Origin of the sequence: Alcaligenes sp. SMD-FA (assembly GCF_025960365.1) — a bacterium.
Classification (GTDB): domain Bacteria; phylum Pseudomonadota; class Gammaproteobacteria; order Burkholderiales; family Burkholderiaceae_B; genus Alcaligenes; species Alcaligenes aquatilis.
The window spans coordinates 2,109,618-2,167,288 of the sequence record NZ_CP110108.1; the positions used below are offsets into that span (position 1 = coordinate 2,109,618).

General features: G+C 56.8%; 48 protein-coding genes and 1 other annotated feature (2 of these 49 cut by a window edge). Of the genes, 13 read left to right on the top strand and 35 right to left on the bottom strand.

The features are described from left to right. A protein-coding gene (locus OKX01_RS09765) for an AAA family ATPase (RefSeq protein ID WP_264671698.1) crosses the window boundary here: on the top strand, positions 1-3,538 show its 3' portion. 29 nt of this gene lie to the left of the window's left edge; only the last 3,538 of its 3,567 coding nucleotides appear in the window; the start codon falls outside the window, past its left edge; it ends in the stop codon at positions 3,536-3,538. On the opposite strand, the gene OKX01_RS09770 is transcribed toward OKX01_RS09765, so the two are convergent. From OKX01_RS09770 to OKX01_RS09855, 18 genes are all read right to left on the bottom strand, one after another. Beyond that, positions 3,507-7,499, bottom strand: a complete 3,993-nt coding sequence (locus OKX01_RS09770; protein ID WP_264671699.1) for a type VI secretion protein IcmF/TssM N-terminal domain-containing protein — start codon at positions 7,497-7,499, stop codon at positions 3,507-3,509. The two genes, OKX01_RS09765 and OKX01_RS09770, sit on opposite strands and share 32 nt — an antisense overlap. A gap of 1 nt (position 7,500) precedes the next feature. Further along, a complete protein-coding gene (locus OKX01_RS09775; protein ID WP_230018060.1) occupies positions 7,501-8,181 on the bottom strand; it encodes a DotU family type IV/VI secretion system protein in 681 nt (226 codons plus the stop codon). A gap of 5 nt (positions 8,182-8,186) precedes the next feature. After that, a complete protein-coding gene (gene tssK / locus OKX01_RS09780; protein WP_230018058.1) occupies positions 8,187-9,584 on the bottom strand; it encodes a type VI secretion system baseplate subunit TssK in 1,398 nt (465 codons plus the stop codon). Between the two features lie 7 nt (positions 9,585-9,591). Beyond that, positions 9,592-10,233 carry a type VI secretion system lipoprotein TssJ gene (gene tssJ, locus OKX01_RS09785; RefSeq protein ID WP_230018055.1) on the bottom strand — a complete coding sequence of 214 codons (642 nt, stop codon included), beginning with the start codon at positions 10,231-10,233 and terminating at the stop codon, positions 9,592-9,594. 2 nt (positions 10,234-10,235) lie between these two features. Further along, on the bottom strand, positions 10,236-10,640 hold the full coding sequence (locus OKX01_RS09790; RefSeq protein WP_094196774.1) for a DUF4150 domain-containing protein: 405 nt from the start codon (positions 10,638-10,640) through the stop codon (positions 10,236-10,238). A 29-nt stretch (positions 10,641-10,669) separates the two neighbouring features. Beyond that, a complete protein-coding gene (locus tag OKX01_RS09795) occupies positions 10,670-11,341 on the bottom strand; it encodes a DUF3540 domain-containing protein (protein WP_264671700.1) in 672 nt (223 codons plus the stop codon). A 13-nt stretch (positions 11,342-11,354) separates the two neighbouring features. Further along, positions 11,355-12,311: a pentapeptide repeat-containing protein gene (locus OKX01_RS09800; protein WP_230018050.1), complete on the bottom strand. Its 957-nt coding sequence runs from the start codon at positions 12,309-12,311 to the stop codon at positions 11,355-11,357. Continuing rightward, the gene (locus OKX01_RS09805) at positions 12,308-14,809 is read right to left on the bottom strand and encodes a pentapeptide repeat-containing protein (RefSeq protein WP_108727508.1); all 2,502 of its coding nucleotides are present in this window, start codon (positions 14,807-14,809) and stop codon (positions 12,308-12,310) included. The genes OKX01_RS09800 and OKX01_RS09805 overlap by 4 nt, the downstream gene beginning before the upstream one ends. Before the next feature lie 13 nt (positions 14,810-14,822). Further along, positions 14,823-17,708: a type VI secretion system tip protein TssI/VgrG gene (tssI, locus tag OKX01_RS09810; protein ID WP_059317612.1), complete on the bottom strand. Its 2,886-nt coding sequence runs from the start codon at positions 17,706-17,708 to the stop codon at positions 14,823-14,825. A gap of 3 nt (positions 17,709-17,711) precedes the next feature. Continuing rightward, a complete protein-coding gene (tssH, locus tag OKX01_RS09815) occupies positions 17,712-20,393 on the bottom strand; it encodes a type VI secretion system ATPase TssH (RefSeq protein WP_094198354.1) in 2,682 nt (893 codons plus the stop codon). Beyond that, the gene (gene tssG, locus OKX01_RS09820) at positions 20,380-21,408 is read right to left on the bottom strand and encodes a type VI secretion system baseplate subunit TssG (protein WP_249494403.1); all 1,029 of its coding nucleotides are present in this window, start codon (positions 21,406-21,408) and stop codon (positions 20,380-20,382) included. Before tssG ends, tssH begins: the two co-directional genes overlap by 14 nt. After that, positions 21,372-23,090: a type VI secretion system baseplate subunit TssF gene (tssF, locus tag OKX01_RS09825; protein ID WP_094196780.1), complete on the bottom strand. Its 1,719-nt coding sequence runs from the start codon at positions 23,088-23,090 to the stop codon at positions 21,372-21,374. The genes tssG and tssF overlap by 37 nt, the downstream gene beginning before the upstream one ends. Positions 23,091-23,130: 40 nt before the next feature. Then, entirely contained in the window at positions 23,131-23,550 is a 420-nt protein-coding gene (tssE, locus tag OKX01_RS09830) for a type VI secretion system baseplate subunit TssE (protein ID WP_003799822.1), read from the bottom strand. A 12-nt stretch (positions 23,551-23,562) separates the two neighbouring features. Beyond that, positions 23,563-24,048 carry an Hcp family type VI secretion system effector gene (locus tag OKX01_RS09835; protein ID WP_003799821.1) on the bottom strand — a complete coding sequence of 162 codons (486 nt, stop codon included), beginning with the start codon at positions 24,046-24,048 and terminating at the stop codon, positions 23,563-23,565. Positions 24,049-24,191: 143 nt separating this feature from the next. Beyond that, a complete protein-coding gene (gene tssC, locus OKX01_RS09840; protein ID WP_094196781.1) occupies positions 24,192-25,679 on the bottom strand; it encodes a type VI secretion system contractile sheath large subunit in 1,488 nt (495 codons plus the stop codon). 2 nt (positions 25,680-25,681) lie between these two features. Further along, positions 25,682-26,185 carry a type VI secretion system contractile sheath small subunit gene (gene tssB / locus OKX01_RS09845; RefSeq protein ID WP_003799817.1) on the bottom strand — a complete coding sequence of 168 codons (504 nt, stop codon included), beginning with the start codon at positions 26,183-26,185 and terminating at the stop codon, positions 25,682-25,684. 38 nt (positions 26,186-26,223) lie between these two features. Next, positions 26,224-27,651: a TssA family type VI secretion system protein gene (locus OKX01_RS09850; protein WP_094196782.1), complete on the bottom strand. Its 1,428-nt coding sequence runs from the start codon at positions 27,649-27,651 to the stop codon at positions 26,224-26,226. A 198-nt stretch (positions 27,652-27,849) separates the two neighbouring features. Next, positions 27,850-27,966: a sequence feature (AL1L pseudoknot), on the bottom strand. A 389-nt stretch (positions 27,967-28,355) separates the two neighbouring features. Next, positions 28,356-29,117 (bottom strand): glucose 1-dehydrogenase, encoded by a 762-nt coding sequence (locus OKX01_RS09855; protein ID WP_094196783.1) that lies wholly within the window; start codon positions 29,115-29,117, stop codon positions 28,356-28,358. 223 nt (positions 29,118-29,340) lie between these two features. Here OKX01_RS09855 and OKX01_RS09860 point away from each other — a divergent pair, with 223 nt between their 5' ends. Next, positions 29,341-29,844, top strand: coding sequence for a DUF523 domain-containing protein (locus OKX01_RS09860; protein WP_094198355.1), 504 nt, complete (start codon positions 29,341-29,343; stop codon positions 29,842-29,844). Positions 29,845-30,652: 808 nt separating this feature from the next. Here the strand turns inward: OKX01_RS09860 and OKX01_RS09865 are convergent. The 4 genes from OKX01_RS09865 to xerC all read right to left on the bottom strand — a co-directional run bounded on the left by OKX01_RS09865 (position 30,653) and on the right by xerC (position 35,220). Then, entirely contained in the window at positions 30,653-32,764 is a 2,112-nt protein-coding gene (locus OKX01_RS09865; protein ID WP_264671701.1) for a hypothetical protein, read from the bottom strand. 11 nt (positions 32,765-32,775) lie between these two features. After that, positions 32,776-33,225, bottom strand: a complete 450-nt coding sequence (locus OKX01_RS09870) for an aegerolysin family protein (RefSeq protein WP_230018030.1) — start codon at positions 33,223-33,225, stop codon at positions 32,776-32,778. 329 nt (positions 33,226-33,554) lie between these two features. Continuing rightward, positions 33,555-34,016, bottom strand: coding sequence for a GNAT family N-acetyltransferase (locus OKX01_RS09875; protein WP_162496891.1), 462 nt, complete (start codon positions 34,014-34,016; stop codon positions 33,555-33,557). Positions 34,017-34,095: 79 nt separating this feature from the next. Continuing rightward, positions 34,096-35,220 (bottom strand): tyrosine recombinase XerC, encoded by a 1,125-nt coding sequence (xerC, locus tag OKX01_RS09880; RefSeq protein WP_264671702.1) that lies wholly within the window; start codon positions 35,218-35,220, stop codon positions 34,096-34,098. Between the two features lie 190 nt (positions 35,221-35,410). Between xerC and OKX01_RS09885 the strand changes: the two genes are divergently transcribed. Beyond that, a complete protein-coding gene (locus OKX01_RS09885; protein WP_230018024.1) occupies positions 35,411-35,776 on the top strand; it encodes an SH3 domain-containing protein in 366 nt (121 codons plus the stop codon). Between the two features lie 157 nt (positions 35,777-35,933). Here OKX01_RS09885 and OKX01_RS09890 read toward each other — a convergent pair whose 3' ends face one another. Continuing rightward, positions 35,934-36,431, bottom strand: a complete 498-nt coding sequence (locus OKX01_RS09890; protein WP_230018022.1) for a hypothetical protein — start codon at positions 36,429-36,431, stop codon at positions 35,934-35,936. A 303-nt stretch (positions 36,432-36,734) separates the two neighbouring features. On the opposite strand from OKX01_RS09890, the gene OKX01_RS09895 reads away from it, so the two are divergent. From OKX01_RS09895 to OKX01_RS09905, 3 genes are read left to right on the top strand one after another with little or no spacing between them, the layout of a single operon-like run. Further along, a complete protein-coding gene (locus OKX01_RS09895) occupies positions 36,735-37,304 on the top strand; it encodes a cytochrome b (protein WP_094196789.1) in 570 nt (189 codons plus the stop codon). Beyond that, positions 37,301-37,864 (top strand): YceI family protein, encoded by a 564-nt coding sequence (locus OKX01_RS09900; protein WP_094196790.1) that lies wholly within the window; start codon positions 37,301-37,303, stop codon positions 37,862-37,864. Before OKX01_RS09895 ends, OKX01_RS09900 begins: the two co-directional genes overlap by 4 nt. 48 nt (positions 37,865-37,912) lie before the next feature. After that, complete coding sequence (locus OKX01_RS09905; RefSeq protein WP_094196791.1) at positions 37,913-38,485, top strand: YceI family protein; 573 nt, start codon at positions 37,913-37,915, stop codon at positions 38,483-38,485. A 31-nt stretch (positions 38,486-38,516) separates the two neighbouring features. Here the strand turns inward: OKX01_RS09905 and arsC are convergent, their stop codons facing one another. After that, positions 38,517-38,861 carry an arsenate reductase (glutaredoxin) gene (arsC, locus tag OKX01_RS09910; RefSeq protein ID WP_094196792.1) on the bottom strand — a complete coding sequence of 115 codons (345 nt, stop codon included), beginning with the start codon at positions 38,859-38,861 and terminating at the stop codon, positions 38,517-38,519. Positions 38,862-38,983: 122 nt separating this feature from the next. On the opposite strand from arsC, the gene OKX01_RS09915 reads away from it, so the two are divergent. The 3 genes from OKX01_RS09915 to OKX01_RS09930 all read left to right on the top strand — a co-directional run bounded on the left by OKX01_RS09915 (position 38,984) and on the right by OKX01_RS09930 (position 41,487). Further along, on the top strand, positions 38,984-39,682 hold the full coding sequence (locus OKX01_RS09915) for a glutathione binding-like protein (protein WP_264671703.1): 699 nt from the start codon (positions 38,984-38,986) through the stop codon (positions 39,680-39,682). A 10-nt stretch (positions 39,683-39,692) separates the two neighbouring features. Beyond that, the gene (locus OKX01_RS09920; protein ID WP_094196794.1) at positions 39,693-40,484 is read left to right on the top strand and encodes an RsiV family protein; all 792 of its coding nucleotides are present in this window, start codon (positions 39,693-39,695) and stop codon (positions 40,482-40,484) included. A 163-nt stretch (positions 40,485-40,647) separates the two neighbouring features. Then, positions 40,648-41,487: a DUF2789 family protein gene (locus tag OKX01_RS09930; protein ID WP_319802187.1), complete on the top strand. Its 840-nt coding sequence runs from the start codon at positions 40,648-40,650 to the stop codon at positions 41,485-41,487. A 168-nt stretch (positions 41,488-41,655) separates the two neighbouring features. On the opposite strand, the gene OKX01_RS09935 is transcribed toward OKX01_RS09930, so the two are convergent. From OKX01_RS09935 to holB, 3 genes are all read right to left on the bottom strand, one after another. Next, positions 41,656-42,552 (bottom strand): ankyrin repeat domain-containing protein, encoded by an 897-nt coding sequence (locus OKX01_RS09935; RefSeq protein ID WP_264671704.1) that lies wholly within the window; start codon positions 42,550-42,552, stop codon positions 41,656-41,658. A gap of 348 nt (positions 42,553-42,900) precedes the next feature. Continuing rightward, positions 42,901-43,671 (bottom strand): TatD family hydrolase, encoded by a 771-nt coding sequence (locus OKX01_RS09940; protein ID WP_108727520.1) that lies wholly within the window; start codon positions 43,669-43,671, stop codon positions 42,901-42,903. A 17-nt stretch (positions 43,672-43,688) separates the two neighbouring features. Then, positions 43,689-44,738: a DNA polymerase III subunit delta' gene (gene holB, locus OKX01_RS09945; RefSeq protein WP_162988151.1), complete on the bottom strand. Its 1,050-nt coding sequence runs from the start codon at positions 44,736-44,738 to the stop codon at positions 43,689-43,691. A 136-nt stretch (positions 44,739-44,874) separates the two neighbouring features. Between holB and OKX01_RS09950 the strand changes: the two genes are divergently transcribed. After that, complete coding sequence (locus tag OKX01_RS09950) at positions 44,875-45,684, top strand: deoxynucleotide monophosphate kinase (protein WP_264671705.1); 810 nt, start codon at positions 44,875-44,877, stop codon at positions 45,682-45,684. A gap of 88 nt (positions 45,685-45,772) precedes the next feature. On the opposite strand, the gene mltG is transcribed toward OKX01_RS09950, so the two are convergent. Then, on the bottom strand, positions 45,773-46,780 hold the full coding sequence (mltG, locus tag OKX01_RS09955; protein WP_094196799.1) for an endolytic transglycosylase MltG: 1,008 nt from the start codon (positions 46,778-46,780) through the stop codon (positions 45,773-45,775). A gap of 268 nt (positions 46,781-47,048) precedes the next feature. On the opposite strand from mltG, the gene OKX01_RS09960 reads away from it, so the two are divergent. Beyond that, positions 47,049-47,900, top strand: coding sequence for a YgfZ/GcvT domain-containing protein (locus OKX01_RS09960; RefSeq protein ID WP_230018012.1), 852 nt, complete (start codon positions 47,049-47,051; stop codon positions 47,898-47,900). Here OKX01_RS09960 and mmsB read toward each other — a convergent pair. The 5 genes from mmsB to OKX01_RS09985 form a co-directional block, all read right to left on the bottom strand. Then, positions 47,875-48,771: a 3-hydroxyisobutyrate dehydrogenase gene (gene mmsB / locus OKX01_RS09965; RefSeq protein WP_264671706.1), complete on the bottom strand. Its 897-nt coding sequence runs from the start codon at positions 48,769-48,771 to the stop codon at positions 47,875-47,877. The two genes, OKX01_RS09960 and mmsB, sit on opposite strands and share 26 nt — an antisense overlap. A 58-nt stretch (positions 48,772-48,829) precedes the next feature. Beyond that, a complete protein-coding gene (locus OKX01_RS09970; protein WP_123049450.1) occupies positions 48,830-49,957 on the bottom strand; it encodes an enoyl-CoA hydratase/isomerase family protein in 1,128 nt (375 codons plus the stop codon). Further along, positions 49,954-51,102: an acyl-CoA dehydrogenase family protein gene (locus OKX01_RS09975; protein WP_108727523.1), complete on the bottom strand. Its 1,149-nt coding sequence runs from the start codon at positions 51,100-51,102 to the stop codon at positions 49,954-49,956. The genes OKX01_RS09970 and OKX01_RS09975 overlap by 4 nt, the downstream gene beginning before the upstream one ends. Before the next feature lie 149 nt (positions 51,103-51,251). Then, positions 51,252-51,605, bottom strand: a complete 354-nt coding sequence (locus tag OKX01_RS09980; protein ID WP_264671707.1) for an RnfH family protein — start codon at positions 51,603-51,605, stop codon at positions 51,252-51,254. Next, positions 51,598-52,032 (bottom strand): type II toxin-antitoxin system RatA family toxin, encoded by a 435-nt coding sequence (locus tag OKX01_RS09985; RefSeq protein WP_042480744.1) that lies wholly within the window; start codon positions 52,030-52,032, stop codon positions 51,598-51,600. The genes OKX01_RS09980 and OKX01_RS09985 overlap by 8 nt, the downstream gene beginning before the upstream one ends. A gap of 59 nt (positions 52,033-52,091) precedes the next feature. Here OKX01_RS09985 and smpB point away from each other — a divergent pair, with 59 nt between their 5' ends. Then, a complete protein-coding gene (gene smpB, locus OKX01_RS09990; RefSeq protein ID WP_042480746.1) occupies positions 52,092-52,556 on the top strand; it encodes an SsrA-binding protein SmpB in 465 nt (154 codons plus the stop codon). A gap of 33 nt (positions 52,557-52,589) precedes the next feature. Here the strand turns inward: smpB and OKX01_RS09995 are convergent, their stop codons facing one another. Further along, positions 52,590-53,900: an NAD(P)/FAD-dependent oxidoreductase gene (locus OKX01_RS09995; RefSeq protein WP_264671708.1), complete on the bottom strand. Its 1,311-nt coding sequence runs from the start codon at positions 53,898-53,900 to the stop codon at positions 52,590-52,592. 341 nt (positions 53,901-54,241) lie between these two features. Between OKX01_RS09995 and OKX01_RS10000 the strand changes: the two genes are divergently transcribed. Then, on the top strand, positions 54,242-54,883 hold the full coding sequence (locus OKX01_RS10000; protein WP_234354308.1) for a TetR/AcrR family transcriptional regulator: 642 nt from the start codon (positions 54,242-54,244) through the stop codon (positions 54,881-54,883). Between the two features lie 468 nt (positions 54,884-55,351). Here the strand turns inward: OKX01_RS10000 and ppsA are convergent, their stop codons facing one another. Continuing rightward, a protein-coding gene (ppsA, locus tag OKX01_RS10005; RefSeq protein ID WP_094196806.1) for a phosphoenolpyruvate synthase crosses the window boundary here: on the bottom strand, positions 55,352-57,671 show its 3' portion. 47 nt of this gene lie beyond the right edge of the window; the window shows 2,320 of its 2,367 coding nt (coding positions 48-2,367); the start codon falls outside the window, past its right edge; its stop codon occupies positions 55,352-55,354.

The window sequence follows — 57,671 nt, forward strand, 5'->3', positions numbered from 1 at the left end:
GCAGGACCGCAGTCACCTGTTAAGTTATGACAAGGTCAAACTGCTGCTCGCTCTTCTGGTGCTGGCGCAGGGTCAGGCGATAGCACGAGTCAGGCTGGCCGATATGCTCTGGCCCGAGAGCGACCCCGAGCAGGGGCGCGCCCGGGTGCGCCATGCATTGTATGTGTTACGTCAGGCATTGGCCCCCTTGTCCAAGGTGCTGCGTAGCTCCACGGCAAGCCTAACACTGGAGTCCGACACGGTCTGGAGTGACGTTCTGTACATAGGCAGCTCCACGGCGACCGAGCTGGACGAGGCGCGCAACAAACTAAGCCTGTATCAAGGCCATTTCCTGGACGGCCTTAAACTGCCCAGTAGTGACAGTTTGTTGAACTGGCACAACAACTGGAATGCACGCCTAGACATCGAGCTGGCGCAATGCCGACACCATCTGATCAAGGCCTTGATGGCCAGCGAACAGCAGCAAGCAGCCTTGGCTTATGCCAAGACCTGGGTCAATCTTTGGCCCGAGGATGAATCCTGCCATCGCTTACTAATCCGACTTCTGGTGCAGGACAATGATCATGACGCGGCCATGCTGGCCTATCAACAATGCTGCGATGTGCTGCAACAGCGTCTGGGTGTACTACCTGATGCACAGACGCGCGCCTTGTTGTGCACCGGCGCAAACGCGGCACCCGCCTTACACGGACCGTCCGATCCCGACGGCTACCACTTTCGGGCCATGGCCACGGTGGCCATTGCCATAGGCTGGCGCCCCAACCCGGACAGCAGCGACGATCCCATGGAGACAGATTACGAAACCAGGACCTTTCTCCTGCGCGAAACGCATGAGCGTGTGGTGCGCCATGCTCGCGAACACGGGGCTTGGATAGAGCAGGAGCATAACGCCACCTTGCTGGCACATTTCGGCTACCCTGCCATCAATGAGCGTCCTGTGGCCCCTGCTTTGACGCTGGCGCGCACGCTAACCGGTCTCAACCGGCCAGCCCAAGTCAGTCTCGGCCTGGCCGTTCATGCCGATGTACTGCCCATTGATCCGACCACGCCCATCAATGCACACCATTTGCTCTGCCCATCAGTCATTTCCCTGGCCTGGCAAGCGGACAACGGTGCTGTCTTGCTCAGCAGTCAGGCGGCTGCACGCCTGTCGTCCTGGTCTCTGGAGTCCTTGCCATCGGGCAAAGAAGCGTCCTCATACCAGCTACGTCTGAGCGAAACCGCTACCGATACCGGCCGCATTCACGGCCGGCTGCGCGAATTCGACATTCTGCTTCAATATTGGAGCGGTCGTCTTAGCGCGGCGCCACGCATGCTGTTGCTGCATGGCCATACAGGAATGGGCAAAACCAAGCTACTGCGTTCGCTGCAGGACTATGTGCGCAATGTGGAAGGTGCCGTCGTGGCGCTGCAGACCCAGGAAAACGACGTACGCAGCCCTTACGCGCCGGTACTGCGCTGGCTGCAAAAAGAGCTGCGATATGTCACACCGGATACGCCCAACACCCGTAGCAGCGAACAGGAGGCGCAGCTACATCAACGATTAATGGCCCAGTACGACCTGAGCCTTGCGCAGGCCGATACTCTGCATCAGACCCTGATTGAACCGTCAACACTTAGCCAGAGCGCGGTGCGCGAACAAACACAACACGCCTTGCTTGCCCTGCTGCACGCACTTTGTCGGAACCAGACCTTGTTGCTGACCTGGGAGGACCTGCATTGGTGCGATGCCGCCAGCCTACAATTGTTGCAGCGTCTGCTGGCAGGCGAGGAGCGGCTGCGCATTGTGGCTACCTCACGCCAGACCTTGCCTGAGTCCTGGCCTGTCCTGCCCTTGCGTATTGGCGCACTCGCTCACCAGGACTTGAATGAACTGATCAGTCAGCGCAGCCGCTCCATCAAGCTGCCCCGCGACATTCGCACGCACGTCATCGAGCGCAGTGAAGGCAGCCCCATGCTGGCACGCGAACTGCTGCACTTATATCAGCTCGGTCAGGATCTGACCCTGGTGCCACGCTTGCTAGATCAGTGCGCCGCGCATTTGCGCCGCCTGACCCCACTACAACGCGAACTGGCCTACCTGGCTGCCCTGCTGCCCGATATTGACGAGTGCGTCGCCAGCCGCTTGCTGGAGCAACCCCAATCGACCATCCGCGCCACCTTACAGATACTGGAGCAGCATGAATGGTTGATACCCACCAAGCAATCCCACTGGCGCTGCCCCGATATACTGGGCAACTGTCTGCGCCACCTCATTATCCGTCCCGAGCGCGAACGGCTCGGACGACGGCTGGCCGAACATATGGTCGAGCATAATCACGCGCCATCGGCTATTGCCACCCTGCTGGGACAGGTTCGCTACCAAGACACGGTCCAGTGGTGGCAACGCGCCATTGAGCACGCACTCGAACACGGTCAGTTACAGGAAGCCGAGCGCTGCCTGTCGCAGGCCCTACGCAGTCGGCGCTTTATCGCCGATCCCACTGTACATTCACAAACCAGTTTTGCACTGCACCTGACCAAGGCCTCCTTGAGCACCGCCGCCACCGGCCCGGCCTCTCCCCGTTCGGTAGAAGCCTTCGAGCAGGTCAACGAGCTGCGGGACCCCGAACAGCCCCTGACCTTGCTGGCCAGCCTATGGGGCGAATGGTTGACCCGCCACAATCGGGGGCAACTGGACGCCTCCTTGCCGATTGCCGAAAAAGTACTGCGCCTGTCCCAGGATCAACTCAACGAGGCCTGGCAAGGCTGGGCCTGGTACGCATTGGCCCAGCATCGCCTGTGGCGTGGCGATCCGGCACAGGCAGAAGCGTTGCTGGTGCGGGCCCTGCCGTTGATCGGCATGTCGGCCGAACCCCAGGATGCCCAGGCCCTGCCATCCCAGAAGCCCTCGCAGGCGCTGGCCTATACCTCGCTGGGATTGTGTCAGGCCTTGCAAGGCCATTTTTCCACTGGTTTGCAAAATGCCCGCCACGCCATCACCCTGGCCAGCTACCACCACCATCCTTTGGCGGGCGCCATTGCCTCCCGGTTACATCTGATGCGTATTTACTATCTGGCAGGAAATCTGCAGGAAATGGCTCAGGAGAGTTTGGCATTGACTGGAACGCAGTCACCGGCCAAGCCCGATACGGTATGGATTGCACTGGCCCAGATGCACCAATTACTACCCGCTGTGCTACAGACCCGCAACGCGAACCTGATTGAGCCCATGCAGGCCGCGGTCGAACGCATACGCATAGATATGCCTGTTGCTGTGGAAGGACAACTGTGCATGCTGGCTCGCGCCCTGCTCAGCCTGGAGCGTGACGACGCAGCGTTTGCCGTATTGGCCGAAGCCGAGCAGATCAGCGAACAACACGGTTCCGTGCTGATGCTTCCCGAAATACAGTGTCTGCGCGGCGATATCTGGCTACAGCGCCAATGCCCGGACCTGGCCAGCCAACACTGGCAGCAGGCCCGGGAAAGCATGGACCAGCATGGGCTGCTAGCCTACCAGCACTGGCTTAACGATCGCCAGGCACTAATTCCGGGTTGACCCGCAAGGCCTGGGCAATCTGCCCGGCCACGATGCGGGCTTGTTCGCGGCTGTCATAAACCGGGCTTTGCACCCGGTACAAATCTTTGCGTCCCGGACGAGGCAAGAGAATCTGCACAGCTTCAATCCCCAGCACGCCCAATTGCTCCACGGCAGCGCGGGGATCGGCAAACACTCCCACCTGAACACGCCAACCCTGCTGTGCCCGTTCCTGAGCTGGCGTCGCTAATGAGGCAACCACTTGCTTGGGCGCAGGTTTGGCGGCCCGTTTTGAAGCGGGCTGAACAGCATGTTTTTGCGATGTCGGTGCAGACGGGGCCGAATCGGGCGGCAATAGTCCCTCCTCCTGAAACACCGTTGTTGGCGAACGCCAGCACTGGGTCACAATGTGCTCGGGCACCAAATCCTGCGTCCAGCTCGGTTGCGCCATCGGGCTGCCCACACCGGACTGCGCCTCGCGCAGTGTCAGCAATTGCTCGTTGATCTGAGCCTGTCGGGCCTGTATGCGATGCAACTGGTTCACGTTATCCACCAAATTACGTTGCCCCTGCAAACGCCAGTTCAAGACCAGCCACTGCACGCCGGCATCGATCAGACGCTCTTCTTGCTGCGGGAAGTCGCTGGCCTGGAAACGGTGCTCGCCACTGCTGAACTCGTGCAAAAAGTCGATAAAGCCTTCTGCGCCCGGATAGACCCGCTCCAGCACAAAGCCTGGAAACTGAATCTGCAGCACTGCATCACCACACTGCCCTTGTGCCCATGCAAAGGTAGCCCTGGAGGGGAAGTTGAAGTTATCCAGCCGTGTCACACCGCTGGCACATTGCAAACTCAGGCGGGTGCGTTGAGGCAATTGACGCGCCCCGGTGTTGAGCAGCGGCGGCTCGGCATCGATCACAACGGCCGCGGCTAATGACTGGACCGCTTTGGCCTGTTTATCAAGCTCAGCCAGCTCCTGCTGCAAGGTTTCGATCTGGCTACCGCGCACACGCGCCGCCTGTTCATCGTGCAGGCGCGTTTCGGCATGAGCCACCTGCCGCGCCTGAACGGCGTTCGCGTAGGCATAGAACTGCCCACTAAGCGGCATACTCTGCCCCAGCGCGCTGCGCGGTCCGTAGCTTTGCGCATCACGGCTCACAAAGTAGCGCAAATCACCCTGCATGAACTGAGGCACGGTGCCACGATCACCGTACAACAGTTCATAGGCCAGGACGGGACTGCGCACATCCTGTACCACACTCAAGACCGAAGCGGCCCATTGATCCTGCAAACCGCAGGCGGTGCGCCGGGCGGTGTAATCCAGCACCAAGGCCAGCGGACCACGCATCAGAGTCCACACGGCATCCTCACGGGCAGTATCGCGCTGCAATTGGATGCGCAAGGCATCCAGACTGTGTTGGGCATCGTGCAGCAAGGACTCTTGCACTTGCGGGTCCTGTCCAAACCCCCAGGTCTGGCGTGCCAGTTCCTGCGCGCTGCCCGGCCCCTGCAACAAACGCTTGATCGCATCGGCAAGTTGAGTCTGATAGGCACGCAACGGCGCAATGCCCGCCAGACTGGCACTGACGCCCTGCACGCTTTGTGTCAACGACTCTCCTTGCTGCACCGAGCGCAGCCCCACATGCCCCAGTGCATTGACGCGTTGAGCCTGATCCAGCCAGCCTGCCAGGCCCTCCTGGGCGGGGGCCTGACGGGCGGCCAGACGCAGTTGCTGCAACGTCAGCATGCTAGCCACCCAAGCCGGGCGTTCTCCGGCAGGCACCTGCTGAAACAGCCCATCGACCGCTTCAAAAAGACGAGCATAGGGATCAGCCACTGAAAACAGACTGCTGATGGCGCCATCCCAATCCGATTCGGTCTGCAAATAAAAACGGGCATCGTTAAAGCGCACAATGAAGCGATACCAGGCGTCGTAGGACAGTTGCCGGAAGCCCTGTTCCAGTACATCACTTTGCCCCATCCAGAAACTGCGCTCACCTGAGGCTTCGGCCAGCTCCTGGACGAAACCCGAGATCGCTGCCGTACCGGTCTGCGTCAAACCGGCAGCGATCACAGGCGCCCTTGCATCGGGCCGGACACTCCAGAAGTCAGCCAGCGTAATCGGACGAATACTGTTTTGAAAATCTGCCCAGGCCAGCAGCCAGGAGGGTGAGCGAGAACGTAAGCCCAGCTGACGCAGCGCAGCCTGCAACGCATCCAGCTCCCCTTGCAGTTGAACCCGCTCAGGCGACCAGTGCAGATAATCCACATACTGTTGACCAAGCAGCACGCCAGTCTGCAGACCGACTTGCCGGGATGCCGAGTCGCCATACAAGGTCGCCAGCTCCATGCCCGGCAATGGCCGGCCCTGGAGTGGGCCGCCGCGTAACTGGCCGGCCACCAGATTGATGCGACGCACCAAATATTGACTCCAGGCAGCCACCTCTGTCTCACTGCCGCTACGACTGACGCGTGGCAGATCCTGCACAATCAATGGGTCCAGAAACGCCTGCAGGATTTCGCGCCGGAACGCATCCACAAAACGTTGCTGGTAAAACTGCTGTACCTGACGCACATGGCCCTGAAACGGCAACAAGGCCTGGACGCCGTGATTGGCACTGTCCAGCCTGCCAATGGCACTGCGCCAGATATTGAGTGACTGCACATCTTCGTCCAGCGCACCCTTTTGCATGCGTGTTTCGAGCTGCTGCAACGGTTGGGCCGCAAAGGCTTGCAAACTCGAGCGGGCGCGTTCACTGGAATAAAACAAACCGCCTGCCAGCGCACCACACAAGAGCAGCCAGACCAGAACCAGAGAATGACGCAAGACACGGCGCCAGGGCGACCAGCGGTCGAAGACTTGCCAGCCATACCGGCAAGACGGCAGGATGCGATCGAGCACGTCGCGGGCAAAGGCAATGCCTTCACGAGTTTGATGTGGAGTGCGCACCTGCCAGTACAGGCCGCGCAATAAAGGGGTAGCCGAATACGGCGTGGCCTCGAAGGCCGGGGCCAGCAAGTCTTGCAAGACGGCTTGCTGTGCCGCGATACGCTCGGGCAATTCAAACACCGGCGCAGGCTGCACTCCATGCTGACCCAGCACAATCCGCAATTGCGCCATTCGTCGTCCCATGGACTCGAACGCCTGCGCCAGAAACTGCAACGAGCCCTGCTCGGCACCTTGTCCGCCCACCCTATAGCCCAGCGCCTGATCGTAGACCTCGGGCGGCAATTGCTGCAGCCAGGCAGACAGACCGGGGACATTCTCACCACCTTGCAACATCAGCCAGACAGGAATGCGCGCCTGAAAAACACGCGCCAAGGCATCATGGCGAGCTCGCATCTGTTTGCCAGCCGCCTGCAACTGTTCCTGATTGGCCTGTAATAGCCAGGACAAGTCGATATTGAAAACCAAACCGTTAAGCGGCTCGCGTCGGCGTGTCCGCATCAACTGGTGCAACAGACGCGACCATGCCGCTTCTTGGGCCGTCTGCTCATCAGCACCGAGCACCGGCCCGGCCCACACCATGACACTGGCTTTCATGAAGAACCAGCCTACCCCCTGATCCAGTCCTGGCCCGGCCGCTGGCAGCGATTGCACAGCAAGACGGGCATAATCATCCTGCGTCTGGCAAGGACCGACATCCAGGCTCAGCATCCAGGGCAAGGCATACAAGGACGAACGCCGTCCCCCCAGCCGTGCCTGACGCAACACCTGCAGCCCTGCCCCCCACTGGGCATCAAACGCGGCATGCTGGCTGCCCAGCGCACGCGGCATGTCCCGCGCCAGACGCCGGCGCAAACGCCACGCCAGCCAGCGCCGACGCAGCCCTGCAGCCAGCCAGATCAGCAACAGCGCGACCAACACCAGCGTTGGCAAGGCCCACAGCGGCCAGCCCTTGTGCATCACATACAACCAGGCCAGCCCCGTCAGCACGAGCAGCAGCGCCAAGAAGCCCAGCACACGCAAACTTCGTTTCAACATATCAATGGTCCATCAACAAAGCGTTGACCAGCTTGGCCAGTGAATGATCCAGATACAGATACAGCACCAGCACCAGCAGCAAGGGTGCCAGCAGCAGCGTCACCGTGTATCCACTGGGCCGCCCCGTCAATCGCCCGGCTGGCCGCGGCGGCGTGGCCTGTCCGGTACCCGACTGCGGAAACAGCGCCTGTCCCGCCGCAAAACCCGGCATGCCCTGCTCCTGACGTATCTGCTCGAGCAACTGCACTCGCCAGGACTCAAACTCACCGGGCGCGCGCGCCGCATATTCACCCTGGAATCCGGCAACCAGCACCAGGCCGTAAACCTCTCGCACCTGCGTGGCGGTCTCGGGCAGGGCCTGCAGGCGTTGATAAAACTCGCTGCCAGCGCGCGTGGTGGCAAAGTAATGACGCTGCAACGGCGTCAAACGCCAGTGTCCAGCCCCGGGCCAGGGACTGGTCATGGCCGTCTCGTCAATCCAGGCCACAATGGCAAACAGGGCGGCGCCAACCTCGACCTGTTCATAGCCGCGGTCACGGGCGCGTGCGCAGGCCTGATCCAGCGCCTCGATCAACGCCGAACCGCTTTGAGCTGCATCGGCTTCCTGGGAGAAGTGAGTACGCGCCTGACGCATGGCCGTCAAAAAGAAAGAAGCCAGGCTACTGTCCTGTATCACGGGCATTGCGCTCACCATTTGCTGACAATCAGTTCAATCTGCAGATTCTCGGGTGCGCCCAGCGCAACCAAGGACACTGCGCGTGTCTGCTCCAATGCCGCCCAGCCCGGCGACATGGGATCGATGTAGCAGTACAAGGCTCCCGGACGACGAGGAATGCCGCGTGGCGGTTCGGCCAGTTTGAGCAGCTCGACCCCTCCCAACGAATGGGTCACCAGCAGCTCGACCTGGTCGGGGGCACACAGTTTGAAGTCGCCCGCCAGCGCCTGCAAACGCTCTTGCTGCTCGACTCCGGCATAGGCCACCAGGTGGTAGCGTTGGCGGGCGGCAAAAAACGCGTCCGGCAACTCAGCCTCGTACAAGCCCGCACTGGCGCCAGCAGGCTGTAAGCGGATCAACAGCTCGGGAGCGGCGACAATTTCATTGAGCAAGGCACTGATCAGGGTGCTCATGGCGTGAAACCCCGCTGCCAAATCTTCGTGCTGATACGGCGGGGCCAGCACCTTTCCGTCCCGGGTCTCGCCCATCATGTCGTAGCGTTCCGAGAAGGTGGACAACTCGCCGACCAACTGCCGCAACAGGCCATAGACCTGCCAGGGATGCGTCTGCGGAGCCTCCAGCACATGATTGAGCATGGGGCCATAACGATTGAGCACCTGCAAAGCCACCAGCAAACTCAAGTGGTTACCGTCCAGATCCTCCGTCCTGCCCAAGCCGCCAGGTTTAAAGACTTCCAGCTGCCGTGCGCGTCCGGTCAGCTCGTCGCGGATGCGGCGTATCGCCTCGATCAGCCAGGGACTGGCCGACAAATTCAGGCTGGGGGGGATGTACTGGCGCTGCAAGCGCGCCTGATCGCCGTCCTGCTCCAGCCGCGCCACAGCCAGCAGTTCATAGTGACCCAGCTGAGGCAACTCCTCGTCCCAGAACACACGCAAGACGTAATTCATCAAGTCAAGCTGACCCTCAGGGCCCTGCGCGTAATCGTCCGCCACCGTGACCGGATCGGCAGCCGCCACCATGCGCGTACTCACCGTCTGAGCCTGGCCAGAATCGTCAACCACACTCACATTGGCCTGGCCGGGCATCATGCGCCGCAGTCCAAGGTACACCGTACGGCCAGTGGCCAGATCCGCCAGTTCAAAACCGCGCGACTCAATCACGGCATTACCGGGATACTGGATAAAACTGCCGTCGCGCAGCCGTGCCGTCAAGGCCAGCACTCTGAAATCCAGCGTCTGCAATGCCGCCTCGTCCAACTCCAGTTGCAGCACACCCCATGGGTACGGCTGAGTCTGGGCCATGAATAAAGCCAGACGCTGGTAGAACAGATTGTCGTTATGCTGGAAATGCTGGGGCTGCAAAAACAGACCCTGGTGCCAGAAGATCGGTTGCAAAGGATGAACGCTCATGAAATCTCTATGGGTGTTGATGACCGACGGGCCAGGGGCCCGCTGCCGGCAAAGTGGCCGGGGGCGGAATGACAGTATCAGTCTGACTCTCGATGATGGCTTGCGGGCCCAGCCGCAGACGAATACGCAGCGGCTCGGGCCGGGCCTCGTACTCACGGAACATCAGGCCATGACTGTCAAGCTTGGCGCCAAACTGATAAAGACGGGTGCCGCGGGCTGGATCCAGGTGCTGATAGCCCAGCGCGACGGCTACGTAACGGGCCTTGTCCATGCGTGCCAGCCGAATGCGCCGCTTGACGCCCGGTTCGATAAAAATACGATCCAAGCTTAGTAAACCCGTCGGCGCACTATCGGCCATCAACAGACTGGAAAGCTGATCCGGCCTGCTTGAGTACGGTTCGAACACCGAGGGCTCGACCATCTGCGTCACCACCATCAGCACCGTATGCGCCTGCCCTCCCCAGGTGTTCAACTGTGGATCGGCATTAACCTCCAGCACCAGCGCATCACGCTCGTACTCCCACTGCAGATCCTTCAAGGCCTCGTCCTTGGACTTGGTCTTGAACATGCCGCAGCCGGTCAACACCAGTGCGGCCAGCAAGACCAGCGCGGCGCGGCGACCCGTACGGACAACATGACTGCGCCTCATCCTCAGCTCCCCACCATCACTGTGCTTTGACTAGGGCTGATCACCGTCCCGACCGAGTTGACCGGCATGCCGTTATGGCCCGTCATGCAGCCCATGCGCACAGCCGGTTTGCCACCCACCATAACCGTCATGCTGCCGTTCATGAACTGCACTTCGCCTTTGATTCGATTGCTGGCTACGCCGCCGACGGTGCCGACCTCATCACCGCTGCTCATCATGATTTTGCTGGCCTGATTCAAAGCAGGCATATTGACCACCAGCACATTACGCACCAAACCCGAAGGCTGGGCCATCTGCGTCGTCGCCAGATTGGGAAAAGGCGTAGGCACGGGACCGGCCGGGGTCGGCACTTTGCACACATCGGGAATCGCATTGGCCTGCGCCCCGCCATTGTTGAGCATGAACATAAATCAAAATCTCCTTGGTAATACCGGGCCTAGCCCAGATGCACTTGCTGGCCGTCCACGACCACACGTTGAGCACCCCGCAGCTCAGCGCTGCGGGCCCGCACACGCCAATCCCGCTCGATGACCAGCCGCTGCGAGGCAGCCGCATAGTCATCGTGTCCAGCCACACGCGTGACACGCTGGCCGGCATGTATCTGGCTCTGCCCATCGTGCTGCTGACGCTGGCCGCTATACTCCTGCCGCTGTGCAAAATAGCTGTGCAGGGACTGCCCTGCCAGATGCACTTGCCGGGCCTGTAACAGGTACTGCTCAGCCTGTAGCGCCAGATCCGCCCCTTGCAGCACCACGGCCTGCGCCGCTTGCAGATGCAAACCGCCGCCAGCCTGAACACGGACGTTGCCGGCACTGCGCACCACGGTGTCGGCAGGCAGACGCAGTTGCGCCGTCTGACCGGAACGTTCCAGCACCGCCAGGATGTAGGCCTGCCGCCCATTGAGCGTCAGCAATACCAGATCACCCACTTGCGGCTGCAACAGGCAGGAGGCTGCCAGCGGTGCAAAGCAACTGCCCATGGGGCCAAGCACGCCCCAGCGCTGCCCAGCCTGGACATAGACTTTGGCCTGCACGGTGTGCCACTGAGCGACCTGTGAGGGGTCCTCCGCTATAGACAGCGGCTCAGAACCCGGACTAAGACAAGACATCTGCATCTCCTTTTTATAGCGCCGACAAAGTCCAGCGCGCATCAGCACGCCAGCGCTCGGCCTGCAGGCGGGGGGTATCGTCGCCCTGCAGGCCCTGCTTGTCACAGCCATCCCAGCACACCTGATGCAAATCGGCTCCATGTACGCGCATGCCTTTGACCTGCGTGCTACTCAGATCAGCCCCTTGCAAACGCGCATAGCTGACATCGGCATATTCCAGACAGGCACCCGACAGGCAAAGCCCCTGCGCATGCGTATGCCCCAGCCTGGCCTGTGCCAGATGGGCACCGCGCGCACTGGCCTGCGGCAAGCGCGCATAATTGAATATGGCCCCCTCCAGACGGGCCCCGTCCAGGCAGGCTCCATCCAGCGTGCTGCAAGCCAACGACAGAAACGGAGCCACAATCTGCGACAGGTCGGTTCGCTCCAGATCACAATGCTCAAACGCACATTGTTCGAAACGGCCTTGTGCCAGATGCGCGTGCGCCAGATTGGTGCGACGCACCTGAACCTGAAACCACTGCGCAGCCACGGCCTGCAAGCCGGCCGCCTCACAATCCATCCATAAGGCCGGCCCGATTTGCTCGGGCAGGCGCAACCCCCTCAGATCGCAGTGTTGCCAGGTCACGCCGTGCATGAGTGCCTGACTAGCCTGCACCTGGCTCAAATTGCACTGCAGCCACCAGCCATCGTCCAGAGAGGCCGCACTCAGATCCGCGCCGCTGAAATCGCAGCGCTCAAAGTGCGCCCGGCTCAGTGCTGCTCCACTCAAGCGTGCCCCCTGGAACTGGCAGTCGACCAACACCGCATCCGATAAATCACAGGCGCTCAGATCGGCACCGCGCAGGTTCAATCCGTCCGCCCGCAAACCGTCGAATTTCAAACCACTATATTGACCGCCGGACAAATCCAGATCTCGAATTGGGCCCTGTTCGATCAGGGCCAACAACTGCTCTGCACTCAAACTCATCGTGATTTACCTCCTTGTGTGTGTCGGGCCCAGTCAGGCAAATGGCCTAGCAGCGCCCCTTCCAAGTCCACGCTACGCACCGTGGCACTGCCCAGTTGCGCTCCGTACAGATTGGCTCCACGCCAATCGGTTTGGTCAATCAAGGCGTAATCAAACGCCGCATCCAGAAAATTGGCGCCAGGCCAGCGCGCTCCTGTCCAATTCACTTCTTTGAAAATGCTTCGTGCAGCTTGCACCTGCCAGCCTGTCGCAGCGCGTAAATCGCAGATCTGTAAAAAAGCATCGCTGAGATCGGCCTGATCGAAACGGCTGCCGCGCAAGTCACTGTCCTGCAAACTGGCCCCCCGCATATCGGCAGACCGCATATCGGCCTCACGCAAGATGCAGCCACTGTCCAAGCGCACATCGGCCATCTGCGCGCCCACCCAGTCCACATCGTGGCCCTGCGCGCCGGAAAAAGTGGCGCCCCGTAATACCGCTTGCGAGAAACACGCCCGATCCAGCGTGCATTGCGACAGATCAGCGCCATCCAACTGTGCGGCATGCCAATTACTGCCTGCCAGACGGCAACTCGTCATTCCCAGGCGCTCGGCCTGTGCCTGGGCAAAGCCGCCACCTTCCAGCGAACAGTTTTCCCATTGCCCAGCAGCCAGTCGGGCCGCGCTCAGAACAACGCCCTGCAAATCACAGTTCTGTAAACGAGCACCGGTCAGATTCAATGCATCGATCCTTTTGCCCGCCAGAATGCATGCTTCCAACACGGCGCCGCTCAGATCGGCCCCGTCGAGCTCCACACCCCGCAGATCCAGCCCCATCAGATGACACCCGCGCAGGCTATGGCCCGCCTGTCGGTGGGCATGAAATTGCTCCAGCGTGTCGATAAACTGCTGCGGTGCTCCTTGAGCAGCCAACCCAGCCTGCAACACGGCCAGCTCGGCAGCCAGACTGTCCAGACGCTGATCCATTTCGGCCAACTCAGCGTGCAGGCTGGTCCCTTGCTCCTCCAAGGCATCAAAGGCGGAAGGCGGCACATCGGCCCAACCGGCCTTGGCAGCCTGTATCTCGGCCAGCATGTCCACCGGTCCGGAGGTCGAGGGGGCGCGAGGTAATTGCGCCAGCGCCAGCAAGGGCTTTTCATCCAGCTCCAGACGCGTGGCCACGTCCTTGACCTGCGCCAGCAACTGGTCCTGTCCCTGTTGCAAGGCATGTTCGATGCTTTGCAGCGGATCGCTATCCTCGGCCTTTTCGCTCAGAACCAGAGCGGCCAAAGGCGCAATGCGCGGCAAGGAAACCGGGCTATACGGAGCCAGACGTTCTTCCATATCCGCAATCCAGGCATTGCCCTGCGCTCGACCTTGCTCCAGGCTGTCCTGCAACTGGGCCAGGATCTGCGGGTCCGCCTGCGACGCGTCGGCCATCTGCGGCAGGTCGCTCAACGGCTCCATCTCTTTGTCCTGCGGTGTTTCGTGCGCCATACCCTGCGCACCAGCGGCTGCATGCAGCGCTGTCCAACGTGCCTGCAGATCAGGCAGGCTGCCAGCCGGCTCGTGCGCGTACTCGGTAAAGACTGCCGCAGCGGCAACATCGGCCGCATCGGCACGCTGGACCGGGATGCTGGCCCGATACAGCATCAGGACACGTTCATCTTGAGGAAACAGCCACACCGTATCCAGATCAAGGACCGCCTCCTCAATCCGTTCACTCCCTTTTCTGCGCAGCAGCAAACGGGGGCGCAGGCCTGGCAGGCGGCCCGACACTTCCGGTCGTTGCGGATGCATCCCCTGCACACGCCAGGACTCCGTGCCTTGCCAGTAACCATCCCGTACCTGATCCTGAGGAAAAGCATCGAACAATCGCGGATCAGTATCATCAGGCAGCCAGGGAAAGCGCTCTTTCTCCCAGCGTTCATCCACCGTCCCCACCCAACGCATGCGTGAGCCAGCGCCAGCGGGCAGACGCGTCAATATCGCCGGCCCCCATCGGTCAGCCGGCGAAAGCACCGGCGTATCCGGATGTTCGGTATGAGGCAGCAAGACACCCTGCGCCTGCTCCGGGTCTTTCAACCACCCGCAACCGTATGGGTTTTCGTTGTAGCCTGCGCCACCATACGCCTGGCGCAAGGTCAAGGGCAGCGACTGAAACGGCTCGGCAGCACTGGCACGCCAACCTGCCAGCGTGTGTTGCCAGCGACGCGTGCCATGCACATGGAGGGTTTTTTGCAAGTGGCCCAATTGGACCTGGACCGCCATGGCCGTCGTGTGCTGCCCAGGGGGCGCCCAGGCCTGTCCCGCTACGCCATAACTGCCCCGTGTCTTTTTCAAACCCGCATCAAAGGCCTCATCCGGAAAATGCGCCAGCAACCACGGCCAGGCCTGGGCTTCGGGCAGGCATCCGCCCGCTTGCCAGACATAGCCCAAGGTCACCACCCAGCGCGCTTGCCCTGCCTGGGCATGGTAGGCCTGCATCAGCAGCACATCATCGGGTTTGTCGATATCCATAGGGGCAATGTTCCTAATTGAGCTTCACAATGCCGTTGGCCTTGATATTGACCGAGGCCGTGCCATTGATGCGTACGTTCTGGCCGGCCACATCAATCATGGGAGCCTTCATGTAAACCACCGTGTCTTTCACCTTGAGCTGCCCCGTCATGGACATGGATTCCAGAATCACACCGGCATTACCCGCTTTAATCACGACCTGAGCCTTGCTGATCTTGATCTTGGAGATCAGGACTTCCCAGGACAGCAAAGACGTGGGCGCTCCAGTTACGGTGGCATTGCCAGCGACCAGCGTATCGATTCCTCCGGTTCCCACGACATACTTGATTGTGCGGCTGGTCAGCGAGTAGGCATTGGCCACCGTAATGGACTGCTTGCCATAGGTGCCCTCCATATCCACCACCTTGGTGCTTTGACTGCGCACCACCCGTTTCTCGGCCCCCAGGATGATCTTCTTCTCATCGCCTTTGGTAATGCGGCTCTGATCGCTCAACTCGACTTTGGTGTAGTCGCGCAGATCCAGCTCCTTGGAGCCGCTATACTTGATCCCCACGCTATAGCCCACGGTAATGCTGCTTTTGAGCGAGGCTGAGGCACTGACTTCCGCGCCCAGCGACGTGGATATCTTGATGGGATTGACATTCAGCAGCGAAATATCCAGCACCTTTTCCGGTGCCTTGAGGTAGGACAGATCAACCCAGCCATCGGTCCCTTCCTTGACCTTCTTGGCCGATTGATTGATCTCATCCATCAGTTCTTTGAACTTTTCGCTGGACGTTTTTTCCTTCTTTGCCTCCGTCGTATCCTTCTTGTCTCCGGTATCCTCGCCCGCTGCCTCCCCTTCTTTTTTGGGTTCCTCAGATACGGACTTGCCTTGCTCGAGCCTGTCCAAAGCGCTATCTAGTTTGGCCAGCAGGGCTTGCAACTGCTTTAAGGCCCCATCCAGATCAGGCTGCCCGCCTGCCGTGGCCTGCGCATTCTTTTGCAGTTGGGCCAACATCTGCGCCAACAGCGCCCGTTTGGCCTCCAGGGCTTTCATCTGCACGGGCGCGGTGGCCGTCGGCAAGCTGGCCTCCTCTTCCAGAAAGTCGGCCATGGCCTGATTCTGTGCCTGCTTCAGGCGTTCGCGCGGTTCGGGATCGGTATCAACATTGCCCTTGTTGCCCACTTCCAGGTGGTAAACACCAGGCACTTGTTGAATGAACGAGCGTCCCAGCAGGCCCATATGCCCCTGTGTACTCAGACGCACGCCCGAGCGATGGGGGCTGGCCGGGTCCGCGCCCAGATGGAAAGTGCTCCCCAGCGTAGGCGAGGACAAACGCGTATGCTGGGCGCCCAGTCTGTCCTCGAACTCCAGAGCATTCTGACCGGCCGTGCGCAAGCCCGGCTGAGTCGCCGTATCCTGATTGCGAATGCTAGGATTTTCTTCGTTTGGAATGGCCGAAACAATCACCGGCCGGTCCGGGTCGCCGCCCAGAAACGACACCAGCACCTCCGTTCCCTTGAGCAAAGGAAAATTCATGCCATGCTGGCTGCCCGCATACGGCGTGGCCATGCGCACCCAGGCGGAGTTGCCACCATCGGGGCGATTCGCATCGACAGGGGCAAACAAAAAGCGTATGCGGTAACAACCGTGCTCGTTGATCTGGGCATATTCGCCCTGGCCTTCGGCCACGACTATCGCGCTCAAGAAGCCAACCACACGGGGCTTGGGAGTGACGCGCGCCGGGCGAAATTGACGCACCTCGGGCAGCACCGTCAAGGAAGCCTGATAAAAAACCTGCTCATGCCCCGCCGCACCACTTTGGCGCGGCAAGGGCTGGCGCCCCTCGTGGCGCAGCGCAATCACAAAGTAGCGCTGGTTGAAATCGTGGCGGAAATGCTCATGCAACTGCACGGGATAACCGGCCCGTACTCCCGGCGCCAAAGCCACACCCTGAAAACGACTACGCTGGCAGGCAATTTCTTCGGCACGCAAGCTCGCCATGCGCTCGCCATCGTCCTGCTTGCTGAAGTGGGCCCCATAGATCTCCACACTTCCCACGCCATCGAACCTGTCTTGTGGCGGCTGCCCCTGCGGGTCGATAGCCGCTTTCATGGTCAGATTCAATGAAGGCTGGCTAACCGAGAAATCCCGCAGCACCACCGAGCGCGGCGACACACTCAGCGCATGATCGAAACGCGAAACCCCAATCCGATTCTGTTCACCGCTCAAGGCACCGGCCGGTCGCCAATACAGGGGGACAGCCTGCCGAGGCTGGTCCGTGCGCTCATGACCAAACACCAGAATTTCATGGTCTGCGCCCTGTTCGAACCAGTAGTAGACGCCCTCGTGCTCCAGTCGCCGCGAGAGAAAGTCCAGGCTGCTCTCCTCGAACTGACAAATAAACGCAGTGCGCGTCGCCATCAACAGGTCGGAGGACAAACGCAGGCAATACTGCGCGCCGGCATCCTGGGCTGGCTCGCCTTGCCGGCTCAGGCCGCACTGCGCCAGTACCATGCGAATGATGGTGCCCAGATCAGGTTTACCGCCTGCCTGTGCATCGGCTTCCATATAGACCCGCGACAGGCGAAACATGCGCAGCAGCGCCATTTGCGGCTCAAGCACGGCTCGATAATGGGCAAAGCCATCATCACGATGCGTCTGCCGCAATTCGGTAATAATGCCGTGCCAGGGCAGCCAACGCTCCTGCGCATCAAGCACGCTCAAGGTAGCACGCGCTCCCAGCAGTTCTTCCAGATCGATATCGTCGCGTGCGGAGGCCAGCTCGATCTCGAAACGATAAGGCCGCGACACGGCCTCCTCGCCGGACCAGCGCGTCACCAGAAAAAGGTCAGGATCGGCCAGGCCACAACGGAAGCTGGCCAAGGCCTGTTCGGTATCGTAGTCATTGAGCATGCCTTAGCTCCCCATCCGTATCACCCAGGGCTGCGATGCCTGCGGGCCCACATCTACACTCAAGGCGGTCGAGCCATCACCGTCGGCCATCCAGGCCAACACCCGGTCAGACAGCGCCGGCAACAGGCTCTTGCGCAAAATAAAGTCGATATTGCGCGCGCCACTGTCTACCTCGGTACAACGCGCCGCAATGGCCTGAGCAACCGCGGGGGTAAATTCCAGACTCAACCCATTGCTAACTTGCAAGCGCTGCACGATGCGAGCCAGTTTTATCTGCACAATCTGCGCCAAAGCCTCATCCGACAGCGTGCCGTAGGGCACCACCGTCATGCGCGCCAGCAGAGCCGGCTTGAAATGCTGCGACAGTGTCGGGCGGATACGCTCGGCCAGTTCATCAGTCTGCGGCGGGGGGGTCTCGACCCGGGCGGCCGTCACGATGTCGGTGGCCAGATTGCTGGTCAGGAAAATGACCGTATTGGAAAAGTCGATCAGCCGACCTTCGCCATCGGCCAGCGAGCCTTTGTCAAACACCTGATAAAACAGATTGACCACATCCAGATGAGCCTTTTCCACCTCGTCCAGCAGCACCACACTGTAGGGCCGTTTTCTGACAGCCTCGGTCAGCACGCCGCCTTCGCCATAGCCCACGTAGCCGGGAGGTGAGCCGACCAGCCGGCTGACAGTGTGTTTTTCCTGAAATTCGCTCATATTGATGGTGGTCAGCGCCTGCTCACCGCCGAACATCTCATCGGCCACCGCCAGCGCTGTTTCTGTCTTGCCCACCCCCGAAGGACCGACCAACAGAAACACGCCCAGCGGCTGGCGCGGATCGCGCAAGCCGGACTGCGCCGCCTTAAGCACCTGGGCTATCTGCGCGAGGGCCTCATCCTGACCCCGGATGCGCTGACACAACTGCCCCGCCAGTCCCAGCACGGCACTGGCCCCATCGCGCTGCATCTTGCCCAGTGGCACGCCGGTCCAGTCCGAGACCACCTGCGCGACCGTATCGGGCCCGACCTCCGTAAACAAGAGAGGGGCATCGCCCTGCAGGCGGCACAATTGCTCGCGCGCCTGGCTCAACGCCTGGGTCAAATCCTCGGGCGACAAGTCCGGTTCCACCGCCGCATCACCGTGTTCAGGTCCGGCCTTATCGGGGTCTGCCTGCAAGCGGGCCAGACGCTGCCGCAAATCCAGGACCTGCTCGGCAGCTGCCCGTTCGGCCTGCCAGCGTTCGACCAACGCATCCAGATCCTGTTGGTCCTGCTGCACGTGTGCATCGATCTGCTCAAGACGCGCCGCCTCGATACGATGACCGTGCGCCTGATCGCGTTCCAGGGCCTCACGCTCGCGGGCCAAACCCGCCAGACGACGTTCTATCCGCTCCACCCCGGCAGGCTTGACTCCTAGACTGATACGCACGCGGGCTGCTGCCGTATCCAATAAATCCACAGCCTTGTCCGGCAACTGTCGACCCGTGATGTAGCGCTCCGACAAGGTGGCTGCAGCCTGCAAGGCATCGTCGCGCACGCTCACACCATGCACCGCCTCGTAGCGGCTCTTGAGCCCACGCAGTATCTGCACCGCCGTGGCACTGTCAGGCTCGTCCAGTCGAATCAATTGAAACCGTCGCGTCAGGGCCGGATCGCGCTCGAAATACTTCTTGTACTCGGCCCAGGTGGTCGCGGCAATGGTGCGCAGCTCACCACGCGCCAAGGCCGGTTTGAGCAGATTGGCGGCATCGCTGCCACCGCTGGCGCCACCGGCGCCAATCAGCATATGCGCCTCGTCGACAAACAAGATAATGGGCTGCGGTGAGGCCTTGATGGCATCAATCACACCACGTAGCCGTTGCTCAAACTCCCCCTTGACGCTCGCCCCGGCCTCCAGCAGCCCCAGGTCCAGGCCCAGCAAGCGGGTACCGCGTAAAAACTCCGGCACATCGCCTTGCTCGATGCGCAAGGCCAGCCCCTCGACCACCGCTGTCTTGCCCACGCCGGGCTCACCCACGCAAATGGGGTTGTTCTTGCGACGACGCGCCAGAATGTCGATCATCTGGCGGATCTCATCGTCACGCCCGAATACCGGATCTATCTCACCGCGCGCCGCCTTGGCGGTGTAATCTTCGCAAAACCGCGCCAGTGCGCTATCAGCGGCCGAGGTCGCCGTGGGCGGTGCCCCCTTGGACGCGTCGAGCGGCTCGTAAGCCTGCTCAGCCGACGCCCCGGTCCAGGCGGCAAACTGCTTGTGCAATTGCTCACTGGAGAGGGCACGCAAACTCTCGCCCCACGGTGTACCTGCGGCGTAATAACCCAGCCGCATCAACAAGGCCAGCAACACGGCACCACTACGCACATGGCGGGCCCCCAGATTGACCGAGGCGACCAGCCAGCTATCTTGCAAGCACTCCGTCAGCATGGGCGAGAAAACCGGGCGACCCGGATTGCCGCTTTTGAAGCGTGCCAATGCATCCTCCAATTGGGCTGCCAGTCGCAGACTATCAATCTGACTCTGGGCCAGAATGTGTGCCAGATCGCTGCCCGTCTCGCTCAGCAGGCGATGCAACAGGTGCTCAATACTGATTTCATAATGCCCCCGTGCCAGGGTCAGGCCTGCGGCAGACTCCACGGCCGCTGTGCACAAGGGATTGAGCCTGGCAAACAAAGGCTTTAAGTCAACGAGCATCATGATCATCGTTCTCCGCAGTAAAAAGATTCAAGCCGAAACGCACCGGCCGCTCGGCCAGTACGCGGCTACGGCCTTGGCCCAGCCATGTATTGCATCCCAGCCGCTGCCAACCCCGGCCCAGACAGGCCCCCTGGCGCTGCTGCGGCTCCAGCCACAACTGCAGCTCGCACTGCAGCGGAGCCTGTAAATACCAGGCCACGGTGCGGCTGACTCGATCAAACAAGGGGGCACCGGGCAATAAGTCGTGAAACAACTCGGCCTGCAAAGGGCCAATTTCGACATCGGCATTGCCGGCGCAATCGAGCACCTGTTCGCCCAGCACACTGTCCTCACCCAAACGACAGGCTTGCCCGCCTAAGCGGCTGCGATAGACCGGGGCAATGCGGACAAAGCGCGGTGCACAGGGGTGGACCCGTACCGGCAAGCTCCCCAACAAACCTGCCAACAGGCTTTGCAAACCCAAGGCGGAACGTGACTTCATGCCCAGATTGCCGGCAAAAGGCAGCAGCGCCTGCGCATCATCCTGGCGTTCAGGCGCCTCACGCAGCCCTACCAGGGCATATAGCTGGCGCAGGCGCTGGCCATCACGACGCTCATGTACAGCCAGCCAGATGCGATACTTTTCCCAGGCCTGATACAGCAGCGGGTACAGAGCCGCATGCACAATGTCGATAAAATCGCGGCGGGCCGAATACCCCTGCATCGCTTCTTGAATCAGATCCTCGGTATAGAACGTGGGCAGCGGCGAGGTCACCCCATACAAACCAAAGAAATTGGCCTCAATATGAAAACGTCCATCGACACCGCGTTCGACCTTGGCCAGATCCGACTCGGGGAATGCCAATGTCAGTGCCGGCCGAATACGCAGGCGCTCGCGCAAGGCCGCATCGTCGCCCAGATGCTGGCGCAGCAAACGCGCCGCCTGGAAGAAGCTGTATTGAGGGGCCTGGGTCTGCAAATCCTGCAGCAGCCCAGCCTCTACAACAGGCGTTGCTGACCGATCTGCGCTGGCCATTGCAGCGTCTCCCCATGGACCGTGTCATGCAGCGTCAAGGCGATGAAGGTATTCATCGTCGCGCAGCCGGACAAAAATTCGTTCAAGACAGAACCGAACAGATACAGGCTGCCGGGACCTGAGAAATGATCTCCTGCGCACTCGATGCGAACCGTACTGCCCTGGACAGGCATGCCGCGCACCATGCGCCGCTGGCTTTGCACCTGCACCTGCTGAATAGATTCGATCTGGCGCAATCCGGCGGCTCGCTGCCCGGACTCCCCGCGTTGCTCGGGCAGATACAGCAACAGCAATTTGCGCAGACTCTCGGCGCTGGACAGCGCCATCTGATTGGCCTGCATGTGCGAGAGCACGCGCCAGAGCAAATCCTGCGCTAGATAGGGTTCGCGATAGGAGGTGACCCCGGTAATGTTAGAAAAAGTCACCCGCACCGGCGACCGGTCGGTCGCCTCGCAAATCTCGCCCAGGCGCAGATCATCCGGCCCGCTGCCGTCGGTACAGCTCAGGCGCAAGGACAAGACCTGCTCACCGTCTTGCGCCAGCCCAGCGCCTGGCAAGCTTAAATAATGCTCACAACCCGATCCCAGTGCTGAGGCACGTACGCGAATGTGATAGGACTGGGCGCCCGGCACACAGTCGCTGGCCGGCTGATAGCCTTGTTCCAGCCCATCCGCACTGCGCAGGTCCACCCGGTCCACACTGTAAATCTGAGCTCCCTGACGCCCCGTGACTGGCCGGATACGATATTCCGGCTGCCGGTGATCCACGTACAAGGGCTGACCATCCAGGGGATACAAGTTGACGGCCGGGCTCGCATGCAAGACAAAATTGTCCACACTGACCTCAGGAGCCCAGTCGGGCAGACGGTCAAACTCAAAACGCAGCACCAATCGCGTCCCCTGACGGGCACGCCAGCGCTCCAGTCCCTTTAGCTCCAGAAAGCGCAGCTTTTCGGGCAGGGCAAAATATTCATGCAAAATGCGCCAGGCCGGATGCGCACCTGCCGGCCAGGGTAATAAAGGATAGGCGGGGTCAAAGCCAAACGGACGCAGACACGCCGGCTCCAGCCGTACCATGCTGCCTTGGGGCGAGCCGACATAGATGGCGCGCGTGTCACGCATAAGAATTCGAAACAATCCGCTGGCCACCGTCTCGCTGCCGCCCAGCCACAACCGCAACGAGTTCCCTTCCCATTGAGCGGCATCCAGGCCTGTCAGAGCCAGTTCCAGCACCAGCGCCGGCACCTGACTGGCGCGCTGGCCTGCATCCCAATAGGCGTGTTCCAGCCGCAAAGGCTCAACAGCGACCGGATAAATCGCATTGAATACCGCGCGCTCACCGCGCTCGCCGGAAGAAGAAAAAGTCGTACCGACCGGCACCTGCAAGGTTTCACCGGTCACGCTGCGCGGACTGTACTGCATGATGGTCATGCATGGCACCGGCCGCAGGAACTGCGGAAACATCAGTTGCGCCAGACTTTGCACAAACTCAGGAAAATCGTCGTCCAGACGCTGGCGCACAAGCCCCGTCATGAAGGCCACGCCTTCGAGCAGACGCTCTACATCCGCATCGACCGCGGCCGCACTGCCCAGCAAGGGAGCCAGAGCGGGATTGCGACGCCCAAATTCGGCCGCCAAGGAACGCAGATTATGCAGTTCCTGTTCGTAGTATCGATTCAACATTCCCATTTCCCTGGAGCACACGCAACAGCTAACACGTCTGTCATTGCGCTTGCAAAGACACCCGACCAGACGAGGAGATTGACGTAGCCAGCCGTATCGGCAGCTCGTGGTCGTCTACCTGCACCAGGCCTTCGAGCGAAAAGCTCAAGGACAGCACCTCACTGCCCTGCTCGCTGACCTGCACTTTGGGCGCTTTCAGGCGCGGCTCGTAGCGTTCGATCATGCGGGTAATGCTGTCGATGATCTCGCGCGTGGACCCGCTGCTAAAGGAGCCAGCCAGATTGGTGAAATCCGGCACCCCGAACTCCGGGTCCAGTGGCACGCTGCCGCGCCGGGTATTAAGGATGCGCTGCAGATGCTCGCGTATCGAGACCACCAGCACCTGGGCACGCGTGGCCTGGGTCTGGATCTGCCCCGTCTCCAGCGCAGCAATGCGCTCCAGCAGACGCAACTCGCGCATCCCTTTTCCCTATTACTTTGGTGTGAGCCAGGAGTCTTCGGCCTCGATACCGTCCGGTTCCCAGGTCCAGACGATTTTTTCGTAGGTCAGGGCGATGTCTTCCATGTGGCCGAACTGGCGGTTCTCGGGAGCCAGGCAGTTAGGAACCCAAGTGCGCGAGCTGGTGACGACGGCCTTTTCCAGGCGAATCGTGTAGTACTTTTCTTCCGTGCCCTTAGGGCTAATACGGTAAAACTCCAGCTCGACTTTGCTCAGTTGTTCGCCCGAGCACTGTGCCTGGAAGATCTTGGGCGAGGACTTGTCGATTTCCTTGGTCAAGGTAATACCCAGGTGCTGGCGCTTGCCCGAGGGCAGGCCCGTCTGGGGGCTCTTGGGCAGTTCAATACGATGATCGACGGCCTGGATCAGAATCTTGCCGCTGTGACCCTGAACTTCGCAGGACCCTTCGATCTTGCCCTGGGTTTCGCCTTCAAGCGTGAGATAGCATGGCATAGGCATGGTAAATTACTCCTGTTGTTAACTGACTGTGTGATGACTTAAGCAGTCGTTGCCAATACCGGGTACACCACGACGTCTGGCTGGCGTCGCGCCGGTGCCTCAAGGCGGCGATCCTGCTGACACAGGATCGCCCGCCCTCAAACTCAGTTTTTGTCCAGCTTGCCCACCAGCGACAAAGTGAACGATGCGCCCATGTACTTGAAGTGCGGACGCACTTTCAAGCCCACGCGGTACCAGCCTGGATCGCCTTCCACATCCGAAACGGTCACCTCGGCCTGTCGCAAAGGCCGACGGCTGCGCACACCCGCGCTCGGGTTATCCATATCGGCCACGTACTGACGAATCCACTCGTTCAATTCGGCTTCCAGGTCATTGCGCTCTTTCCAGGTGCCGATGTTCTCGCGCTGGATCACCTTGATGTAGTGCGCCAGACGGCTCACCACATAGATGTAAGGCAGTTGCGTGCCCAGCTTGTAGTTGGTCTCGGCCACCTTGCCTTCTTTGTTGTTGCCAAAGAACTTGGGCTTTTGCGAGGAATTGGCCGAAAAGAAGGCCGCATTGTCCGTGTTCTTGCGCATCGTCAGGGCGATAAAGCCTTGTTCGGCCAACTCGAATTCGCGTCGTTCGGAGATCAGCACTTCGGTCGGGATCTTGGTCTGGGTTTCGCCCATGGCCTCGTAGTTGTAAATAGGCAGGTCCTCGACCGCACCGCCGCCTTGCGGCCCGATGATGTTGGCGCACCAGCGATAACGTGCAAAGCTGTCGGCCAATCGGTCTGCAAACGCAAAGGCCGCATTACCCCACAGAAAGTTCTGATTGCCACCCGACACGTCTTCGTTGTAATTGAAGGTCTTGGCCGGTACCGTGTCCTCCCCATAAGGCACGCGCAGCAGAAAATGCGGCAAGGTCAGGCCCACGAAGCGGGCGTCATCGGACTGGCGAAATGAATTCCACTTGGTAAATTGCGGGCCTTCAAAGACTGCACTCAGATCTTTCAGATTGGGCAGCGCCGAGTAATTGTCTACGCCAAAAAACTGCGGCCCTGCCGAGGCGATAAACGGCGCGTGCGCCATGGCCGACACACTGGCCAAGGACTGCAGTAGCTTGATGTCCTGGGTGCCGGGACCAAACTCGTAATTGCCGATGATGGAGCCAAAGGGCTGACCACCGAACTGCCCAAACTCCGCCGTGTAGACAGCGGTATACAAGCCCGAGCGGGTAATGTCGGTGGCATCCTCAAAGTCTTCCAGCAGCGCCTGCTTGGACACATTCAGAATGGCCAGCTTGTTGTTCTCACGAAAATCCGTGCGATCGACCAGGAATTTCAGCCCTGCCCAGGCCGACTCCAAGCGTTGGAAATCGACATGGTGCAAAATCTGGTCTACCTGACGACACAGTTTGCGATCCAGATTGGCGATCATCTCATCGATCAAGCCCTGGCTGATCTTCTCGCTTTGGCGACCCGGCTCAAGCAGCTCGGCCACAAAGGCTTCCAGCCCCTGACGGGTAATGGCGTAGGCCTCATCATCAGGACGCAGGCGAGTCGATTCAATCAGCTCATCGAGCAGCGAGCCGCCTTCCTGGGCGCCTTGCGCAGTCTGAGCCTGCTGTTCCGGTGTGGTTGCAGTCATGTTTATTCCCCTTGCTTGTCCTGTACGCCCAACTCAGCCAGCAGACGCTGACGCGTGCCTTCGTCCTGTACCAGTCCCTGCAGACGCTTGCGAAAATCAGGCAGATTGCCCAGTGGCCCTTTCAATGCCTTGAGTGCGTCGCGCAAGGCAATCAACTGGCGCAGTTCGGGCACCTGATCGACCAGCGCGTCGGGCTGAAAGTCGCGCATGGACTCAAACCGCAGGTCCACAGTCAGTTGATCGTCCGGACCGGCCTGCTCATTGAGCTTGTCCTGCACCAGCAAGGTCAGCGACAGATTCTGGGCCTTGAGCACGTCGTTGAACGTATCCTTGTCCACGCTGACCGGCGTACGCGCATCCAGGGGCGTACTGTCTTCGCGCAAGGTAAAGTCGCCCAGCACTAACTGGCGAAACGGCAGCTCCACCTGCTCCTGGGCATCACCCGTGGCGGGTTTGTACACAATATTGACGCGCTCTTTGGGGGCGACGGAACCATCAGCAGCCATGTCGGTTTCTCCTGTTTAGAAAATCGGGGTCTGTTCTTTCATCGGGCGCGCATCAGTTGCTCGCCACCCGTCTTTAACCGCGCCAACGCTCCATCCAACAAGCGTCGCGCAGCTTCGGCCTCGGCTCCAGCCGCCATGACCAGAGAGGTCAGGCCAAACACATCCAATCCCTCACCGTCCAGCGCCGTATCTTTAGGCGGTTCGGCACGGCCAGCGGCAGGCGTAGGCTCAGTCACCCGCGTCCCGGACGCGGTCAGCCAGGCACGCGTCTGCTCATCGGCAAAGGGACGCCCATCGCTAAAAGCCAAGCGCTCCAGCCCAGGCAAACGCTGCAAGATCGCTTGCGTTTCGATCAGAATCGTTTGCGCACCGGCCTGCCCCTGAGGCAAAGCCTGCGCCGCCTGATAGGACAGGCGATTCAAATCCAGCCAGAAACGCATGCGTCCCAGGCGCGACTCTGCAAAGCGCAAGATCGCCGCCGGGTCCTGGGCTTCGCTCAGGCGCTCCAGCACTGCCAAGTCCGCGACAGGCGGCGGAGCAACGCGCGTCACCCCTTCCTGGGCATGCGGCAAGGTATCCAGAAACAGCCAGGCGCTTTGTCGGTTCAAGCGCAGCAGCCAGGCCGTGGCCAACAGTGCATCGTCCAGAGTCAGCAAAGACTCCTGGATCGTCGCGACGCTTTGCTCTACATAGCGCTCGGCCGCGACCACGTCGCTTAGTGTTGCAGCAGCGATGACAAGGGTCTTGTCACTCGCGGAGTCAGACCCCACCTCAGAGCGCACAGGCTGAGCGACTTCTTTGGCTGCAAGTACCGGGGCGGCCGTCTGGGTCGCTACCGCAGATTCGTCCTGCGCCGGTTCAGAAAGCGGGAAATCAGGAACACGCGTTTCAGACGAAGTCTGTGTAACAGGTGCCTCGCTCTGGGCGGTCGGCAACAACTCTCCCAGACGCTTGCCTAAACGCCACCACGCCGGCGGTTCATCGTCTTTAGCCTGCCAGAACGCATCCAGCTCATCACACAGGGCAAGAACCTCGTCGCGTTGCTGCGAATCCAGTCCCTCTGCGTCCCAATCGGGCTCGGACAATACCGCGTCACATTCGTCCAGCAGCCATTGCACTTGATTGCGCCGGCCACGAATGCGTGCTGCAGCCGGACTCATGGCGTCCCAATACACCGTATGCAGATCGCGTATCACCTGTAGTCCAGCAGCCAGACCACGCGTACCGTACTCATGCAACCAGGCTGCGCACAACCACACCCCGGCACTCAGATCCTTGCCTTCTTTATCCAGTACCTGAGTTGCCAGAGAGGCGACCAGCGACCAGTCCAGGGGTGTGGCAGCATGCATGTCCACACGTTTGCCAACTTCAAGCTGAAGCGACGCAAATGTCTCACTATCACGAGGCATCTGCCCATGAGGCTGTGATTGGCTGATTGCTCGTACACCTAGCTGGCTGTCCAACATTACTCCGTGTCCCCCAGACTCCAGTCACCTGTCAAAAAAAGGCGACCTACTATTGATGCACGAAGTATAGAAATGACACGTTTAAAGATCGTTAAAGGCTTCTTGGTACTTATCTAGCATGTAGTACGGCGGAATAAACACTCTATAAACGCTAGCTTGTGTCCATCGGTGTAAGTCAAGCGATCAGCGATAGCCGGACGGAACAATCTGCAAACGCTGACACAGCGGCCCAACTCCTTATGCGTCTCGGTGCCTATCAATACACTGCCGGATTACTTCAGTTGGTGATCGGGCACCGCCCAGACGAAAAAAGTGCTCCCCAGACTCAGAGTCTCGTTCGCTTTGGATCGCTTTGGATCGCTCTCGATTCTCGTGCTCCCGCAGCAGGTGCGCAGCACGCTCGCGCACTTCAAGGCAAAAAACCAAACTATGCAATTTTTAATAATAAATTTGGATTAGTTCGGTCAGAAATGTATTGAGAATCATTGCCATCATTCGATGTCCGTTTTTCCTGCCCGCCGCATCTTCATCATGGCCGATCCATATACTCCAAAAAACATGGCTCGCTTATTGAATGGATTGAGCTGGGAGGTGGCACAGGGAGCCCCGTTGACTAGACATCACGTCAAAGCGGATATGACCTTGCCCATGCCAGTGAGCATCACGCAATTTCCCGCTGAGGTGCATGGCTCCGATCCTATGGGCTACTTGCCGCCTGTCGTGTCCAGAAATGCTCCCGTGACAAAGGACGCCTCGGAGCTAGCCAGCCATAAAATTGCACGTGCCACCTCTTCTGCTTGTCCCCCTCGTCCCATTGGAATGCTGTCCTTTAAGCGATCCACACGGTCCGGCTCACCACCGCTGGCGTGCATCTCGGTATAAATATGTCCTGGCCGAACGCAATTGACACGAATCCCTTCTCGGGCAACCTCTTTAGCAAAGCCCGTTGTGAAAGTCTCCAATGCTCCCTTTGACGCAGCGTAATCCACATATTCATTCGGACTGCCAAGCTTGGCCGCTATTGACGAGACATTAACAATGGAGCCTCCCTGCCCACCATGGCAATAAGCCATACGTTTAACCGCCTGTTGGCTACAAAGCATGGGGCCAAGCGTGTTGACGGCAAAAGTGCGTTGCATACGCTCGAACCCGACATTCTCCAGACGGGATTGCTGAAACAGCACACCTGCGTTATTCACCAACACGTCAATCCGTCCAAATCTCTGGTCAACTTGTTCAAAGAGCCCAGTTATCTGCTTGGGATCTGCACAATCCGCCTGGACAGCAAAAGCGTGGCGACCTGCCGCCTCTATTTCAGCGACCACTGCCAAGGCAGCAGATTCGCTTTCAGCATAGCTAAGAATGACGTTATAGCCCTGCACGGCGGCCAGGCGCGCGGTCGCTGCACCTATGCCACGGCTCCCACCGGTAACCACTATGACTGGATAATCTGATGCCAAGCCCATTTGTCTCTCTCCAACGTACCGTTTCAAGGCATCATAAGGCGAAAAACCGGGCTCGGGCCAAACGTACTCTGAAACAGTGAGCACTACTTGAGACCAGCACTGAACTCCTGCATGCTGTCGATACAAACCATTGTTATATACCGCCCAGTCTTTCGATCTTCAGGCTGCGCCGCCACATGGCGAACCGCGAGCCTTGTACTACCTAACAGAGCCAACCAACATGATGAAATTCGTTTTAGTGAGTTCATGCCTGCTTGGCAAACCAGTCCGCTATAACGGCACCCACAAACTGGCTGAAAACGAGATTTTGTCGCGCTGGCTAAGTGAAGGCCGCGTCATCTCTGTATGTCCTGAGCTTGCAGGTGGAATGCCGGTACCTCGTCCGCCCGCTGAAATTATTGGAGGCGGCGGCATGCAAGTGCTTTCCGGGCTGGCACGTGTTGTAGACGCTCAAGGAAATGATGTGTCTCGCGCTTTTGTAGCTGGCTCCGTACAAACTTTGCAACAAGCAAAGCTCAAGAATATTCGGGTCGCCATCCTTAAAGAAGACAGTCCGTCCTGTGGTTCCAGCTCTATTTACGATGGTTCCTTTACCGGCATCCGTATCCAGGAACAAGGCGTCACTGCGGCGCTGCTGGAGTCCGAAGGCATTCGCGTCTTTAACGAAAAACAATTTGCGCAGGCCGAGGCCTACTTGTGTGGCTTGGAAAATGAGGATTCGGAGTGAACGAAGCCCCCTTTAGCGACGTATTTCCCTGTTTCGCCAATCAGCCCCTCTTGTTATCCCCTATCCTGCAAGAGCCACACATTTGCCTACACCTGAAGATCTCCCAGCGTCTCTCAAAGTGATAGCCCTGTGGGCCACCATGATAATTGCTCCATACCTAGCGCACAAAATCGTCTGAGGAACAGTATTTTCAAGAGACGCACGACAAGCTTGCCAAGCTTGACGGTATCGACATCGAACTCCTGCGTGCGGGCGCTTCGATGTAAAGACAAGCGGCTGTCCATACTTTCATAACGTGTAAAAGTCAGAGCAAGTTCAACCTGTCTGCCTCAAGGTGCCAAGGACAAAACCGGCTTGGTCTATTATTAATAAATGCAAAAAACACGACAAGCACAGATATATCTTCCAAGTTAATCCGGTTAACTAACCACGGCAGCTAACTAAAACTATTGAGTCCTTATAATCATCTAGTAAAAAGACCATTTTCAACATATCAGCATGCATATTAATGCCTTTTTGCTTATAGAAAACACTCACGCCTAGCAGGCGCTAATTTTCACCCATCTGAAATAGGCCCTTTTTAGCTGAAACGGAAACGCAATCCTATCTCTGTACAAAGTGTGGCATTGCATGTATTGCTGCTTCTGTCACTCTCAACGTCCGGCTAAAATTAAACCCATATGTTTTTGAACTGTTTTAAATTTTGCTAAGGCTGAAAACTTAAAACCTCTCCATGCCATCTTAGGCCTGGAGAGGTTTTCTTTAAAATTTGTTAAAAAAATATTTTTTCCCGCCAATTTTGGCCTACTTATCCAAATATGTTGTTTATTTTTTCAACCATTCCAATATAACTGGTATTTATCTTACGTAAAGCATATGGAACCTTGTAATCCCAATCCTTAGACCACGAATCACTGCTTAATGTGCAGATATTGAGACTACCAAGCTCTTGCTCCAAAGCTGCAAACTGGTCTTGCAGAGATTGGCTAGAGGCAAGACTTCGACCCTGGCTTTGCCCACGCCACTCAATGCCCTTAGCGGCAGAGTATGGAATAGGTATTAACTGAAGATCATCTTTAAACAACACCCCTTTCTCTTTGTTTGCTTTTAACTTCAGCGCACTTCCCCCATCTTTTGTGAATATCATTTTTTCGGGCAAAGCTTTTCTCAAAAGCATTAAAGAAGGGCCGAATGCATAAATATCACCATTTGTGTCGATGAACGGAAGCATCTTGATAAAAGTGCTGAAAGCTGTGGGATTATTACTTCCATAGCTGCAATAGCCTGCTTTATAGGTAATCTCTGGAGCAGGTATAGGACGGATATCGATAATTTCACTGCTTACTGACTTGTCGCCAAGCAGCAGTCCTAAACCGAGCTCTGCATTTCGCAAAAACTCAAGCTGGTTCCATATTGTGTAAATTTTTTTGGCTTCATCACTTAAAGAATCAAATGCTATTTCTATAGCATCTTCCCGATCCAGATTGTCGCTTAACTTTATCTGGGCAATCTTGAAAGAATCTGCCACTTGGGATGCAGATTTAAGATTGAAAAAATCCAATTTAATATTACACGCATTAAATGTATTATAAATAGTATTTAACGTAGAAAAATCTTGCATCATGCAGCGAATCTTTAAGATATACTCTGCCACTTCATCATTGCTGATTTCATTCATATACCCCATCGACATCCATGGGAAAATATCAGACCAGTTTGCTATCCATGCTCCTAAAACCGCGTAATCAGAATTTGATTTTAAAATACCTTCTTTAGCCCCTACAAATAATGCCTTAGGTATTTTTCTTGAAATACGCACCTCAGACAAAACATCCAATGAGTTTTCTTGAACTTTATTGGCTAAATCAACCAGGCCATCAATGTTATTCTTGTCTCTAACCATTGATTTAAATTGATCAAGACTCAGGTCTGGATCTGCTTTTTTTGCCTCCTCGTATCCTGAGGCTATAGAAAACTCTTCGGAGTCTCCAAGTTTCTTAATTGATTCTAATTTTTCCTCTATCTGCGGATCTTTTTCAGGTTTTAAAAACTCGGGTATCTCAGGAGGACGGCTTACCGAACTTTGCATTGGAGCTTTATCTAGCAAGCTGATCTCTGATATCTCAGAAAAGGATTTATTAGCAACCACATCAAACCATGAATTCACCTGATTTTCAACGCAACCACCACTAGCTAGGGCTTTACAAGAAACATTGACCTCGGAATCCTGATTTTTTTGAGCACCGTTATAAGTTTGCTCTATAGATACTGAGGTTCCTATTCCCGAATAGCTAAATGCAGCAGTTTCACCGTATTTCCAACTATTTTCCGCCTTCCTGCTAGTCATTTCTGTTGAAACGGAGCCCATTCCACCCCAGATAGCTCCAACGACTAATCCGTCACCATATGAAGAAATGAAATTCTGCAATGATTTCACCCATTCCTTCATTAACTCTTCTTTTTCTTTTTGTGAACCAAGGTGATCACGAACAGCGATAAACCTGTCCAGTACATTCAACGCCTTATGTTTAGGTCCTGCACTTAATGAATTTAAAACATCTTCTACTAACAAATTATCAAAATCGATATATTCTACGCCCGATATCATAGAAACATTATAAGAAACTTTTATCGATTTACTCTCTGAGGCAGTGGCGTTACTTACAAAAACAGAAACTGCAGATGTAAATTTAGCGATACCTGACGCGCCATATGCTCCGGAAAAACCGATGGTTCCCTCATTCAGGGAATCCGTATAAACATATTGACTCTTACCACTCATACTCATTTCAACTTCTTTCTGAGTGATCATCTTTGTAATAGGTTGATTCAATATCGATGGTGAAAAATCATTTCCAAGAACGGTAGACCCTACAGTAATCCCCAATAGCGGATTTATAGATTTAGATTCTATGGCCATGATTTTCACCATTAGTATTTTTTAACGACAGTAATAAAAATATTTCCTGATGCACCACTCGTACTGCCGCCACCTTTTTTATTAACTGCGTATTTTTCTTTATCTTTTACATCTAGCCTATCGCTATTTGACCCACTCCACGGGCAATCCCAATAATATTTAAACACTTCCGTATCGCCATCATAAAGCGAAAATCTTCCTTCAGTACCGGATGACGCATTTTCTCGTCCGCAGGAAGCTATTGTGTAGGAATCCTCATCTTTGATGATTGTTCCGTTTATCTGACTAGCGTAGATTTCTTTGTTCTTATTCCCAGGCTCATGAAATTTTCCCCAATCCAGATGAGCGCCTTTAATCTCAAAATCACCGTTAACGACAAACACCGTGATTTCTATCCACTGAGCATAGGCTCTAAGTGTTTTTTCTTCATCTGAAAAATCTTTATCTGTTTTGCTATTCATATCCAACTCCTCAGCCTGTTAATTACATTGCCCCTAACCATTCTGGGCCTGGATTACGAAAGCAAAGAGTATCAGACAGGTCAAACAAACTCAAATAACAAATTAATTTTAAAAATTATTATTTTAAATAAGGAGGCCTGCTATCTGGCCGCTAATAAAAATATTTTTATAATTCCCCGCCTAATTGTTTTATTATTTTCTATATCTTTTTTTAATTAGGCGGCCAGAACAATAACGGACTTCTTGAATAACAAGTGACAAAATGGCTCTGGTATCTCAGAAATAAGAACTCGATGAAACGCAGTGTTTATTTTTCAAAAGAAACCATCTTACAGAGTCAGCTTGAAACCCTTATGGCTAGCCGTAAAGCCTAACTGCTCATAAAACCGATGGGCGTCGGTTCGTGCCCTATCCGAGGTCAATTGAACAATGCGGCATTGGCGTTGACGGCATTGTTCGACCGCCCACTGAATCATCAAACGCCCCAATCCCGAGCCACGGGCCGAGCTGGCGATACGGACGGATTCGATTTCCCCGCGCCAGGCACCTTGGTGGGACAGGCCAGGCATATAGGTGATCTGCAGGGTCCCTACAACAGCACCATTGAGCTCTACAACGGCTAAATACTGGTTAGGATCCGCTTCTATCGCTGCAAAGGCCTCCAAATAAGATTGAGCCAGGGGCAGACTGGTATTTTCACGCTGTTGACCCAGAATATCGTCAGCCAACATGGCCACAATCGCTTCCAGATCTGCTTCTACCGCAGGACGAAAAACAGGTGTAGACGTCAACTCGCACTCCTTATCAAAAAATAGACAAAACAGATGTGGAATTATGCCTGCTGGAGCTGCCTAATCTGTAGCTAGCCCTTCATTCTGACTGCATATTCTCTGTCGTGGCAGGATTGTCAGGAACCTTCTGCGCATCCAGCCATGCCAACCAGGAAGCTTGCAGACGCCAGGCACTGGCAGCACCGGGGGCGTAGCCCATGATTTCCTCGATTTCAGGTAGAGAGAAACCGCGTTCAATCAAACCCGCGGCAAAGGTATTGCGCAGTCGCTGTGGCGTCATTAACAGATCCATCTGCTTGATACCCCATTTACTGACAATACGGGCGAGCGTCGCGGGATTCATCTGTGCCTGAGGACGAGCGGCACTGATCTGGCGACTACCCGGAAAGACACGGCTGTCTTTCGTCCAGACTGAAGCGTCTTGGGCTGCGCTAAAGATTAACCAACTGCGCAAAATGCCTTCACACCAGACGGGCACAAACACGTCCCGTTTTGCCGCACCTGTAAGCTTGAGCAAGATAGTGCCAGCCCGCCAAAGGGCGGTTTGCTCGTCATCAACGTCATTTGTTTCTGCGGGTTCTGCAGCGCGTCGAACAGCGCCTATCGCGCTAGGGTGCAACTGCCCTAACTCGACCGGGCGCAAGCCGGTACCCAGCATCACGGCCACAATCGTCATATCCCGATATTCACGCCAACGGGCGGCGATGGTCATATCGCTGGCCAGCTCCAGTACACGCCACCGATTTTGCAGTGCCTTGATGGTAGCAACGCATTGATCGACAGAGAGAAATTGGGTGGCCTGGTTGTCGGGAGCTTGGCGCCAGCTTTCCTTGAAGGGGTCATTAATAGCGGGGGCTAGGGCTGGGTTTTCCGAGCGGCCATCCTGACGGCAAAGCTCTTCGTAAGCGCGGGCGATGACTTGTTGATAGCGCTCGCGTTGTGGTCGGCGCACATCGTCCAGATTGCTCAAAAAGTCCCGGATATCCACGGGTTTGATCTGGGTGTACTGTTTTTTGTGATCTTGCAAGGCATGCAAGAAGCGCCGCCACAAGGTGCGATAAACTCGCTGCGTACTGGGTGCCATGGGTGGGCGTTGATGTTGCAACCAAGTATCAAACAAGGCTTCCGCCGAGATGTCTGCGGCCTGCAAGCCCAAAATGGGCAGGTCAATCTGCCCTTCTTCTCGTGTAGACCGTTTTTTCATCGGGTACTCGTTATTTCCGTTAATTGCATTTTATTGTCTATCAGCGATAAGGGAATGACAAGAGGTCCAAGAACCCTAAAGCGAAACAAATAAGGACGAAGCAAGAGAAACGGTAGAACGCGCAGCAAAAAATCTGTACGTTTATACAGTATAATACAGGGTCCTGACAAACTTTACGAACTACGCCACGATGCAATACTTGGTCACCACCCCCCATCGCTCTGAATATCCGAACCCCTTGGTCCTGAAACAAGGCGATTTTCTGAAGGTCGGAGAACGGTATCAAGGCCCGGAAAACTGGGATAACTGGATTTACTGCTCTACCGATGAACACGCCGGGGGATGGGTGCCTGAACAAATTATTGAGCGCCTGCCAGACCCTGGAGCAGGTCGTGCACTGCAAGACTACAGCGCGCTGGAAATGAATGTAGATAAGGGTGACCTTGTTCAAGGAGAAAAAATCCTGAATGGCTGGTGCTGGTGCCTGCGCCCCCAGGATGACGCTCTGGGCTGGGTACCTCTTAGCCACCTCTCGCCCCTACCTACTGACAACTGATCTCTTGCAGCACGGCTGGCCGCAACAACGGCCCTGACGCCCGATAAGCCCTCTGCCTCAATCACAAGGCAGAGGGTATTGAATCAGGGCATATTGTCACGCGCAGATCGTTTGCCCCTAGCCGTTCAAACATGCAATGTGAAACTATTAGGCTGGACTATCTATACAAATTCTGATGAACCCAGCCCTTATTGGTCAGGATCATTCTTGCCTGCCCTTGTACTTGCTGAGCCGTCAAAGCACGCAGATCCTCATAGGTATCCAGAACCGCACTATCTTTGATCCAACCCGCAGCGTCAGCCAGGTGATACACATAGTTCACCTGACTGACAGTAAACCCGCCTGCACTGGCCGGCTCGGTGAAATCACTGATGCGGTCCAAAACCAGGCGGCCTGTACAAAAAGCGTCACGCTCGCCTTGGGACTGTTCAGCATTGGAGCGACGCAAATAGGTATCCGCATTGGCATCCAGCTCGTAACGCGGTGCGTCCTCTTTCCCAACCTGACGCAACAAACCCACCTTGGCCAACGCGGCCAGACGAGCCCGATCTTCTACGATCAAAGGGGAGTCATGCTCGGCCTGATAGGGATAGACACGTCCAGGGACACCAACACACAAGCCGTCTCGCGTATCCAGATAACGCTGGATCGCCATACTGAAATTTTCCTCATTGGCCTTTTTCGAATCCTGGCACCCTGCCAACAACCCGGCTACCACGACGACCAACGCTGTTTTCCACATAACCACTTTCCTTGCTTGCGTGCTCAAAGAACGAGTGTAGCCCGCCCCCGCCCTGCCCTAAAAGCCTTGTCACACGCTGACAAGAAAATACTCCGATAGCCGCTTCACAAGATCGATACCCCTCAATATTGCATTACTGCGTTGCAAAATCTGGCCTTTTACCTTGCTGACAAACAGGGTAAAGTCTCTGGGCTTCGTAAATGAAAGGCATTATCAATGAGCATTACCCCCGTTCCAGGTGCCCTCCCGCGCTATACCCTCGTAGCACGTACTTTGCACTGGTTGATGGCCCTGGCCCTGACTGCACTGGTGACCGTGGGCTACGTCATGAAAACCTTGCCCCTGTCACCTCTAAAACTGCAAGTCTACTCCTGGCACAAATGGGCGGGCATTTCCCTACTGGTGCTGGTGATCCTGCGCCTGCTCTGGCGTTTGTTGAACCGCCCCCCTGCTCTGCCCGCTGGCATGTCGTCTTTCAGCCGGGCTCTGGCCCACTGTGGTCATGCTGCTTTGTACCTGCTGATGATTGGCATTCCTCTGACGGGCTGGTTGATGAGTTCGGCCAAAGGTTTCCAGACGGTGTGGTTTGGCGTGATCCCCCTGCCCGATCTGGTGTCCAAAGATAAACCTTTGGGCGAGTTGCTGGTCCAAGTCCACATCTTTTTGAATTACGCCCTGATTGCCATGGTCAGCCTGCACATTCTGGCGGCTTTAAAGCATCAGTTCATAGACCGTGACGGCTTGCTAGGCCGCATCACCTTTACTTTAGGTAAAGCCAAATCATGAAAAAATCTGTCTTCGTGCCTCTGCTGATCGGCGCCTTGGGCCTGAGCGCCAGCCTGTCGGCCAATGCCAAGAACTACCAGGCCCTGGACACCCAAAATAGCGAAATCGGCTTTCAGTATTCCCAAATGGGCGTGAAGCTGGACGGCCAGTTCCGCCAATTTGAGGGCGAACTGAATTTCAACCCCGACGCCCTGGATCAATCCAAGGTCGTACTGAAAGTCGCACTGGATAGCGTTGACACCGGCTCCGAAGAAGCCGATGACGAATTACAGGACGTGCGCTGGTTCGATATTGATGCACATCCCCAGGCCGTTTTCAGCTCCAAAAGTTTCCGCGCCGTCAGCGCCCAGCACTATGAAGTGCAAGGCATCCTGCAAATCAAAGGCCGTGAACAGCCCATCACCGTGATGGCGACCATGACCCCCGAAGGTGACAAAGCCACTTTCAGCGGCGCCTTTGACATCAAGCGTGGCGATTTTTCTATCGGTGAGGGTTCCTGGTCCAGCTATGACATCGTGGCCAACGAGATCACCGTCAACTTCAAGATTGATGCGAAATAAGCAGACGCATCAACGTCTCCTCCCCGTATAAACAAGGATTGCACCCTTATGATCAAGCCCGTGATTGCCCTGTCAGCTAGTTTTCTATTGGCTTTTGCCGCTCAGGCCGCGCCGGTCACTTATCAGGTTGAACCCAGCCACACCTTCGTCCACTTCAGTTACAAGCATTTGGGCTTGAGCACCCAAAGCCAGCGATTTAACAAGTCACAAGGTACCGTCACCCTGGACCAGGAAGCCAAAACCGGCAGCATTGACATGAAAGTCGACACCCGTTCGGTCAGCACTGGCTTTGCCCTGTTCGACGAACACATCCAGGGCAAGGATTACTTTGATACCGCGCAGTTCCCCGAGGCCACCTTCGTGTCCAAGGACATTCAGTTCGACGGGGACAAGCCCGTATCTGCTCAAGGCGATCTGACCATCAAGGGGATTACCAAGCCCGTGACCATGACCATTGAGTCCTTCCTGACGATGCCCCAACACCCGATGTTGAAAAAGCCCGCTCTGGGCGCGGACGGCAAAATCACGGTCAAGCGCAGCGACTTTGGCATGCCGGCCAATGTGCCCCACGTGGGCGACGAGGTCACCATTCGTATTGCACTGGAAGCCATCGCCCCCTAACCCAGACTTGCCCATCGGCATGGAAATCTGATTACAGAATTTCCTGCACCACTTCCAAGGGACGCGCCAGACGCGTCCCTTTTGCTGTGACCACGATAGGACGGTTCAACAAGATAGGATTGGCTTCGATGGCTGCCAGCAAGTCCTCATCGCTTAGATCAGGATTGCCCAGATTCAGCTCGCTGTAAATGGCTTCTTTGCTACGCATAGCCTCACGCACCGTCAAGCCTGCAGCCGCAATCAGCGCCTTGAGTTCGCTACGTGTCAAAGGAGTTTTCAGGTACTCGATGATCTCCGGTTCCAGACCTTTTTCACGCATCAGGGCCAAGGCATTACGCGAAGTACTGCAGCGCGGATTATGATAGATTTTGCTCATGACAGTCTTTGACTTCCTATAAACCGTATTCAGGCGAACAATAGTAGCCCAGCGCCGCCGGATACGTCATCTGGGTAGCTTGCCACAGCCAGGCCAGCGTCTGCATTTCGCCAGGAGAACACATGATCGACCTGTATTACTGGACTACTCCCAACGGACATAAAGTCACCCTGTTTCTGGAAGAGTCCAGTCTGCCTTACACCATCCACCCCATCAATATTGGCCAGGGCGATCAATTCAAACCCGAATTTCTGCGTATCGCTCCCAATAACCGTATTCCCGCCATTGTTGACCAGGCCCCGCAAGACGGCGGCGAGCCTATCGCCCTGTTCGAGTCCGGCGCCATTCTGCAATACCTGGCAGAAAAAACCGGCCAGTTCCTGTCTGCCGACTTGCGAGTCCGCACCGAAACCTTGCAGTGGCTGTACTGGCAAATGGGGGGACTAGGCCCCATGGCAGGTCAAAACCACCACTTCAATGTTTATGCCCCTGTCAAAATCGAGTACGCCATTGACCGCTATGTGCGTGAGACCGGCCGCCTCTACGGTGTGCTGAACAAACATCTGGCACAGCGCGACTTTATCGCCGGAGACTACTCCATTGCCGATATGGCCAGTTATCCCTGGATTGTCTCCCACCAGCGCCAAAGCCAGAACCTGGACGACTTCCCAAATGTGAAACGGTGGTTTGAGCGTATTGGCGAGCGCCCCGCGACCCGCCGAGCCTACGCCTTGACTGAGCAGATCAACCCCGGTTCGCCTGCACATGACCCCAAGGCACACCAAATCCTCTTTGGCCAAGATTCCAACACTATCCGATAGGACTGATTCCATGACCTTACAGCGCCCCTCTCAGCTGCTGCTTATTGGCCTGACAGCCATGGCTCTGTCTGCGTGTTCCAGCACGCCCAGCAACATCTCCCTGATTCCGACACAAACCCAGGATCAGACTGAAAAGGACGGGGTCTTTACCCAGCCTCTGGATTACAAACATGTCAAACCAGGCTGTACGGGTGAATGCCCACGTCTGGAAGTCAAGTCCCTGATTTTCCCCGGCAATTCCGAGCTGACCAAGCTGGTCGATGAAAGCCTGGCCAACATGACAGTCATTACAGACCGTCATCCCGGTTACCGTGGCTTGAAGGAGTTCGAGAACTACTACTGGGTGACGGCCAATAATCGTGACGAAGTGCACTTATCTGCTCGTACCCGCTATCGCAACCGTGATCTCACCGTGATAGAGCTCAGTTCGGGTATTTATATGACGGGTGCCGCCCACGGCATTACCGCCACCCAGTTCATCAATTGGGACAATCGTCTGAAAGTCGCTTTGCCGGTGGAGCGCATTATCGCTCCCGGCAAGATCAAACCCTTCCAGGAACTGGTTCGCCAAGCCCACAACAACTGGGTTTCCAACCTGAGCGAAGCACGTGAAGACCGCGCTGGCTGGGACAGAATGTGGCCCTTCCAGCCTGCCCAAACGATCGCACTGACCGATCAGGGCTTGCTGGTGAAATACAACCCTTACGAGATCGCTCCCTACTCCTTCGGTCAGCCCGAGTTCCTGCTGCCTTACTCGGAGCTGCGAGGCATCCTGCGTCCGGCCTACCTACCGGCCAATTAAGCATTTGGGTCACATAACGCACACAGGCAGCGCATTTCCGACTGCCTGTTCATAAACACAGTGTTCTCATATGCTATGTCAGGCCCGGCGTCTTTAGTCATACCCAGTCGGCCCCCCGCTCTTAGCGTCCGATCATCCCTCTCTTGCAAGCGCCCATACCATCATGTCTGATAACTTGTTCCGCTTTCACGACCTGTTTGCTCAACTGGGTCTGCCCAACACTCCCGAGGCGATTGCCAGTTTTCTGGAAAAACACCGCCCCTTGCCCAATGACATCCTGCTGGCCGACGCTCCCTTCTGGAACAAGTCTCAGGCCGAGTTCATTCGGGAGAAACGATTGCTGGACTCTCCCGAATGGATCCAGATCATTGACCAGTTAAGCGAAGCCCTGCGTCAAACAACTGGCGTGCTGAACCTGTCAGGCCCATGCCGCGTTCTGGCCCTGTCAGGCAGTCTACGTCAACGCTCCTTCAACACCGCCCTGGCACATGCCGCCCAAGCCCTGGCCCCGCAAGGGATGAGCATCGATGTGGCTACCCTGCACGGTATTCCCTTGTATGACGGTGATATCGAGAGCAAGGACGGTATTCCAGACGCCGTGCTGAGCTTGAAGGAAAAGATCCTGAGCGCCGATGCCCTGCTGCTGGTCACCCCGGAATACAACAACGGCGTCCCCGGTGTGTTCAAAAACGGGATCGACTGGTTGTCCCGTACGGATATGAAAACTATCTTTTCGGGCCGCATTACGGGACTGATCGGTGCCTCCATGGGTGGCTTTGGCACGATCTCTTCCCAGACAGCCTGGTTGCCTACCCTGAAAATGCTGGGCGTGTCCCTGTATAGCGGCAGCTCTTTACTGGTGTCTCGTGCGCAGAACTCCTTTGATGCGGAAGGCAAGCTGCAAGATGAGACTATCCAGAAATTGCTGAGCAGCTACCTCCAGGGCTTCCAGACCTTTGTGCATGCTTCACAGATGGCCAAGGCGCAAGAAAGAAAAAGCTAATTAAGCAGCAACAGCTCAAAAAGCTTATAGGACTTTGCCTATAGGGCCGCTAAAACCTGAGCCGATAAGTGGGGTCATGTCGTAGGAAGCCCGTATCACCACACACCCTCAGAATCGCTGCAACAAAAAAGGAGCCTTGAAGGCTCCTTTTTCCATCCTGTCCCTGGCTTAAGGCTGCACAGGCTTGTCAAAACGGTCCAGGTCAAAATACCGACTGGTACTGTCCGACGAGGCGGGCTTGGAGCTTGAGCTATCCGCTGCAGGAGCGGGTTCTGGTTCTACCGTCACGGTTTGCACCCGGTTCAGATCAGGCTGCTCTACCCGCTCAGGCACGCCGTAGGTCTGTACCGCGCCACTCGAATACGTCCCCGCTGCAGCCGGTACAGCAGCCGCTTTGCGTGCAACGGCCTGATCCAGATAGCTGGCCAACTGCTCATGGTTTGCCGAACGTGCCCAATCTGCCGGACTCAAGCCTTGAGCATTTTGCATGCTCGGGTCCGCACCCGCTGCCAAGAGCACATCGACGACCGCCCGTTTGCCTGACAAAGCCGCCATCATCAAAGGACTGGTTCCGTCGGGCGCCGGTGCGTTCACAATCGCTTTTTGAGACAGCAGGTAGCGCACGGTGTCTTCATGCCCTTTAGAGGCGGCGTAGTGCAAAGGCGACCAGCCCACCCGATTCACTTGCCCACCCCGCGCCTGCAGATCACGCAAACGAGCGGTTTCCCCCATCAGGGCCAGATACATCATGGGGGTTTCGTGGGCCTCGTTCTCGATGTTCACATTGGTTTGACGATTGGCCAGCAAAGTGTCCACCACTTTCCAGGACTTGTTGCGGATCGCCAGCATCAAAGAAGGATTACCCTTGGCATCCAGCGCATTGGGATTCGCTCCCTTAATAAACTCCTGCTCGATGATATTCGGGCGATCATTTTCCAGCGCCAAGTACCAGTTTCGGCTTTCCAGCTCCGGCTCCTGCGCCGACACGGGGGCTGACAGCAGAAAGGCCAAAGGAAGCACCATGGAAAGGATGGCTTTATCGAGTATTTTTCTTTTATAAATCATCTTATTAAATCCTTTTCATAAAGTGCTTTATTAATTTATGAAAGTACAGAGGGGGTTGCTTAACGCCGCATTTTTTTATGCTCGGGCGGACTCCAAGAACCCACAAAACGGTTTAAGAAACACAGCTAAGCTATTGATTATCAATAAAAAACATAATTTTATATCCATTTCCCTCCAAACCAGAAAAGGGAAGAAAATTATGAAAATTTTTATTTTTATATTTAAAATCAATAGATTAAAAAGCAATCCTAAAGCATCAGATTAACTTCAAGGCATGTCTCAGCAAGACCGTGAACCTTGAGCTAAACCACGACTAGGGCCTCAAAAAAACCTCTAAACAAGATTAAATTAAAGCTGTACCTTACTGAATAATTTGAAAAAATTCTCCGTACTGGCCTCTTCCACTTCCTTGACCGAGATCCCGCGCAGCTCCGCGATCTTCTCGGCCACATGAATGACCAGGGACGGATTGTTCGTTTTGCCTCGATATGGCACAGGAGCCAGAAACGGCGAGTCCGTTTCGATCAGCAAACGATCCAGCGGCACTCGTTGTGCCACATCTTGCAGTTGAGTGGCATTCTTGAAGGTCACAATCCCGGAAAAAGAAATGTAGAAATTCAAATCCAAAGCCGCTTGCGCCACTTCCCAAGTCTCAGTAAAACAGTGCATCACACCCCCGGCAATCTGCGCCTGCTCTTCGCGCATGATGGCAATGGTGTCCTCACTGGCCGAACGGGTATGAATGATCAAGGGTAGACCCGATTCGCGGCTGGCACGGATATGGGTGCGGAAACGCTCACGTTGCCAATCCAAGGGTTCCTGCAAGCGGTAATAGTCCAGACCCGTCTCGCCAATCGCCACTACCTTGGGATCTTGGGCATGCCGGATCAGCTCCTGGACGGTAGGCTCAGTGACTTTCTCGTAATCCGGATGCACTCCGACCGAAGCAAACAGATGGCCGTGAGGACGCACCAGGTCCATCAAACCGGGCCAATCGTCCATATCCACGCTGACCACCAGCGCACAGCCCACCTGGTTCTGGCGCATCCTGTCCAGGATGTCGTCCAGATTTTCAGCAAGTTCAGGGAAATTAAGATGGCAATGCGAATCAACAAACATGGTTAGACGGTACTTTTTTAAACACGACGACATGCCTGGTGCAATCGGTCCAGGACATGATGAATAAACAATTTAGCATTGAGTGGATGATTGCCAAGCGCCTTTTGCTGGACCAGCCACTTCAGGGCTTCTGTTACCGCCGTGGTGTTGGATTGGGCGGCCAAGGCATCAATGCGTTTTTGCAAAGAAGGATAGTAACGCGCCGGTTGAGCAAAACTACCCAGTTCAATATCGACAAACAAGCGCTGCCAATGGTCGATCCACTCTTGGGCAGGCAGTTTTTCCAGCGTATCGGCCAAGGACAAATCCGCCTCACGACCCGCTTTCAACACCCCATCCATCCAGGCGCTGAGCCAGTCCGGACACGGTGCATTCATCTCCTGACTGGCACTGAGTGCTTTGAGCGGTGCTCCTCCCCAGGCAGCCAACCAGTCCGAGGCTTGATCCACGCCTTGTTGCTCCAGCCATTGCACCGCTTGCTGGGCATGGGGTGCCGGCAAGGGCAAACGGCGGCAACGCGATACCAGTGTGGGCAAGAGTCGGTCTGGGGCATCGGCAACCAGCAGGAAAACGGTACGTTCAGCCGGCTCCTCCAGAACCTTCAGCAAGGCATTGGCGGACACCAGATTCAAGGCTTGGGCCGGATAGAGCACTGCCACGCGCCAGCCCCCTCGGTGGGTGCCGGTATTGAACCAATGTTGCAACTGACGCAATTGCTCCACCCGGATTTCCCGAGAGGGATTTTTGCGAGCGGCCGACTCTTTGGCCAAGTCCCCGTCCTGAGTATCCGGCCCCTGCTCTTGCAGAGCAAGCGCATCCGGGCGCAGTAAACGTAAATCGGGATGGTTTCCCCCCCGCACCCACTGACAGGCCTGACAGTGCCCACAAGCCAGCCCCTGCACAGGCTGGTCGCACAATAAACTGGCTGCGGCTGCACGAGCGAATTGCGTCTTGCCGATGCCCGGCAGACCGTGGATCAGCCAGGCATGGGCAAAACGCTCCTGATGACCCAGCCAGCTTTGAGCAGTCTCGATTTGCCAGGGTAGAAAAGTCAAACTATCAGACACCGTATTGCCTCAAGGTTGCACAACAAAAGGCCTGATTCGCACAGGAAGGGCAAGGCAATCGCCCCCGCTTGAACAGCCCAGCGCACATTGTAATATGAACCGGTAAAATGCCTGCTCCACTACCAAGGATAATGAAGTGAGCTTATTGATCGGGCTGGCCGCCAAAGCGCGCTCAGGCAAAGATACCGTCGCCAATCTGCTACTGGCACACAACCCTTTATTGGCTGCCTATGCCTTGGCCGACCCCGTAAAAATGGGCTGCGAAGTGCTATTTGGTCTAAGCCCAGCCCAGGCCTGGACCGACGACAGTCTGAAAGAAGTGCCTATTGCCCTGTGGCAACGCTCCCCCAGACAGTGCTTTCAGCTACTAGGGACCGACTGGATGCGCCAGCGTGACCCCGATCACTGGCTGCGCCGTGCCCAGCATGTACTGGAATTTGGCCCTGGCGCCCCCCTTGCCAGAGACGTTCAGGATTACTCGGTCTGGGCGCTGGCCTTGGCCGCGATTTACGGCATGGTGCCCGAACACCTGGATGATAAGCGTGCTGATCACATTGACGCCTTTTGGGGTTTGAGCCCGCGTCAGGCGGCCGAGCACTTGCGTAATCAGGTTCTAGCCACCTATCCGGATTACGAGCAGCGTCGCCAAAGCTTGCCCCTGTCCCTGCCCAGCCACCAGCTTCCTGATATGAGTCAGGCCCGTTGCCTGCTGATCAAAGACATTCGTTACGAAAACGAGGCCAATTTCATCCGTGAGCATGGCGGGGAAATCTGGCATATCGAACGCCCGGGCAACCCGGTGATCAGCCAGCACTCGTCTGAATGGGGCGTAGAACGCGCTCCCCAAGACTATCTGATTCAAAATAATGCGGGCCTGGAAGAGCTCGCCAACAAGGTCCATGATTTGTGGGCCGGGTTCGCGCAAAGGCACGGTTTGGAGCGCTGACTCACGGTCACCACAATAGCAAAGCCCGATACGCGCCCCCAGGCATTGGGCCAGCAGCATTCAGGCCCCTGAGGGGCCTGATCTGGTTTTAACGCTTCAGAATATATTTGGCGACGGCCCGATTATGTGCAGCCAGATTGGCCGAGAACTCGCTGGTTCCATCCCCACGCGATACAAAATAATAGAAATTATGTTTTTCGGGATGCAAGGTCGCCATTAAGGAAGCCTTACCGGGACTGGCAATCGGCGTGGGTGGCAATCCATTGCGCGTGTACGTATTCCAGGGCGTATCGGTCGTCAAATCACGCTTGCGAATACGGCCCTCATAAGCCGAACCCATGCCGTAAATAACCGTCGGGTCTGTCTGCAAAGGCATGCCGACACGCAAGCGATTCATGAATACCCCAGCCACGCGTGCCCGGTCCTGGCTGTGGCCCGTCTCACGTTCCACGATAGAGGCCATGATCAAGGCTTCATACGGTGTCTTCAAAGGCAAATCCGCATCCCGATCCGCCCATAGCTGCTCCAGCAGTTCCTGCTGGGCCTGAAAACCGCGACGCAGAATGTCGATATCCGCCGTACCGGGCACAAAGACATAGGTATCGGGATAGAACAAACCTTCTGGATGAGACGCCTCCACACCAAAGCGCTTCAACAAATCGGCATCGCTCACCTCGCTCAAGGTCTGTCGAACCTGAGGGTTGCTTGCCAGCGTGTCACGTATGCGTTGATAGGTCCACCCCTCGGGAATGGTCAAACGGGTCTGCAGCATATTGCCGCTGGACATGCGCTCCATCACCACCCACGGTGTATCCCCGCGTACCGCCTCATAAGCCCCCGCTTGCAAGGAGGTATCCAGACCAGAGAGACGCGCCATCCAGACAAAGGCATCTTCCTGAATATCGATCCCGGCCTGCTGCATACTGCGCGCAATCGCACGGGGACCTGAACCGGCAGGGACCACATAATCGATGCGTTCGGCACGCATCGTCACGGGCTGCTTCTTGGCCCAATACCAGGCCCCCCCCGCTATCACACAGGCGACTACCAACCAAAGGCCCAACAGGGCAGAGAAGATCTTGACAGTTTTTTTCATGCGAGCGCTATTGTAAACAGAATAAGGCGGCGTATTCCTGAATATGTGTCACAGCCCAACACCGAAACTGGGATCAGTCAGCACCGCCCTCTCCTTCCACCCAGCCCATGCCCTGATCCCAGCGGGGGTATGCCCCTAGAACCAGCCTCGCACACGGTATCATTGATGTTTAAATTTATTTTTTCGCTCAGCCATGACCGGAATGCCTGCTCCCTCCTCTTTCGCCCTGCCAGATTTGTGCGTCCTCCAGTTCCAAGGAGCCGATGCCGTGTCTTTTCTCCATGCTCAAGTCAGCAATGATTTGGAGCACCTGGCTGCCGACCGTGCCTGCATCGCGGCCTATTGCACCGCCAAAGGTCGCAGCTTGGCCACCATGGTGTTGTGGCGCGAGCAGAACGAAACGGTCTTTGCCCTGGTCCGCCGTGATCTTAGCGAAGCCCTGATCAAGCGCTTACGCATGTTCGTGCTGCGCAGCAAAGTCGCGATCAGTCTGGCCGAGTTACAGGTTTACGGTGTGGCCGATTCGTCCGCTGCCCAAGCCGTCTGGAATGTGCGGCGCGAAGGTGGCGACACCCTGATTCAGGCCCCCGGCGATCTGGACGGCTTGAATCGTCACTGGCGAATTTCTCCCCAGCAGGACGCAAACGCTCAGACTTCTGAAGGTCGTTGGGAAACGGCAGATATTTTGGCCGGCTTGCCCTGGATCAGCGCCGACACGCAGGATTTGTTCATTCCCCAGACCCTGAACCTGGATCTGATCGATGGCATCAACTTCAAGAAAGGCTGTTATCCGGGCCAGGAAGTCGTGGCTCGCAGCCACTATCGAGGCACGATCAAACGGCGCATGATGGCCGCCCGTACCGCCGTTCTGGACACGGCACCACAGACGCCGGAAGCTGCCGATGTGTTTCTGGTCTCGCAGAATGCGGAACCGCTGGCCGCCGCGCGCATTATCAACCGCGCCTGGCATAACGGGCAGCAACGTCTGTATGTCTTGATGGAAGTGGTACTGGCGGACCTGGAACAAGGCCAGTTTCAACTGGAGCAAGGACAGGCGCTGGAACTGCAGCCCCTGCCCTACGCACTGCCAGAACTTAGTGCTTCTGACGGTACAAATTAAGAATGCTGGAGAAATCCAGCCCTGCATTCTGACCTTGTGCGGCGTGCAAGGCGAACAGGTTGCGTGCCAGTTCGCCCAAAGGCGTCGCGCTGTTCTGGCTGACAGCCGCATCGGCTGCCAGACCCAGGTCTTTCAGCATCAGGCCCGTCGCAAAACCGCCCTGATAATCACGCGAAGCCGGCACATCCGGCATCACCCCAGGCCAGGGGTTGTACAGCTCGGTTGCCCAGTTTCGACCGGAACTGCGCGCCATGATGGTCGACAGCACGGCAGGGTCCAGACCGTGGGCAACGCCCAAAGCCAAGGCTTCAGCAGTACCCGCCATCAAAATCCCCAAGAGCATATTGTTGCAAATCTTGGCAACCTGACCCGCACCGGCTTTACCCGCGTGGAAAATGTTCTTGCCCATGGCATCCAAGTAAGGGCGCGCCTTTTCCAGGGCCTGATCCTCGCCCCCGACCATAAAGGTCAAGGTGCCAGCAATGGCGCCACCGGTCCCACCGGAGACCGGCGCATCCAGCATTAACAGACCCAGCTTGCTGGCTTTGGCCGCCAGATCCTGGCTGGTTTGCGCATCAATGGTGCTGCAATCGACCAGCACCGTACCGGGGGCCACAGTCTGCAGCAAGCCGTTCTCGCCCTCGTAAACCTGACGAACATGGCGGCCAGCAGGCAGCATGGTAAAGACCATCTGCGCGTCTTGGGCGATTTGCACCGCCGATTTCCCCACCTGTGCCCCTGCTGCCTGCAGTTCCTGCATGGCTTGCGCATTCAAGTCAAAGACTTTCAGGCTATGACCGGCTTTGAGCAGATTCAGCGCCATGGGTTTACCCATATGGCCCAGCCCGATAAATGCAATCGTGTTACTCATTTTGTCTCCTCGTCATTATGAAAGCGGCGCCGTCTGGCGCCGCAGCGGTCTGCCTGGGTTACAGGTCAGCCAAGGGATGAGTCGTTTCTGCCGGCCAGGCAGGAACAAAAAACCGTTCCACCCAGCGTGCATCCGCCTGTTCCAGCGAGGCAGGATTCCAGCGCGGCTGTTTGTCTTTATCAATCAGCAGTGCCCGTATGCCTTCCTGGAAGTCGCCCTGTACGCCACATTGCAGCGACACTATGTATTCCAGACGGAAAACATCGGCCAAAGACAGGTGATGCACCCTCTCCAGCAGCTCAAAGGACAAACGAGCCGAGCCAGGCGCACCTTTGGCGAAGGTTTGCGCGGCACGGGACAACCAGGGGTCGGCACTGCCCTGCCACTGTTGCAGAGCCTGTGTAATGCGTTCAAATTCACGGCTGGCGCAGACATCACGCAGCATGGCGTAGTTCTGCTCCAGCGGGCCGCTATCAGGGCGAGCGCCATCCGCCAAACGACGCAGGATCTGATGCACGCTGCTGTCACACACAGCGCGGTCATCAGACCAGTTTGTGGCTTGCAGGGCCTGGAGCAAGGCGTCGAAATGCACCCGTGGCAAGTAGGCATCCGCCAGACCCAGGAACAAGCAGTCCGACGCGTTGATTTGTGCGCCACTCAGTGCCAGAAAATGGCCAATGCCGGCAGGCAGATGCGACAGCATCCAGGTGCCGCCCACATCGGGAAACAGGCCAATGGAGATCTCGGGCATGGCAAAACGCGTGGTATCGGTTACCACACGATGGCTGGCGCCGTTGAACAGGCCCACGCCCCCGCCCATCACAATCCCGTCACCCCAGCACAAAATCGGCTTGGGAAAGGTATGAATCAGATAGTCCAGGCGGTATTCCACATCGAAAAATTCGCGGGCGTACTCGTTATTCCAGGCCGAGCCACCCTGGTTCTTTTGCATGGAGGCGTACAGCGAATGCAGGTCGCCGCCAGCACACAGGGCCTTCTCTCCGGCACCGTGCAATACGATCATGGCAATACTGGAGTCCTGCGCCCATTCCTGAAACTGCTTGAACAGCAGTTGGCACATCTCCAAATTAAGTCCATTCAGGGCTTGCGGGCGGTTCAGCGTAGCAACACCAATCGCCTTTCCGTTCTGGCCGGGCAGGCGATCAAACAAAACAGAATCCGTCATCGAATATCAGCTCCAAGATCAATGATTTGTCGTGCGATGATGACACGCATGATCTCGTTTGTGCCTTCCAGAATCTGGTGCACCCGAGTATCGCGCACCAGTCGCTCCACAGGATAATCCTTCAAGTAACCATAACCGCCAAAGAGCTGTTGCGCATCCACGCAGGCCTGAAAACCCAGATCCGTGGCCATGCGTTTGGCCATGGCGCAGTACGTGCTGGCCTGACTGCTGCCGGCGTCCAGGTGCGAGGCGGCCAGACGCACCATTTGACGAGCAGCCACGACACTGGTCAGGATATCGGACAATTTGAATTGCAGGGCCTGGAACTGATCCAGACTCTTGCCGAACTGGCGGCGCTCCTGCATGTATTGGCGGGCGGCATCATAAGCGCCTTGGGCGGCTCCTACCGAGCAACAAGCGATATTGATACGGCCACCGTCCAGGCCCTTCATGGCCAGCTTGAAGCCCTCGCCTTCCTGGCCCAGCATGGCCGAGGCAGGAACACGCACACGCTCAAAGGTTATGCCCCGTGTGGACTGGCTGTTCCAGCCCATCTTCAATTCTTTACGACCGTAGGTAATACCGGCGGCATCAGCAGGTACGGCAAAGGCGGAAATCCCCTTGGGACCGTCACCGCCGGTACGAGCCATGACCACCAGCAGGTCCGTGTCCCCAGCACCGGAGATAAAGGCTTTGCTGCCACTGATCAGATAATCGTCGCCATCACGTTCGGCGCGGGTACGCAGGGAGGCGGCGTCCGACCCCGCACCGGGTTCAGTCAGACAATACGAACCCAATTTCTGGCCACTGCTCAGCAACTCTCCCCATTGAGACTTGATCTCCTCCGTACCCCAGGTGCCCACCATCCAGGTCACCATATTGTGGATGGTCAAAAATGCGGTGGTCGACGGGTCAACCGCAGCCATTTCCTCAAATACCAGGCTGGACTCCAGACGTCCCAAGCCCAGACCACCGATGGATTCCGGGGCGTACAAGCCGCAAAAACCCAATTCACCCGCTTTACGGAACGCCTCGATCGGGAAAATCTGTTCCTCGTCCCAACGCGCCGCATGCGGTGCCAGCTCCCCTTGTGCAAACTCGCGAGCCGCTTGCGCAAAAGCGTTCTGATCGTCTGTCAGTATCATGTCTGTCTCCTTATTTTTACCCACCATAATGCGAGCCGCCCCCTTTAGTTGTCGTGCTGATGACAATCAGCATTTTCATAGGGAGCAGCGCCAGGCAGAAGGCGACAGTCTAGCTGAAAGTAGTGGCCTGATGATCAGGCCGGAATGAACTAGGCGCGGACGGGTTTGCGGCGGGGTCTGGCGGCAGCGCGGGCCGCCAGCTTGTGCGCGTAGCGACGACGGCGGGAATCCATCGGGTCAAAGACCAACTCACGGTAGACCTCCACCCGGTCCTGATCCTGCAAGAGCTGATCCAACTGGCAACGTTGGCCATAGACACCGACGTGCAGTGCGTCCAGGCCCTGTTCATCATCCAGCGGTGGCAGGCCGCACTCACGCAGCCCTTCGGCAATTCCTGCCGTTAACAGGGCATCACGGACACAACTGCCCGCAGGCAAACGCAGGGCGGCTTTCCAGACCTGGGCCTGAGTGGCCACAATTACGCTGACGGATAACTCAGTCACCGTAAACCTCTTGGGCGCGGCGCGTAAAGGAGTCGATAAAGCTGTTGGCAACGCGGTTAAAGATGGGACCCACGACCATTTCCAGCGCGCGGCTGGAGAATTCATACTCCATGGTGAACACGATCTTGCAACCGTCTTCGCCCAAAGGAGTAAACTGCCAGTCCCCCGTCAAGGCCGAGAACGGGCCTTTGACCAGGCGCAAGACAATACGGTTGGGATAATCGTGTTCGTTGCGTGTGGTGAAGGTTTGACGAATACCCGCAATGCTGATGGTCACCGAGGCTTCCATCCCCTTTTCATCGCGCTGATTGACGGTCGCGCCACCACACCAGGGCATGAATTCAGGGTATTTTTCCACCTCTGCAACCAAATCAAACATCTGTTCGCAGCTATAAGGAAGGAGGACGGAGCGTTTTACTGTATGCATCAGGTCTGGTTAATAGATAGAATGTTCTGATTTTACAATCTATGGTTGGCAATTAATTCATGAGTATTGTTGATAATCGCAAGGCTACCCACGAATATTTTATCGAAGAGCGCTTTGAGGCCGGTCTGGTCCTGGAGGGCTGGGAGGTCAAGGCGATCCGAGCTGGTCATGTTCAGCTCAAAGAAAGCTTTGTCATCGTACGCGAAGGCGAGCTGTTTATTATCGGGATGCACGTCAGCGCCTTGCCGACCGCGTCCACCCATATCCGGCCCGATGCTACTCGTACACGTAAACTACTACTCAAAGCCGAAGAAATCAGCAAGCTGATTGGCAAGGTTGAGCAACGTGGCTACGCCCTGGTTCCCCTGAACCTCCACTACAAGAAAGGTCGTATCAAGCTGGACTTCGGCCTGGGACGCGGTAAAAAACTGCACGATAAACGTGATGTTTCCCGCGACAAAGACTGGAAGCGCGAACAAGAACGCTTGATGAAACACGACACCCGCCGTAAGACGAATGAATAAAAACGGGCTAAAAAGCCCGTTTTGTTCCAAGTCTCAATGTAATTTAACACGAGGGGCGGCCCGTTTGCTGAGCAAACGGCCCAAAGCCAAGGTTGCCGTTCGCGCAACCCCCAAAATCGCCATGTGGTGCATCAAGTGCAGGCTCATATACATAATGCGAGCCAGCAAACCCTCTACAAACCAGCTCTTGCCAGATAAAACCCCCATCAGGCTGCCTACCCCACGGCTATGGCCCACCGAGACCAGTGAGCCGTAGTCCTTGTAGACAAAGGGAGCTTCATCGACCGGCTTGCCTTGAATGCGAGCAGCCAACCGCTTGCGCAAGTAACTGGCTTGCTGGTGTGCGACCTGTGCGCGAGCAGGCAAGAACTGGCCTTCCTTGTCCCAAGGCACTTGCGCGCAATCGCCCAACGCCCAAATATACGGATCGGGCGTAGACAAACAGGCGTCCAGCACCAGTTGATTGATCCGGTTGACCGGCAAACCGAGTTGGCCCAAGAAGGCAGGGGCTTCAATCCCTGCGGCCCAGACGCACAAATCGTTGGGATACTGGCCACCGTTCACATCCTCAATGTGATCAGCCGCCAAACGGCTGACTCGCACCGAGGTCCGTACCGCCACACCACGCTGCTCCAGCAGGCTTTGCGCGGTAGCCGATAGCTTGGGCGGCAAGGCGGACAGAATGCGATCGGCACCTTCCAGCAAGGTGATACGCACTTCGCGGTCCGAGCTGCTGCCCGGAATGCTGTAAATGCTTAAATCGGCACGGGCTTCCAGCAACTCGGCTGCCAGTTCTACCCCGGTAGCCCCGCCCCCAACAATATTGATGTACAGGGGCGCCCCCGGTTCACGCTGCGCGCGGCGGGTCACACTGATCAGCTCATTGAGCAGCTTCAAACGGAAACGCTCGGCCTGATGAGTCGAGTCCAAGGCCAGCGCATGCTCATGGGTGCCAGGCGTATTGAAGAAATTGGATTTGCTGCCTACGGCCATCACCAGCGTACCGTAGGACAGGCTGCGCTCCGGGAAGACTTCTTCATGGTCGGGTCCCAGGACCGGAGCCAGCGTGATCGTGCGTTGCTCGCGGTCTATGCTGATCATTTCACCTTGAATAAAGGTAAAACCGCAGTCACGCGCCAGCATGAAATACGACAGCCCCTCGCGGTGAATATCCAGGGTACCGGCAGCCACCTCATGCAATGACGGTTTCCAGATATGGTCGCTGTCTTTGTCGACCAAAAAGATATGCTGACGCCCGAACTGACGCCCTAATTTGGCAGCCAGCTCCAGGCCTCCTGCCCCGCCCCCAACAATCACCACTTGATACGACTGCGTAGTAGACATCCACAACTCCTTGGGCCTTGTCTTAAGCAAAGAGAGTATCAGAACCGCCGCCTTATACTTTAAATCAAAACAGATAAGGACTATAGCGATCTGTAGACGCCGCCAGGCGCGTCCAGAAGCACTGCCCCGTGCAACCACCCGAATGTGTGGCACTTTTGCGCTTTACTAGGCCTTAGATCAAAGACTGAGGCAAACAAATAGGCCCAATAGCAGTGCATGTCGTAAAATTAAGGGGTTTGGTCTTGCCTTCCCTTAACGGTCGACATGGAGCAGCAGCACAGCAGCCATTGATACGGTATGATGCTGGCTTTGTCCTATTCACTTAATTTTTGCCTGCCATTATGCATGACGATGTTCCCCGAAAATCCCAACGCGCGACTCGAAAGGGGCGCGAACGCCGCGACAAAATCCTGGAAGTGGCTTCCGAGGTTTTTCGCGAGAATGGTTTTGAGGCCACATCCATGTCCCAAATCGCTGCATTGGCAGGCGGCTCCAAGGGCACGCTCTACAATTATTTCCCATCCAAAGAAGACCTCTTGCTGGCTGTCCTGCTGACAGGTGCCCAGGAATTTACCGAACAGGTTCTGACCAAGCTGGACTGCGAAGGTGATATCCGCCAGGAACTGCAGAGTTTCCTGCTGCCCATGCTGCGTAATCTGTACTCCAAGCAAACCGCCCAGCTTTTGCGTATCGTGGTCTCTGTCGGTGGACACAGCGACATCGGCAAACGCTTTATGGAGATGCTGGACGACCAGATCTGGGACGGAGTGCAGTGTTTCTTTGCTCACCATATCGAGCGTGGCACGCTACGCCGGCTGGACCCGGTATTAATGGTGGAACACTTCCGTTGCCTGAGCGAAGGCGAAATTGTATTGTTGCTCATGGGGGCGATGGAGCCCTGGAGTGAAGAGCGCATTCAAACTGAGACGGAACATATTCTGGATATGTTCTTACACGTTTACCAAATCGACGCAGCAAACTAATACCAGCCAATCAGCTGCAGCGCTGATTGTTCTGTCCATACACGGTTCCTCTCCCCTTAGCAGCGAACCCGTCAAGACACTCCGAATCCATGCCGCCCGATCCAGGGCGGTTACGGCCATTCCCCATCACGGCCTCTCACCCGCGCCCTGTCCTGTTCCGTTCTGCTCATCAGAATTGCAGCCTGCCCCTCTCCTTAGCCGCACACCAATAGGCACGAGCGCTTGGCAATACCTATACAAACTTGTACAAGCACTCCAGCCAGCCAAAGCGCCAATATGCACACCCAATCAGCAAGCGCTGCAAAACAAAATCGCATGAGCACGGCCAAGAGCCATAGCAAGAACAAAAGCACAAGATACGTCCCCAAAACGACAACACCCCGACATGGAAGCTCCATGCCGGGGTGTTAGGTCTTACCTGACTTGACCCGCGTACTGCCAGAGATTTCGCTAGCAGTAACTTACGTCTTAGACCTTGGCCAGACGTTGCCAGGTATCCACAACCGTATCCGGGTTCAGCGACAGCGAAATAATGCCTTCATCGCTCAGCCACTTGGCCAGATCAGGGTGGTCGCTGGGGCCTTGGCCACAAATACCCACGTATTTGTTTTGTGCCAGGCATGCCTTGATGGCACGACTGAGCATGAACTTCACAGCCTCGTCGCGCTCGTCGAAGTCGGCAGCCAGCAGCTCCATACCGGAGTCACGATCCAGACCCAGAGTCAACTGAGTCATGTCGTTGGAACCGATGGAGAAGCCGTCAAAGTACTGCAGGAACTGCTCGGCCAGAATGGCGTTGGAAGGCACTTCGCACATCATGATCAAGCGCAGGCCGTTTTCGCCACGAGCCAGACCGTGGGAAGCCAACAGGTCCACAACACGTTCTGCCTGACCCAGGGTACGCACGAATGGCACCATGATTTCGACGTTGGTCAGACCCATTTCGTCACGCACTTTCTTCAGGGCTTCGCATTCCATCTTGAAGCATTCTGCGAAGTCTTCGGACAGGTAGCGAGCCACACCACGGAAGCCCAGCATGGGGTTCTCTTCCTCAGGCTCGTAGCGCGAACCACCCACCAGCTTGCGGTATTCGTTGGACTTGAAGTCCGACAGACGCACGATGACGGGCTTGGGGTAGAAGGAAGCGGCCAGAGTCGCAATACCTTCGGCCAGTTTTTCCACGAAGAAAGCACGTGGGCTGGCGTAGCCACGAGCCGCCGATTCCACTGCCTTTTTCAGGTCGCTATCCACATTGGGGTAGTCCAGAACGGCTTTGGGGTGAATCGCAATGTTGTTGTTGATGATGAATTCCAGACGAGCCAGACCCACACCATCGTTAGGAATTTGCGAGAAGTCGAAAGCCAGTTGGGGGTTACCCACGTTCATCATGACTTTCAGGCCGATCTCGGGCATTTGGCCCCAGCTGACTTCTTCGATCTCGGTTTCCAGCAGACCGTCGTAAATCCGGCCTTCGTCGCCTTCAGCACACGACACCGTCACTTCCTGACCTTCTTTCAGCACGTCTGTGGCGTTGTTGCAACCGACCACGGCAGGGATGCCCAGTTCGCGAGCAATAATCGCCGCGTGGCAGGTACGACCGCCACGGTTGGTGACGATAGCCGAAGCCAGCTTCATGATGGGTTCCCAGTTAGGGTCCGTCATGTCGGTGACCAGCACGTCGCCGGGTTTGACCAGATCCATCTCGGAGGCGTCTGCCACGATACGGACTTTGCCCGAACCGATCTTCTGACCAATAGCGCGGCCGGTAACCAGCACTTCGCCAGTGGCTTTCAGGCGGTAACGCTCTTGCACGTCGTTGCTGCCTTGCTGGGACTTAACGGTCTCAGGGCGGGCTTGCAGAATGTAGATCTTGCCGTCGATACCGTCACGACCCCACTCAATGTCCATAGGACGCTGGTAGTGTTTTTCAATGATGGTGGCGTAACGAGCCAGCTCGATCACTTCTTCGTCGCTCAGGGAGTAACGGTTGCGCTCGGACACCGGCACGTCTACGGTACGCACAGCGTGATCAGTCGTACGGCCTTCGTCAAATTCCATCTTGATCAGCTTGGAGCCGATACGGCGGCTGATGATGGGGTAGTGACCGGAAGCCAGGGTTGGCTTGTACACGTAGAACTCGTCCGGATTGACCGAACCTTGAACCACGGTTTCGCCCAGGCCGTAAGAGGACGTCAAAAAGACCACATCCTTGAAGCCCGATTCAGTGTCCAGGGTGAACATCACACCAGCGCTGCCCTTGTCGGAGCGCACCATGCGCTGAATACCCGCGGACAGCGCCACTTCAGCGTGGGCGTAGCCCTTGTGCACGCGGTAGGAAATAGCGCGGTCGTTGTACAGGGAGGCAAACACGTGGTGAATCTTGCTCAGCACCTCGTCGATGCCCACCACGTTCAGGTAGGTTTCTTGCTGACCAGCAAAGGAAGCGTCAGGCAAGTCTTCAGCGGTGGCGGAAGAGCGCACGGCAAACGAACCCTTGCCGTCTGCATCCAGTTCAGCAAACGCGTCACGTACGGCTTTTTCAAACTCGGCCGGGAATGGAGTGTCGATGATCCACTGGCGAATTTCGGCACCGGCAGCGGCCAGTTCGCGAACGTCGTCGGCGTCCAGCGCGTCCAGACGCTGCTGAATGCGCTTGTCCAGATCGTTGTTTTTCAGGAAAACGCGGAATGCTTCGGCTGTTGTGGCAAAACCACCTGGCACGCGCACACCAGCGTCGGCCAGTTGACTGATCATTTCGCCCAGCGACGCGTTTTTACCGCCCACTGTG

Excerpts from the sequence above, each read along its gene's own strand:
- tssH (WP_094198354.1), bottom strand. The coding sequence starts at position 20,393 with ATGATGCTCGTTGACTTAAAGCCTTTGTTTGCCAGGCTCAATCCCTTG.
- tssB (WP_003799817.1), bottom strand. The coding sequence starts at position 26,185 with ATGGCTGCTGATGGTTCCGTCGCCCCCAAAGAGCGCGTCAATATTGTG.
- tssJ (WP_230018055.1), bottom strand. The coding sequence starts at position 10,233 with ATGAGGCGCAGTCATGTTGTCCGTACGGGTCGCCGCGCCGCGCTGGTC.
- OKX01_RS09860 (WP_094198355.1), top strand. The coding sequence starts at position 29,341 with ATGAAATTCGTTTTAGTGAGTTCATGCCTGCTTGGCAAACCAGTCCGC.
- OKX01_RS09850 (WP_094196782.1), bottom strand. The coding sequence starts at position 27,651 with ATGTTGGACAGCCAGCTAGGTGTACGAGCAATCAGCCAATCACAGCCT.
- OKX01_RS09890 (WP_230018022.1), bottom strand. The coding sequence starts at position 36,431 with ATGGCGATCCAGCGTTATCTGGATACGCGAGACGGCTTGTGTGTTGGT.
- OKX01_RS09885 (WP_230018024.1), top strand. The coding sequence starts at position 35,411 with ATGCAATACTTGGTCACCACCCCCCATCGCTCTGAATATCCGAACCCC.
- OKX01_RS09920 (WP_094196794.1), top strand. The coding sequence starts at position 39,693 with ATGACCTTACAGCGCCCCTCTCAGCTGCTGCTTATTGGCCTGACAGCC.
- xerC (WP_264671702.1), bottom strand. The coding sequence starts at position 35,220 with ATGAAAAAACGGTCTACACGAGAAGAAGGGCAGATTGACCTGCCCATT.
- OKX01_RS09800 (WP_230018050.1), bottom strand. The coding sequence starts at position 12,311 with ATGAGTTTGAGTGCAGAGCAGTTGTTGGCCCTGATCGAACAGGGCCCA.
- tssI (WP_059317612.1), bottom strand. The coding sequence starts at position 17,708 with ATGCTCAATGACTACGATACCGAACAGGCCTTGGCCAGCTTCCGTTGT.
- OKX01_RS09775 (WP_230018060.1), bottom strand. The coding sequence starts at position 8,181 with ATGCCCGTGATACAGGACAGTAGCCTGGCTTCTTTCTTTTTGACGGCC.
- OKX01_RS09985 (WP_042480744.1), bottom strand. The coding sequence starts at position 52,032 with ATGCATACAGTAAAACGCTCCGTCCTCCTTCCTTATAGCTGCGAACAG.
- tssC (WP_094196781.1), bottom strand. The coding sequence starts at position 25,679 with ATGACTGCAACCACACCGGAACAGCAGGCTCAGACTGCGCAAGGCGCC.
- tssE (WP_003799822.1), bottom strand. The coding sequence starts at position 23,550 with ATGCGCGAGTTGCGTCTGCTGGAGCGCATTGCTGCGCTGGAGACGGGG.
- OKX01_RS09905 (WP_094196791.1), top strand. The coding sequence starts at position 37,913 with ATGATCAAGCCCGTGATTGCCCTGTCAGCTAGTTTTCTATTGGCTTTT.
- OKX01_RS09930 (WP_319802187.1), top strand. The coding sequence starts at position 40,648 with ATGTCTGATAACTTGTTCCGCTTTCACGACCTGTTTGCTCAACTGGGT.
- mmsB (WP_264671706.1), bottom strand. The coding sequence starts at position 48,771 with ATGAGTAACACGATTGCATTTATCGGGCTGGGCCATATGGGTAAACCC.
- OKX01_RS09915 (WP_264671703.1), top strand. The coding sequence starts at position 38,984 with ATGATCGACCTGTATTACTGGACTACTCCCAACGGACATAAAGTCACC.
- OKX01_RS09790 (WP_094196774.1), bottom strand. The coding sequence starts at position 10,640 with ATGTTCATGCTCAACAATGGCGGGGCGCAGGCCAATGCGATTCCCGAT.
- smpB (WP_042480746.1), top strand. The coding sequence starts at position 52,092 with ATGAGTATTGTTGATAATCGCAAGGCTACCCACGAATATTTTATCGAA.
- OKX01_RS09770 (WP_264671699.1), bottom strand. The coding sequence starts at position 7,499 with ATGTTGAAACGAAGTTTGCGTGTGCTGGGCTTCTTGGCGCTGCTGCTC.
- OKX01_RS09975 (WP_108727523.1), bottom strand. The coding sequence starts at position 51,102 with ATGATACTGACAGACGATCAGAACGCTTTTGCGCAAGCGGCTCGCGAG.
- OKX01_RS09795 (WP_264671700.1), bottom strand. The coding sequence starts at position 11,341 with ATGTCTTGTCTTAGTCCGGGTTCTGAGCCGCTGTCTATAGCGGAGGAC.
- OKX01_RS09900 (WP_094196790.1), top strand. The coding sequence starts at position 37,301 with ATGAAAAAATCTGTCTTCGTGCCTCTGCTGATCGGCGCCTTGGGCCTG.
- OKX01_RS10000 (WP_234354308.1), top strand. The coding sequence starts at position 54,242 with ATGCATGACGATGTTCCCCGAAAATCCCAACGCGCGACTCGAAAGGGG.
- OKX01_RS09970 (WP_123049450.1), bottom strand. The coding sequence starts at position 49,957 with ATGACGGATTCTGTTTTGTTTGATCGCCTGCCCGGCCAGAACGGAAAG.
- OKX01_RS09995 (WP_264671708.1), bottom strand. The coding sequence starts at position 53,900 with ATGTCTACTACGCAGTCGTATCAAGTGGTGATTGTTGGGGGCGGGGCA.
- OKX01_RS09865 (WP_264671701.1), bottom strand. The coding sequence starts at position 32,764 with ATGGCCATAGAATCTAAATCTATAAATCCGCTATTGGGGATTACTGTA.
- OKX01_RS09805 (WP_108727508.1), bottom strand. The coding sequence starts at position 14,809 with ATGGATATCGACAAACCCGATGATGTGCTGCTGATGCAGGCCTACCAT.
- mltG (WP_094196799.1), bottom strand. The coding sequence starts at position 46,780 with ATGAAAAAAACTGTCAAGATCTTCTCTGCCCTGTTGGGCCTTTGGTTG.
- tssF (WP_094196780.1), bottom strand. The coding sequence starts at position 23,090 with ATGTTGAATCGATACTACGAACAGGAACTGCATAATCTGCGTTCCTTG.
- OKX01_RS09940 (WP_108727520.1), bottom strand. The coding sequence starts at position 43,671 with ATGTTTGTTGATTCGCATTGCCATCTTAATTTCCCTGAACTTGCTGAA.
- tssK (WP_230018058.1), bottom strand. The coding sequence starts at position 9,584 with ATGAGCGTTCATCCTTTGCAACCGATCTTCTGGCACCAGGGTCTGTTT.
- tssG (WP_249494403.1), bottom strand. The coding sequence starts at position 21,408 with ATGGCCAGCGCAGATCGGTCAGCAACGCCTGTTGTAGAGGCTGGGCTG.
- OKX01_RS09895 (WP_094196789.1), top strand. The coding sequence starts at position 36,735 with ATGAGCATTACCCCCGTTCCAGGTGCCCTCCCGCGCTATACCCTCGTA.
- OKX01_RS09835 (WP_003799821.1), bottom strand. The coding sequence starts at position 24,048 with ATGCCTATGCCATGCTATCTCACGCTTGAAGGCGAAACCCAGGGCAAG.
- OKX01_RS09935 (WP_264671704.1), bottom strand. The coding sequence starts at position 42,552 with ATGATTTATAAAAGAAAAATACTCGATAAAGCCATCCTTTCCATGGTG.
- arsC (WP_094196792.1), bottom strand. The coding sequence starts at position 38,861 with ATGAGCAAAATCTATCATAATCCGCGCTGCAGTACTTCGCGTAATGCC.
- OKX01_RS09870 (WP_230018030.1), bottom strand. The coding sequence starts at position 33,225 with ATGAATAGCAAAACAGATAAAGATTTTTCAGATGAAGAAAAAACACTT.
- OKX01_RS09855 (WP_094196783.1), bottom strand. The coding sequence starts at position 29,117 with ATGGGCTTGGCATCAGATTATCCAGTCATAGTGGTTACCGGTGGGAGC.